The organism is Pseudomonas sp. Sample_16 (genome assembly GCF_004307665.1).
In the GTDB taxonomy this organism is placed as follows: Bacteria; Pseudomonadota; Gammaproteobacteria; order Pseudomonadales; family Pseudomonadaceae; genus Aquipseudomonas.
The window spans coordinates 1-56,989 of sequence record NZ_RCOB01000036.1 but is presented as its reverse complement, the minus strand read 5'-3'; the positions used below and the strand labels follow the sequence as shown (position 1 = coordinate 56,989).

The 56,989-nt window shown below is 60.0% G+C and carries 51 protein-coding genes and 1 pseudogene (1 of these 52 cut by a window edge); 29 read left to right on the top strand and 23 right to left on the bottom strand.

The genetic code is table 11. The annotated features are described in order from the left end of the window. From D8U69_RS05265 to D8U69_RS05255, 3 genes are all read right to left on the bottom strand, one after another. Nucleotides 1–1,443, bottom strand: the 5' portion of a protein-coding gene (locus D8U69_RS05265; protein ID WP_130906840.1) for an ATP-dependent DNA ligase. 246 nt of this gene lie to the left of the window's left edge; 1,443 of the gene's 1,689 nt are visible here — the first part of the coding sequence; it begins with the start codon at nt 1,441–1,443; the stop codon falls past the left edge of the window. After that, nucleotides 1,440–2,474 (bottom strand): ligase-associated DNA damage response exonuclease, encoded by a 1,035-nt coding sequence (locus D8U69_RS05260; protein ID WP_130906839.1) that lies wholly within the window; start codon nt 2,472–2,474, stop codon nt 1,440–1,442. Before D8U69_RS05260 ends, D8U69_RS05265 begins: the two co-directional genes overlap by 4 nt. 361 nt (nt 2,475–2,835) lie before the next feature. Beyond that, on the bottom strand, nt 2,836–5,286 hold the full coding sequence (locus tag D8U69_RS05255) for a penicillin acylase family protein (protein WP_130906838.1): 2,451 nt from the start codon (nt 5,284–5,286) through the stop codon (nt 2,836–2,838). A gap of 137 nt (nt 5,287–5,423) precedes the next feature. Here D8U69_RS05255 and D8U69_RS05250 point away from each other — a divergent pair, with 137 nt between their 5' ends. After that, nucleotides 5,424–5,990, top strand: coding sequence for a cysteine hydrolase family protein (locus D8U69_RS05250; RefSeq protein ID WP_130906837.1), 567 nt, complete (start codon nt 5,424–5,426; stop codon nt 5,988–5,990). 160 nt (nt 5,991–6,150) lie between these two features. Here the strand turns inward: D8U69_RS05250 and D8U69_RS05245 are convergent, their stop codons facing one another. The 4 genes from D8U69_RS05245 to D8U69_RS05230 form a co-directional block, all read right to left on the bottom strand. Beyond that, nucleotides 6,151–6,351, bottom strand: coding sequence for an SEC-C metal-binding domain-containing protein (locus D8U69_RS05245; RefSeq protein ID WP_034146774.1), 201 nt, complete (start codon nt 6,349–6,351; stop codon nt 6,151–6,153). Between the two features lie 5 nt (nt 6,352–6,356). Continuing rightward, nucleotides 6,357–6,842, bottom strand: coding sequence for an LEA type 2 family protein (locus tag D8U69_RS05240; protein WP_130906836.1), 486 nt, complete (start codon nt 6,840–6,842; stop codon nt 6,357–6,359). A 122-nt stretch (nt 6,843–6,964) separates the two neighbouring features. Continuing rightward, entirely contained in the window at nt 6,965–7,441 is a 477-nt protein-coding gene (locus tag D8U69_RS05235; protein ID WP_130906835.1) for a YchJ family protein, read from the bottom strand. A 4-nt stretch (nt 7,442–7,445) separates the two neighbouring features. Further along, nucleotides 7,446–7,943, bottom strand: a complete 498-nt coding sequence (locus D8U69_RS05230) for a DUF6231 family protein (protein WP_056856134.1) — start codon at nt 7,941–7,943, stop codon at nt 7,446–7,448. Between the two features lie 190 nt (nt 7,944–8,133). Between D8U69_RS05230 and D8U69_RS05225 the strand changes: the two genes are divergently transcribed. The 4 genes from D8U69_RS05225 to D8U69_RS05210 all read left to right on the top strand — a co-directional run bounded on the left by D8U69_RS05225 (nt 8,134) and on the right by D8U69_RS05210 (nt 10,809). Beyond that, entirely contained in the window at nt 8,134–8,829 is a 696-nt protein-coding gene (locus tag D8U69_RS05225; protein WP_130904374.1) for an OmpA family protein, read from the top strand. 89 nt (nt 8,830–8,918) lie between these two features. Further along, entirely contained in the window at nt 8,919–9,632 is a 714-nt protein-coding gene (locus D8U69_RS05220) for an OmpA family protein (protein ID WP_056856132.1), read from the top strand. 147 nt (nt 9,633–9,779) lie between these two features. Next, nucleotides 9,780–10,058, top strand: a complete 279-nt coding sequence (locus tag D8U69_RS05215; RefSeq protein WP_056856131.1) for a DUF1145 domain-containing protein — start codon at nt 9,780–9,782, stop codon at nt 10,056–10,058. Then, complete coding sequence (locus tag D8U69_RS05210; RefSeq protein ID WP_056856130.1) at nt 10,051–10,809, top strand: collagen-like protein; 759 nt, start codon at nt 10,051–10,053, stop codon at nt 10,807–10,809. The genes D8U69_RS05215 and D8U69_RS05210 overlap by 8 nt, the downstream gene beginning before the upstream one ends. Before the next feature lie 34 nt (nt 10,810–10,843). On the opposite strand, the gene D8U69_RS05205 is transcribed toward D8U69_RS05210, so the two are convergent. Further along, entirely contained in the window at nt 10,844–11,302 is a 459-nt protein-coding gene (locus D8U69_RS05205; protein ID WP_130906834.1) for a CopD family protein, read from the bottom strand. A gap of 99 nt (nt 11,303–11,401) precedes the next feature. Between D8U69_RS05205 and dinG the strand changes: the two genes are divergently transcribed. The 5 genes from dinG (at nt 11,402) to pdxH (ending at nt 19,399) form a co-directional block, all read left to right on the top strand. Beyond that, nucleotides 11,402–13,546 carry an ATP-dependent DNA helicase DinG gene (dinG, locus tag D8U69_RS05200; RefSeq protein WP_130904371.1) on the top strand — a complete coding sequence of 715 codons (2,145 nt, stop codon included), beginning with the start codon at nt 11,402–11,404 and terminating at the stop codon, nt 13,544–13,546. 95 nt (nt 13,547–13,641) lie between these two features. Next, a complete protein-coding gene (locus tag D8U69_RS05195; RefSeq protein WP_130906833.1) occupies nt 13,642–16,143 on the top strand; it encodes a beta-galactosidase in 2,502 nt (833 codons plus the stop codon). Between the two features lie 232 nt (nt 16,144–16,375). Further along, nucleotides 16,376–17,521 carry a serine hydrolase domain-containing protein gene (locus D8U69_RS05190; protein WP_056856126.1) on the top strand — a complete coding sequence of 382 codons (1,146 nt, stop codon included), beginning with the start codon at nt 16,376–16,378 and terminating at the stop codon, nt 17,519–17,521. 114 nt (nt 17,522–17,635) lie between these two features. Beyond that, on the top strand, nt 17,636–18,727 hold the full coding sequence (locus D8U69_RS05185) for an OmpA family protein (RefSeq protein ID WP_130904369.1): 1,092 nt from the start codon (nt 17,636–17,638) through the stop codon (nt 18,725–18,727). Nucleotides 18,728–18,751: 24 nt separating this feature from the next. Beyond that, nucleotides 18,752–19,399, top strand: a complete 648-nt coding sequence (gene pdxH / locus D8U69_RS05180) for a pyridoxamine 5'-phosphate oxidase (protein WP_130906832.1) — start codon at nt 18,752–18,754, stop codon at nt 19,397–19,399. Between the two features lie 5 nt (nt 19,400–19,404). On the opposite strand, the gene D8U69_RS05175 is transcribed toward pdxH, so the two are convergent. After that, on the bottom strand, nt 19,405–19,641 hold the full coding sequence (locus D8U69_RS05175) for a hypothetical protein (protein ID WP_056856123.1): 237 nt from the start codon (nt 19,639–19,641) through the stop codon (nt 19,405–19,407). A gap of 169 nt (nt 19,642–19,810) precedes the next feature. On the opposite strand from D8U69_RS05175, the gene D8U69_RS05170 reads away from it, so the two are divergent. Continuing rightward, a complete protein-coding gene (locus D8U69_RS05170; RefSeq protein ID WP_056856122.1) occupies nt 19,811–20,275 on the top strand; it encodes a glycine zipper 2TM domain-containing protein in 465 nt (154 codons plus the stop codon). Nucleotides 20,276–20,350: 75 nt separating this feature from the next. Here D8U69_RS05170 and nhaA read toward each other — a convergent pair whose 3' ends face one another. Further along, nucleotides 20,351–21,538 (bottom strand): Na+/H+ antiporter NhaA, encoded by a 1,188-nt coding sequence (nhaA, locus tag D8U69_RS05165; RefSeq protein WP_056856121.1) that lies wholly within the window; start codon nt 21,536–21,538, stop codon nt 20,351–20,353. A gap of 249 nt (nt 21,539–21,787) precedes the next feature. Between nhaA and D8U69_RS05160 the strand changes: the two are divergent. Then, nucleotides 21,788–22,604: pseudogene (locus D8U69_RS05160) on the top strand (pyridoxal-phosphate dependent enzyme). 198 nt (nt 22,605–22,802) lie between these two features. Here the strand turns inward: D8U69_RS05160 and D8U69_RS05155 are convergent. Continuing rightward, complete coding sequence (locus D8U69_RS05155; RefSeq protein ID WP_130904367.1) at nt 22,803–24,416, bottom strand: NAD(P)/FAD-dependent oxidoreductase; 1,614 nt, start codon at nt 24,414–24,416, stop codon at nt 22,803–22,805. Between the two features lie 95 nt (nt 24,417–24,511). Next, nucleotides 24,512–25,177 (bottom strand): hypothetical protein, encoded by a 666-nt coding sequence (locus D8U69_RS05150; protein ID WP_130906831.1) that lies wholly within the window; start codon nt 25,175–25,177, stop codon nt 24,512–24,514. 173 nt (nt 25,178–25,350) lie between these two features. Here D8U69_RS05150 and D8U69_RS05145 point away from each other — a divergent pair, with 173 nt between their 5' ends. Next, nucleotides 25,351–25,710, top strand: a complete 360-nt coding sequence (locus tag D8U69_RS05145) for a hypothetical protein (protein WP_130906830.1) — start codon at nt 25,351–25,353, stop codon at nt 25,708–25,710. A gap of 12 nt (nt 25,711–25,722) precedes the next feature. Here the strand turns inward: D8U69_RS05145 and D8U69_RS05140 are convergent, their stop codons facing one another. Then, entirely contained in the window at nt 25,723–26,322 is a 600-nt protein-coding gene (locus tag D8U69_RS05140) for a short chain dehydrogenase (RefSeq protein WP_130904364.1), read from the bottom strand. 106 nt (nt 26,323–26,428) lie between these two features. Between D8U69_RS05140 and D8U69_RS05135 the strand changes: the two genes are divergently transcribed. Next, the gene (locus D8U69_RS05135) at nt 26,429–27,337 is read left to right on the top strand and encodes a LysR family transcriptional regulator (protein ID WP_130906829.1); all 909 of its coding nucleotides are present in this window, start codon (nt 26,429–26,431) and stop codon (nt 27,335–27,337) included. Nucleotides 27,338–27,509: 172 nt separating this feature from the next. Here the strand turns inward: D8U69_RS05135 and D8U69_RS05130 are convergent, their stop codons facing one another. From D8U69_RS05130 to D8U69_RS05110, 5 genes are all read right to left on the bottom strand, one after another. Then, the gene (locus tag D8U69_RS05130) at nt 27,510–28,211 is read right to left on the bottom strand and encodes an ABC transporter ATP-binding protein (protein ID WP_034146751.1); all 702 of its coding nucleotides are present in this window, start codon (nt 28,209–28,211) and stop codon (nt 27,510–27,512) included. Next, entirely contained in the window at nt 28,212–28,979 is a 768-nt protein-coding gene (gene livG / locus D8U69_RS05125; protein ID WP_056856115.1) for a high-affinity branched-chain amino acid ABC transporter ATP-binding protein LivG, read from the bottom strand. Then, nucleotides 28,976–30,232, bottom strand: a complete 1,257-nt coding sequence (locus tag D8U69_RS05120) for a high-affinity branched-chain amino acid ABC transporter permease LivM (protein ID WP_056856114.1) — start codon at nt 30,230–30,232, stop codon at nt 28,976–28,978. The genes livG and D8U69_RS05120 overlap by 4 nt, the downstream gene beginning before the upstream one ends. Next, the gene (gene livH / locus D8U69_RS05115) at nt 30,229–31,152 is read right to left on the bottom strand and encodes a high-affinity branched-chain amino acid ABC transporter permease LivH (protein ID WP_130906828.1); all 924 of its coding nucleotides are present in this window, start codon (nt 31,150–31,152) and stop codon (nt 30,229–30,231) included. The genes D8U69_RS05120 and livH overlap by 4 nt, the downstream gene beginning before the upstream one ends. A gap of 233 nt (nt 31,153–31,385) precedes the next feature. Next, nucleotides 31,386–32,513 carry a branched-chain amino acid ABC transporter substrate-binding protein gene (locus D8U69_RS05110; RefSeq protein ID WP_056856112.1) on the bottom strand — a complete coding sequence of 376 codons (1,128 nt, stop codon included), beginning with the start codon at nt 32,511–32,513 and terminating at the stop codon, nt 31,386–31,388. Nucleotides 32,514–32,863: 350 nt separating this feature from the next. Here D8U69_RS05110 and D8U69_RS05105 point away from each other — a divergent pair, with 350 nt between their 5' ends. Further along, the gene (locus tag D8U69_RS05105) at nt 32,864–33,169 is read left to right on the top strand and encodes a DUF2288 domain-containing protein (protein ID WP_130906827.1); all 306 of its coding nucleotides are present in this window, start codon (nt 32,864–32,866) and stop codon (nt 33,167–33,169) included. A 295-nt stretch (nt 33,170–33,464) separates the two neighbouring features. Here D8U69_RS05105 and D8U69_RS05100 read toward each other — a convergent pair whose 3' ends face one another. Beyond that, nucleotides 33,465–35,663 carry a hypothetical protein gene (locus D8U69_RS05100; RefSeq protein ID WP_056856110.1) on the bottom strand — a complete coding sequence of 733 codons (2,199 nt, stop codon included), beginning with the start codon at nt 35,661–35,663 and terminating at the stop codon, nt 33,465–33,467. Nucleotides 35,664–35,861: 198 nt separating this feature from the next. On the opposite strand from D8U69_RS05100, the gene D8U69_RS05095 reads away from it, so the two are divergent. Beyond that, a complete protein-coding gene (locus D8U69_RS05095) occupies nt 35,862–36,758 on the top strand; it encodes an NAD(P)-dependent oxidoreductase (RefSeq protein WP_177434548.1) in 897 nt (298 codons plus the stop codon). On the opposite strand, the gene D8U69_RS05090 is transcribed toward D8U69_RS05095, so the two are convergent. Beyond that, the gene (locus tag D8U69_RS05090) at nt 36,715–38,931 is read right to left on the bottom strand and encodes a bifunctional diguanylate cyclase/phosphodiesterase (RefSeq protein ID WP_277751144.1); all 2,217 of its coding nucleotides are present in this window, start codon (nt 38,929–38,931) and stop codon (nt 36,715–36,717) included. The genes D8U69_RS05095 and D8U69_RS05090 overlap by 44 nt on opposite strands. Before the next feature lie 292 nt (nt 38,932–39,223). Here D8U69_RS05090 and D8U69_RS05085 point away from each other — a divergent pair, with 292 nt between their 5' ends. Continuing rightward, on the top strand, nt 39,224–40,573 hold the full coding sequence (locus D8U69_RS05085; protein WP_130904361.1) for an MFS transporter: 1,350 nt from the start codon (nt 39,224–39,226) through the stop codon (nt 40,571–40,573). Nucleotides 40,574–40,795: 222 nt separating this feature from the next. On the opposite strand, the gene rapA is transcribed toward D8U69_RS05085, so the two are convergent. Further along, on the bottom strand, nt 40,796–43,642 hold the full coding sequence (gene rapA, locus D8U69_RS05080) for an RNA polymerase-associated protein RapA (RefSeq protein WP_056856107.1): 2,847 nt from the start codon (nt 43,640–43,642) through the stop codon (nt 40,796–40,798). A gap of 231 nt (nt 43,643–43,873) precedes the next feature. Between rapA and D8U69_RS05075 the strand changes: the two genes are divergently transcribed. From D8U69_RS05075 to ccoM, 3 genes are all read left to right on the top strand, one after another. Continuing rightward, nucleotides 43,874–44,215, top strand: coding sequence for a hypothetical protein (locus tag D8U69_RS05075; protein ID WP_056856106.1), 342 nt, complete (start codon nt 43,874–43,876; stop codon nt 44,213–44,215). 93 nt (nt 44,216–44,308) lie between these two features. After that, nucleotides 44,309–44,470 carry a hypothetical protein gene (locus tag D8U69_RS29425; protein ID WP_008074569.1) on the top strand — a complete coding sequence of 54 codons (162 nt, stop codon included), beginning with the start codon at nt 44,309–44,311 and terminating at the stop codon, nt 44,468–44,470. A gap of 143 nt (nt 44,471–44,613) precedes the next feature. Beyond that, a complete protein-coding gene (ccoM, locus tag D8U69_RS29935) occupies nt 44,614–44,730 on the top strand; it encodes a cytochrome c oxidase subunit CcoM (RefSeq protein ID WP_056856105.1) in 117 nt (38 codons plus the stop codon). A gap of 270 nt (nt 44,731–45,000) precedes the next feature. Here the strand turns inward: ccoM and D8U69_RS05070 are convergent, their stop codons facing one another. Next, the gene (locus D8U69_RS05070; RefSeq protein ID WP_056856104.1) at nt 45,001–46,476 is read right to left on the bottom strand and encodes an inorganic phosphate transporter; all 1,476 of its coding nucleotides are present in this window, start codon (nt 46,474–46,476) and stop codon (nt 45,001–45,003) included. A gap of 378 nt (nt 46,477–46,854) precedes the next feature. Further along, on the bottom strand, nt 46,855–47,055 hold the full coding sequence (locus D8U69_RS05060; protein WP_008056863.1) for a hypothetical protein: 201 nt from the start codon (nt 47,053–47,055) through the stop codon (nt 46,855–46,857). 676 nt (nt 47,056–47,731) lie between these two features. Between D8U69_RS05060 and pcaR the strand changes: the two genes are divergently transcribed. The 9 genes from pcaR to pcaC all read left to right on the top strand — a co-directional run bounded on the left by pcaR (nt 47,732) and on the right by pcaC (nt 56,892). Beyond that, complete coding sequence (gene pcaR, locus D8U69_RS05055; RefSeq protein WP_130904359.1) at nt 47,732–48,574, top strand: pca regulon transcriptional regulator PcaR; 843 nt, start codon at nt 47,732–47,734, stop codon at nt 48,572–48,574. A gap of 125 nt (nt 48,575–48,699) precedes the next feature. After that, nucleotides 48,700–50,046 (top strand): MFS transporter, encoded by a 1,347-nt coding sequence (locus D8U69_RS05050; RefSeq protein ID WP_056856102.1) that lies wholly within the window; start codon nt 48,700–48,702, stop codon nt 50,044–50,046. A 274-nt stretch (nt 50,047–50,320) separates the two neighbouring features. Beyond that, the gene (pcaF, locus tag D8U69_RS05045; RefSeq protein ID WP_177336598.1) at nt 50,321–51,526 is read left to right on the top strand and encodes a 3-oxoadipyl-CoA thiolase; all 1,206 of its coding nucleotides are present in this window, start codon (nt 50,321–50,323) and stop codon (nt 51,524–51,526) included. Between the two features lie 37 nt (nt 51,527–51,563). Then, entirely contained in the window at nt 51,564–52,268 is a 705-nt protein-coding gene (gene pcaH, locus D8U69_RS05040) for a protocatechuate 3,4-dioxygenase subunit beta (RefSeq protein WP_056856100.1), read from the top strand. A 1-nt stretch (nt 52,269) separates the two neighbouring features. After that, complete coding sequence (gene pcaG / locus D8U69_RS05035) at nt 52,270–52,836, top strand: protocatechuate 3,4-dioxygenase subunit alpha (protein ID WP_130906824.1); 567 nt, start codon at nt 52,270–52,272, stop codon at nt 52,834–52,836. 135 nt (nt 52,837–52,971) lie between these two features. Then, entirely contained in the window at nt 52,972–54,276 is a 1,305-nt protein-coding gene (locus D8U69_RS05030) for an MFS family transporter (protein WP_056856098.1), read from the top strand. A gap of 45 nt (nt 54,277–54,321) precedes the next feature. Further along, nucleotides 54,322–55,686 carry a 3-carboxy-cis,cis-muconate cycloisomerase gene (locus tag D8U69_RS05025; protein ID WP_130906823.1) on the top strand — a complete coding sequence of 455 codons (1,365 nt, stop codon included), beginning with the start codon at nt 54,322–54,324 and terminating at the stop codon, nt 55,684–55,686. Nucleotides 55,687–55,697: 11 nt separating this feature from the next. After that, nucleotides 55,698–56,489, top strand: a complete 792-nt coding sequence (pcaD, locus tag D8U69_RS05020) for a 3-oxoadipate enol-lactonase (protein ID WP_130904355.1) — start codon at nt 55,698–55,700, stop codon at nt 56,487–56,489. A 10-nt stretch (nt 56,490–56,499) separates the two neighbouring features. Beyond that, entirely contained in the window at nt 56,500–56,892 is a 393-nt protein-coding gene (gene pcaC, locus D8U69_RS05015) for a 4-carboxymuconolactone decarboxylase (protein WP_007976697.1), read from the top strand. The last annotated feature ends 97 nt before the right edge of the window (nt 56,893–56,989 follow it).

Sequence of the window (56,989 nt, the reverse complement as noted above, 5' to 3'; positions counted from 1 at the left end):
TGAGTAGGCCTTGGCAAAGGGCACCAACGTGCGCTCGCTGGCGTCGGGTGGGCCGTCCCAGACCGCGAAGGTGTAGTCGCTGAAAAGACTCGCCCGGCGGCCATGACCGCGTTGCGCGTAAATCAGTACGGCGTCGACACTGAACGGGTCTACCTTCCATTTCCACCAGACGCCCACATCCTTGGTTCGGCCCACGCCGTAGAGCGCGTCTTGAGCCTTGAGCATCATCCCTTCGACGCCGAGCCGGCGAGAGTCTTCGCGCTGGCGGGCGAGGTCGAACCAGTCTTCGCCGGTCAACAGTGGCGACGCCAGCAGCGCCGGATGATTGCAACGGGCAATGACTTGCTCCAGTTGCGCCCGCCGCTGCACCTGCGGTTGATTGCGCCAGTCTTCGCCGGCCCATTCCAGCAAGTCGTACGCGAGGATGACCACCGGAATGTCGCCAAGCATTTTCTTGCTCAGGGTTTTGCGCCCGATGCGCTGTTGCAGCAGGGCGAAAGGTTGCACGGCGGGGGCGGTCGGCGATTGCGGGTCGAAGGCGTCGGCGGTGTCGGGTTGATCAGCTTTCCAGACCACGATTTCACCGTCGATCACCGTGCCGTCGGGCAAGACGTGGTTCAGGTTGGCCAGCTCGGGAAACCGCTCGGTCACCAACTCTTCACCCCGTGACCAGACCCACAACTTTGCGTCGCGCTTGACCACTTGGGCGCGGATGCCATCCCACTTCCATTCCACTTGCCATTGGCTGGCAGGGCCGAGCAATGCGTCGAATTGTTCGACTGGTTGGGACAGTGCGTGGGCGAGAAAAAACGGATAGGGCTGGCCGCCTCGCTGGGCATGTTCATCTGCCGATTCGGCGGCGATCAGTTTCAGGTAACTGGCGGCGCTCGGGCGATTGGACAGGTCGGTATAGCCCACCAGGCGTTGCGCCACGCGTTTGCTGTCGAGATGGGCCATGGCGGCGAGCGCCCGGGTGACCAACAGTTTGGAGACGCCAACACGAAAGCTGCCGGTGATGAGCTTGATACAGAGCATCAAGCTGGTGCGGTCCAGTTGCGACCAGAGTTCGGGCAGTTGCCGGGCGAGCACCTCGGGGGATTCGCCGCGCAAAGGCAGCAGCTTTTTTTCGACCCACACGGCCAGGCCATCGCTGGACACGTGAGGAGCCTCAGGCAGGATCAGCGAGATGGTTTCGGCCAGATCGCCCACGGCCTGATAACTCTCTTCGAACAACCACGTCGACAGGCCCGATTGCTCAATCGCCAGATCATGCAGAAGCCGCGCCGGCACCAATTGCCGGGGCCGTCCTCCGGACAGGAAATACACCGCCCATGCAGCATCTTCAGGGGCGGCCTGGGCAAAGTAGCGTTGCATCGCCAACAGTTTGGCATTGCTTGAAGTCGTCGCATCGAGCTCGGCATACAACTGGGCAAACGCTCTCATGACGTCGCCTCGGTGGGCTCGTGCTCGACGGCTACAGGTTCTTCTTCATCGTCACCGTATTCGGTATCGAAAGCCTGGGCGTCGAGGCCTTGCTCGCGCAGGTGACGCACCAACACGGCGACCGAACCGTGGGTGACCATCACCCGTTGCGCACCACTCTGTTCGATGGCCCAGAGCAGGCCAGGCCAGTCCGCGTGATCGGAGAGCACGAAGCCGCGATCCACACCGCGGCGCCGGCGAGTACCGCGCAGGCGCATCCAGCCGCTGGCGAAGCCATCGCTGAAGTCGCCGAAGCGGCGCATCCAGGTGCTGCCACCGGCGGAGGGAGGGGCAATGACCAGGGCTTTGCGCATCAGCGGGTCGTTTTTTTGCACATCGCCGGCATAGATCGTCGCAGGCAGGTGAACACCCGCTTCGCGGTAAACCCGGTTCAGCGGTTCGACCGCGCCATGGACCAGGATCGGGCCAAGTCCGGCATCGATGCCGTGGAGAATGCGCTGGGCTTTGCCGAACGAATAGCACAGCAGCACGCTGGTTTTGTCCTGTGCCGCGTTGGCCTGCCACCATTGATTGATTTCGGCGAAGACCTGCGCCTGGGGTTGCCAGCGATAAATTGGCAGGCCGAAGGTCGATTCGGTGATAAAGGTATGGCAGCGCACCGGTTCGAACGGGGCACAAGTGCCGTCGGGCTCGATTTTGTAATCGCCGGAAGCGACCCAGACTTCGCCGCGGTATTGCAGGCGAACCTGCGCCGATCCCAGAACATGCCCAGCCGGATGAAAACTCAGGGTGACGCCGTGATGCAACAAGCGCTCGCCGTAGGCCAGCGTCTGCAGGTTGATGTCTTGCCCCAGCCGCGCTCGCAGAATGCCTTCACCCGGCGCCGCTGCCAGGTAATGCTGGTTGCCGGTGCGCGCATGGTCGCCATGGGCGTGGGTAATGACTGATCGCTCGACCGGTCGCCAGGGATCGATATAGAAATCGCCAGCGGGGCAGTACAAGCCTTCGGGACGCGCGATAACAAGATCCACGATGCTACCCAAGTGGGGGGACTTGTTAGCTATGAGGCTGGCGCGCGGCGAGAAGTTCTATCGGGGTTTGATGGGTGCGCTTTACACGAGGTACAGCTCATTCCTTGAGGAGCACAGCTTGCTCGCGATAGCGGAATGTCAGTCACCGATAATGTTGAATGTGCCGGCGTCATCGCGGGCAAGCCATGCTCCTACAGGCTTTGAAGTGGCCGCGGTTCAAGTATTTGGCACAAATCCCCTGTAGGCGCCAGCCTGCTGGCGATGAATCCAAGAACGCCGCGGGGCATCAGGTGCCCCGCGTTATCATTGACGTCCATCGCGACGGTGCGACGATTCGACAGGCTCGCTCCTACAGGGGGCGTTACTTGCCCGGTGTCAGGGTCAAGCGCTTGCTGCCATAAACCCTGTCATAGTTCTGCGACTGCATCGGCAGGGTCTGATACTGCCCTTTGAGCCACGGATCGATGCTGTTGAGGTAGTTCGGGCTGGCCGGGTTGCCGGATTGGCCGCTGGCGATCTGGCCCATCAACGGTTCGGCCTGGCCGAAATCGACGATAAAGCGCATGGCCGGTGCCAGCGTGGTGTTGAAGTCCTGACCCCAGGCGAAAGCGGCGGTGTTGAGCGTGGTGTGATCGCCACCGGCCGGCACGGGGCCGCGCACGGTCTGGCCACTGACGTTCTTCCATTCGTAGCGGTGCAGTTTGCCCCACTGCCAGGCTTTGTGATCGCCGCCCAACTGACTGTCGCCGGCCGTGATTGCCGCGGCGAGACTGCGGGCGAGAATCGCGGGTTTATCTTCTTTCTGCGCGCTGCGCGCGTCATCCCAGAATGGACTGTCTTCGCGGCCCAGCAAATGATCGGCCTGTGCTGCGTAGGACAACTTGCCGTTGGCGACGAAGGCTTTCCAGGCCGGGCTGCTGTCCGGTCCCAACTCATCGAGGAAAATCTGTTTCATGCTTTCCTGCAAAAACAGTTCGTAGATCGCTGCATCGGCGGACGTCGGGGCCAGTTTGCCGTCGAATGCCATCAGGCGGGTCAATGCTTCGCGTGCCTTGCCGCGATCGGCCACCGGCAGGGCTTCGATGGCTTGTTTGAGTGGCTGGGCCATGCCCGGCGCTTCGAACATTTTCTTCAGTTTGGCGGCGAACGTGGTGGTCTGGTCATACTGCATGGCAATCAGGCTGCGAGTGTCATGTTTGCCCACACCGGCCAGTTCTGCCAAACGCTCGCCACGCTCCGGTGCCGACCAGGAATTGGACAGTTGCATGCCGTAGCCATGGGGAATGACCCGCTGGTTGGCCGTGCCGAGCCAGCCTTGCGCCGGGTCCTGGTCGTAAGGGTGCAGCATCGGGTCGGCGTAGCCGTCCCAATCGTAGCGATCTTCCCAGCCCGGCGAGGGCAACAGGCCTTCGCCTTCGCGGCGGTTAGGGTAACGGCCGGTGACTTGCCAGCCTATGTTGCTGGCATCGGCAAACACCAGGTTCAAGGCAATGGCGCGAATTTCGCGGCTGGCATCGGACGCCTTCTCGACGTTCTGCGCGCGGGACAGGTCAAAAAACGCGTCCAGGGATTTGTCGTCGGAGAAGTTCGGTGTCTGCAGGGCCAGGCCGAAGCCGTTGCCTTGCGCCAGGCCTTGGGCGCTGTTGAGTAGCGGGCCGTGGCGGGTTTCGTACACGGTTTCGCGAATCGGCCGCTGGCCTTTGACGAAGTAGGTTTCGTTGCGCGCGGTCGCCGGCTGCCACTTGCCATTGGTTTCGTAGGCAAGGCCGTTGCCCTGGCGGCGGATTTTTTCCAGGAACAGGTCCTGGTTGTCACCCATGACGGTGGTCGTGCTCCACGCCACTTTGCCGTTGAAACCGCCCAGCACCATCGGCAAACCGGCGATGGTCACACCGGAGGCCTGATATTTCGGCGCGCGAATCTGTACGTAGCTGTAGAGCGACGGCACGCCCATCGGGCCATGGCTGTCGCTGGCCAGCAGGCTTTTGCCGCTGCGGCTGCGTTGCGGCGCTATCGCCCAATTGTTCGAGGAAATGGCGCCCAGCAGATTCAACTCAGACAGTTGGCGGGTGGCCTTACTGATTTCAGTCAGCCCCGGTACCTGCCCGTTAAGCTTGATGCCATGCAGCTTCTCGCTTTCAGCCAAGGGCAGCTTTTCGTCGGGAGCGGACGGCGTCAACCACGGCAGTTTGTCGGTGGTGACGGTTTGCGCGAGTACCAGCGCAGAAATTTCTTCCGGCAGGTTGGCCGACTGGCTGAAGTTCAGCAGACAGAAAATCAGCGCTGAATCTTCCGGTTTCCAGTACTCAGGCTTGTAGCCGCTGGCGGCCAGATCCGCCGGCAGCTTGTCGCGATAGCGGAACAGGTAGGCGTTGACCCCGCGGGCATAGACTTCAAAGAAGCGTTTGAGCCTCGGCGAAGACGCTTTGTACAACTCCCCGGCGCTTTTCTTCAGGTTGACCGCGCGCATGTAGCGGTCGGCGTCCAGCAAATCCGCACCGTGCATTTCCGCCAGACGGCCCTGGGCCAGCAAGCGCAGGGTGACCATTTGGGTGATGCGGTCGCTGGCGTGCACATAGCCGAGGGCGAACAGCGCGTCGTGGAACGTGCTGCTTTCGATCAACGGCATGCCCATCGCGTTGCGGCGCACCGAGACATTCTGCGCCAGCCCCTTGAGTGGCTGCACGCCGGAGGTCGGCGGGAGGGTGTCCTGGGCATTGAAGCTCTGACACCCTGTCAGGCTCAAAACCCCCGTGACTGCTGCGGCAACGCCGAACCGGGGTAGAAAATGTGTGAGGGCTGGCGAGGCCATGGCAAAGCTCCTGCGGGGGTAGCGTCAGTAAAGCCGCTACGTTAGTGAGCGGGAGGAGGGCGCGCAAGCGGGGTACAAGGTTATTTCAGGATTTGTCTGATAAGTTCAGCGACCAATGGTCCGGGAGGTGTGTCGACATGGAATTAAAGGCAAATGCAGGATTGATCATCATCGATCAACAGAAGGGCATTCTGCACCCCAGGCTGGGTCGCCGGAACAATCCCCAGGCCGAGGACCGCATGCTGGAACTGTTGGCGCATTGGCGGCGCAGCGAACGGCCGGTGATTCACGTCCAGCACTTGTCCCGATCAGAGGACTCGGTGTTCTGGCCGCAGCAATCGGGCGTGGAGATTCAGCAACGATTTCAGCCACTGCCGGGTGAGCAACTGATTCAGAAGCAGGTGCCGGACGCATTTTGTTCAACAGGGCTGGAGAGACTGTTGCGCGAGGCGGGGATCGCACAGTTGATCATCGTCGGCGTGGCGACCCACAACTCGGTGGAGTCCACGGCGCGCACGGCGGGCAACCTGGGGTTCGAGGCGTGGGTGGTGGAGGATGCGTGCTTTACCTTCGACAAGGCCGATTTTTTCGGTAACCCCCGTTCAGCCGAAGAGGTGCACGGTATGTCGCTGGGGAATCTGCATGGTGAGTACGCGACCGTGGTCAGTACCGAACACATTCTGAAGGCGGGTGAACATCTGTAGGAGCAAGGCTTGCCCGCGATGAACGATGATGCAAAGAGTATGAAGTACCGAGGCGCGGCAATCGCGGGCAAGCCTTGCTCCTACAGGTCTCGAAACACTGTGAGAGTGGGCCTGCTCGCGAAACCGGCCTACCAGACGAGGCAGGTTTTCACCTGAAGCCTCAAGCGCCGTGGCACTTCTTGAATTTCTTGCCGTTGCCGCATGGGCAAGGGTCGTTGCGGCCAACGTCTTTCAAGGCATTGCGCACCGGTTCCTGGTGGGCGTGGCCGCAATTCGGGCCGTGTACATGACCATGGTCGTGATCATGATGGTCATGATCGTGGTTGCAGTCAGGGCCGTGGACATGGGGTTGCTGGGTCATCGGGGTTACTCCGGAATTAGATCGGCGGGGATTATCACGCCATTGCGCTCCAGGTGCACGTAGTGGGCGATGAATAAACCGGTTTCCATTTCACCTTCGAGGCGATAGGGAATGCCTTGCTCGGAGTTTTTCAACTGTTTGACCAGGTCTCTGACCTTGGGCCACAGGTTGGTGCGGATCGGCACTTTGTAAAAACGGCTGGCCTTGGGGCCGATGCTGATCCAGTGTTCATGCTCGCCATCGACCAGCAGGATGTCGCCCAAATGAATGCGGTATTCCATACCGCGTACGGTCAGCTCGTTTTCGCTACGGTTATCAATGCGAAAGTGCAACACGAAGCGTTGCTCCAGCAGTTTGGCGCGCACCACTTCCACCCGGGTCAGGTGCACTTCGGGGGCTGGCTCATCGCTGGCGAACCAGGACGCACAGCCGCCGAGCCCCAGACAAAGGGCAAGCATGAGCAGACATTGTGCGAATCGCCGGGTGATCATGGTCGTTCTTCTCCCTTGAACCCCAGTCTAGTCGTTAAAGGATCGCAGCCTTCGGCCACTCCTGCAGTGTGCAGGCAATCCCGTGCAGGAGCTGGCGAAGGCTGCGATTTTTTGCGGTCAACTCACGCGCCGAAATAGCCCGAGCAGCATTTCTTGAACTTCTGCCCGCTGGCGCAAGGGCATGGATCGTTGCGACCGATGTCCAGTGGTACGGTGGGATCGATGAAGTACCAATGTCCAGCGTTCTGGACGAATGACGAGCGTTCACGATGACTGTGCTCGCCACTGCCGTCGTGCCAGCGCGCGGTAAAGGTCACGAACGCGTGTTCCGGCTGGCCGCCGAGCACTTCGGAGCTTTCCACCTCAAGGCCCAGCCAGGTGCTTTGGGCACTCCAGTCGCTGATCGATTGCCGGTCGAGTCCTGATTGCTGGGCGGGCAGGGTGGTCGTCACCAGATAGTCGATCAGGCCCAGCACATAGGCGCTATAGCGCGAGCGCATCAGGGCTTCGGCGCAAGGGGCCGGGTGACCGGCATGGTAAGGACCGCAGCAGGCGTCGAGCAGGGTGCCGCTACCGCAAGGGCAAATGGATGTACTCATTGCGTTACCACCAATATTTCCCGAAGTTTTCCGGATTGGCCCAAAAGCGCGAATTGAGCCAGTCCGGGACTTGTTTGTAGTCAAGCAGATCATAGGTGAAGAGGGTCAGCACCTGTTCGTCGCGCTGAAAGCGTTCGCTGGCTTGCAGGGCCAGGGAGAAAAAGTCCGTCTCCTGCCAGCCGCTGGCCGGTAAGTCGGCGAGGACGGCGATGCGGCTGGCGTTGAGATTGCGGATGCCGCCGAGCAAATTCAGGCCATCGCGCTTGGGCAAGTGTTCGAGGCAATCGACCACCAGCGCCAGGTCAAACCGGCGCGCCGCCAGTTCGGCCGGCAATGCTCCCGGCGCAGCATGCGCCACGCAGCTGTCGGGGTGGGCGAGCTTGAAGGCTTCAAGCGCCGGGAATTCGCTGGCGCCGATCAGCAGCAGGCGTGCAGGGGCGTAACGATCCAGCAAAGCGGCCAACGCCTGTTGTGGCGTGCGCGAAGAAATAGCTGCAATCATCGAAGTTCCTCAGTCAGGTCTGCCAAGACTAGCCTGCCCGCAAGTTCGAGCCTAGAGCGGCTTTCCCTGAAAAGAGATGATCTGCCGTGAACAGGGGACAAAACTGCAATGGCCTATTGCTGGCGGAGATTAAAACTCCGGTCTTTACTCCCTGAATCGGTTCTAAGCCGATCCTTCAGGAGAAAACTAGATGAGCATAGTTCGGACAGCATTACCCCTGGTTCTGCTAACCAGTGTGTTGACTGGTTGCGCAGGTTTGCAGAAAACCGACTGGCCGACCTGTGCGGCGGTCGGTGGTGTCGTAGGTGCGGGTCTCGGCGCGACCGAGAGCTCGTCGTGGGCAGGTTGGGGCGCGCTGGTTGTCGGTGGTACGGCGGCCGCTTATTGCTGGGTTCACGGTGACGGCGACGAAGACGGCGATGGTGTTCCGGACAGTCGCGACAAGTGCCCGGGCACGCCTAGAGGCGTTCAGGTCGATGCCGATGGTTGCCCACCACCAGCACCTGCTCCAGTGGTTGAAGAAGTTGTAGTGGTCAAGGAAGAAACCATTGTCATTCGTGATGTCCACTTCCAGTTCGATAAAGCAACGCTCACGTCGTCCGACAAACTGGTACTCGACAAGATTGCCACTCGTTTGAAAGCGGAAGCCCCTACTGCCCGATTGACCGTAACCGGTCATACCGACAGCGTGGGCAGCGATTCCTACAACCAGAAACTGTCGGATAAACGCGCTCATTCGGTGGTTGAGTACCTCATCCAGCAAGGCGTGCCGCGCAGCAACTTTGTGTCTGTTACCGGTGCCGGTGAGAGCCAGCCGGTAGCCGAAAACAAAACTGCCGACGGTCGTGCACAAAACCGTCGTACGGAAATCAAAATCGAGCGCTAAGCCCCTCGGATTCCCGGCTTGTGCAGTCGCGGATGCGGGTCTTTACTCCTGTGTAACCGGCATCGGCCGGTGACACAGGAGCTTTGGAAATGAGCAATCTCACACGGACCGTCTTGCCGGTTCTGCTGCTGGGCAGCCTGTTGACCGGTTGCGCTACTCACAGTGATGGCACTGCCCCCCTCAATCAACGTACCTGGCCGATCTGCAGCGTCATTGGCGGACTGGTCGGTGGAGGCCTGGGCGCTATCGAAAGTGGCGGTTGGGCGGCGGGTGGAGCGGCGCTCGGTATATTGACCGGTGGTTTGATCTGTTACGCCCAGGACGGTGACGAAGACGACGACGGTGTGTTCGACCGCCGCGATCGCTGCCCCGACACACCGGCCAACACGCCTGTGGAACATCACGGTTGCCCGCTGCCGCAATACCCGGCCAGCGTGAAACCTGCAGAACCTGCTGCGCCTGAAGTCATCACGTTGAGCAACGACGTGTTCTTCGGTTTCAATCAATCCGACCTGACCCCGACCGCGCAAAGCGAGCTCGATGCGATCATGAGCAAATTGCTGGACGCCGATGTGGTGAACATCAAGGTGATCGGCCATACCGACAGCGTTGGCTCGGACAGCTACAACCAGGCCCTTTCGGAGCGCCGCGCCAGCAGCGTGGCGGAATATCTGCTGAGCCAGGGTGTGGCACCCAACAAACTCACCAGCGAGGGCAAGGGCGAAAGTCAGCCGGTGGCCGATAACGAAACCGAGGAAGGCCGCGCGAAAAATCGTCGCGTGGAACTGCACATCAATCGCTGAACCGCGGGTTAGAGCTGTCGAACGCAGATCTCCTGCGTTTCGACGGCCATTCGGCGATCTTCATCAAGAATTTTCGCTTGCCCTCTGGCTTATCCCGCGTGGAAGCCGTTACTGTGCGCTCAAAGAATAATTCCCATCGAGGGGCGTATGAAGGTGATTTGGGGGCTGGGGAAGCTGTTGACCCTGCTGTTCTGGCTGGTGGTGCTGGTCAACCTGTTCACGCCATTTGTCTATCCGCTGCATCTGCTGGTCAATCTGGCCGGCGGTATTCTGGCGATCCTTCATCTACTGGAAGCGCTTTTGTGCTACCGCAGCCTCAGAGGCCGCGCGCACCCTTGGCGTGATCGTCTGAAGATTGTCATTTTCGGCGTTTTCCACCTGCAAACCATTCCCGCTCCCTCCGCATCCAAGGCTTCCCATGCGTAAATTCTGTCTGCTCGCCGTACTCATCAGTCCACTGGCCTGCGCTCAGGTGGTGAGCGTCGAAACCAACTCGCTGATGCGTCTGCCCAACACCGCCAGCACCTTGCAACTGGAACGTCTGGAGGTCGCCGATTACGGCACGTTACTGATTCCGTCGAACGTGACTGAAGTCACCGTCGGCGAGCTGCATCTAGGACGTGATGCGCGGATCGCGATTGTACCCAGCGAGCAGGCGCTGGAATTGAAAGTCAGCCGTGCTCAATTGTCCGAGGGCAGCCAGATCACCGCTCGCGGCGCGCCGGGCACTTTTCAGAAGGCCGCGCGCTCCGGGCGCAACCTGAATCTGCAAATCAAGACGCTCAATGCCCCGCAACTGATCGTCGACGCGCGCGGTGGTGCGGGGGCTCCGGGGTTTGTCGGTCTCGACGGGGCCAACGGTCAAGCCCCGGGCTGTACCTGGGGCCAGGCCGGACGCGGTGCCGATGGCAGCAATGGCAGTGACGGCCAGCCAGGCGCACCGGGGGCATTGGTCAAACTGGTGGTGCCGCGTGATTACCCGGCAGAACAGATCAAGGTTCAAGTGGCCGGCGGTGCGGGTGGCCTGGCCGGACCCGGTGGAAAACCTGGCGCCGGAGGCAAGGCCAAGGGCTGCCTGATCTATAAAGCCGATGGCGGCAAGAGCGGCAAACCAGGTGCCGATGGGCAACCGGGACCTGCCGGGGCGGCAGGCTCGGTGGTCGTGCAGCGGTTGTAAGCATTGATCGTTCCCACGCTCTGCGTGGGAACGATCATGGTCGAGCGGCAGCAACAACTACCACGACCAACCCGACAATCAAGTTGATCCCCACCAGGCGGCGGATCCTTCCCAGTACCGCAGCCCCCGCCGGCCAGTCCTGCGCCAGCACAGCCGCGCGCAACTCCGGCAGCATCAACGCCTGAATCCTGATGAACAATGCCGTCATCACCACAAACAACCCCATCATCACCTGCACATAGCGCGGCGCGTGTTCAAAACCGCTGAAATTCAGATTCAGCATGACCACGCCACTGACTGGCAACAGCACGACCGCCCCCCAGACCCAGCGGAAAAAACCTTGAAACACTTCAATCCACAGCTTCAAGCGGGCAGGACCCTCAAGCGCTGTCATCGCCGCGGGACGCAAGACCATCCAGGCGAAAAACATGCCGCCCACCCACACCAGTGCGGCGAGGACATGCAGGCTATAAACAAGGCTAAAAGGTGTCATTCGGGTACTCCGTTCTGCGCGGGATTCATTAGCGGGGTATGATAGCGGCCGAATCAAACTACTGAAAATTTATCCAGCGTTTTTTGCGCCCGACAATTCATGATCAGCACTGAACTCAAAACCACGATCCAGGGCGCCTACTCGCGTTTTCTCGAAGCCAAGAGCCTCAAGCCGCGCTACGGCCAACGCCTGATGATCGCCGAAGTTGCCAAAGTCCTCGGTGATATCGACACCGACGACGAAGGCCGGCGCAGTGGCGACCCCGCGATTGTCGCGGTGGAAGCCGGCACCGGTACTGGCAAGACCGTGGCCTACAGCCTGGCGGCGATCCCCACCGCCAAGGCCGCTGGCAAGCGCCTGGTGATCGCCACGGCCACCGTCGCCCTGCAGGAGCAGATCGTCTACAAGGATCTGCCCGACCTGATGCGCAACAGCGGGCTGAATTTCAGCTTCGCCCTGGCCAAGGGGCGCGGGCGCTACATGTGCCTGTCCAAGCTCGACATGTTGCTCCAGGAAGGCCACGCGCAAACCGCCACGGCGCAGTTGTTCGAAGAAGAAGGTTTCAAGATCGAGGTCGATGAGGCCAGCCAGAAGCTGTTCACCAGCATGATCGAGAAACTCGCCGGCAATAAGTGGGACGGCGACCGCGACAGCTGGTCCACCGCGCTCGAAGACGCCGATTGGGCACGCTTGACCACCGATCACAGCCAATGCACCAACCGTCATTGCCCGAACTTCGGCCAGTGCGCCTTCTACAAGGCCCGCGAAGGCATGGGCAAGGTAGACGTGATCGTCACCAACCACGACATGGTGCTGGCTGACCTGGCGTTGGGCGGCGGCGCTGTGCTGCCGGACCCGCGCGACACCATCTACGTGTTCGACGAAGGCCACCACCTGCCAGACAAGGCCATCGGCCACTTCGCCCACTACACGCGCCTGCGCTCCACCGCCGACTGGCTGGAAACCACGGCAAAGAACCTGACCAAACTGCTGGCGCAACACCCGTTGCCCGGGGATCTGGGCAAGTTGATCGAGCAGGTGCCGGAGCTGGCTCGGGAGATCAAGACCCAGCAACAATTCATGTTCACCGCCTGCGAACAGGCCGCCGATTTCAAGCCCGGCGAAGATGTCGAAGGTCGCGAACGCCCGCGTCATCGCTTCGTCGGCGGAGTGATTCCCGAGCACATGCGTGAGATGGGCATCGAGTTGAAGAAAGGCTTTGCCCGCCTGACCGACCTGTTCACGCGCCTCACCGAACTGCTCAAGGAAGGTATGGACGGCGAGGTCAACATCGGCATCGCCAGCAACCAGGCCGAAGAGTGGTATCCGCTGTTCGGCAGCCTGTTGTCCCGTTCTTCCGGCAACTGGGAGTTGTGGGTGGCGTTTACCGCTGAAGACCCTGAAGACAACCCGCCCATGGCCCGTTGGTTGACCCTGGCCGAAAGCGGCTCGCTGTTCGACATCGAGGTCAACGCCAGCCCGATCCTCGCGGCGCAAATGCTCCGACGCAACCTGTGGAACGTAGCCCATGGCTGCTTGGTCACTTCGGCGACCCTGACGGCCCTCGGCACCTTCGACCGCTTCCGCATGCGCGCCGGCCTGCCGAAAAAAGCGGTCACCGCCGTGGTACCGAGCCCGTTTCATCATGCCGATGCCGGTGTGTTGCGAGTGCCGAACCTGAACGCCGACCCACGTGATGCGGCGGCGCACACCGCGGCGATCATCCGCGATCTGCCGGACCTGGTCGAAGGTTCGCGCGGTACATTGGTGCTGTTCTCCTCGCGCAAGCAGATGCAGGACGTGTTCGACGGCCTCGATCGCGACTGGCGCAAGCAGGTGTTCATTCAAGGCAACCTGTCGAAACAGGAAACCCTGAACAAGCACAAGGCGAGGGTCGATGGCGGTGATTCCAGCGTGTTGTTCGGCCTGGCAAGCTTTGCCGAAGGGGTCGACCTGCCGGGTGCCTATTGCGAGCACGTGGTCATCGCCAAAATTCCGTTCTCGGTGCCGGATGACCCTGTCGAAGCGGCACTGGCGGAATGGATCGAAGCCCGTGGCGGCAATCCGTTCATGGAAATCTCCGTGCCGGATGCCTCGCTGAAACTGGTCCAGGCCTGCGGGCGCTTGCTGCGCACCGAAGAAGACCGCGGCACCATCACTTTGCTCGACCGGCGTCTGGTGACCCAGCGCTATGGCAAAGCGATCCTCAATGCGTTGCCGCCTTTCCGGCGTGAAATTTCCTGAAACACCGGTGGGCAGTTTTGCCCGCCGCGTTGTCTATCTTTCAGCCATCGCTTTTCCATTGGCCCATTGAAGGTCTTAGGGAGAATTTCGTTCTCATGATTCGCCGTTCGTTGCCTGCCGTTTTTGCCCTGTTGTTCGCATCGCCCTTGCTGGCGGCTCCCGCCGGACAACAGACGCTGTTCAACTTTGTACGCCCCGCCGACGTGGTCCAGGTGGCGACTCAGGACGCCAGCCTGCCGCAATCCAACGCCGAGCAAACCCCCGAGGGCGAAGTGCTGCGCCGGGTGACATTCAACCCGGTGGCCAGGCCAACCCTGCGCCTGAGCCCGCAAACCGGCGCCTGGGACTGGTCGCAATCGGGCGTGATGAGCCTGCGAATCCAGAGTGCGATGAACTGGGCCGTGACCCTGTACGTGACTATTCAGAGCAACGATGGCAAGACACTGGTCAGCCGTGTCGATTTGCCGGCCGGTCCGGCGCAAACCCTGCTGGTGCCGCTGCAGCCGACGTCGCCGCTGAATCAGGGCATGAAAGCCGGCCCGCCAATGCCGATGTCCGTCGACGGTCAGCGCATCCTGTTGGCCAGCAGCGTCGGCGAGCTGGATCGCCGCCAGGTGGTGTCGGTCACTGTGTCGATGGATCAACCGCAAGTCGCCCAGAGCATCTTGCTCGAGCGCTTTGGCGTACAGGATGGCGAGTCCGTTACCCAAGCGGTGTATGGCGGCCTGGTGGACGCTTATGGTCAATCGACCCGGGCCAAATGGCCGGAGAAGGTCGCTGGCGATGAACAACTGAAAAGCGCCGCGGCCAAGGAACAACAACAGCTGAAAACCTGGTTGGCCGAGCGCGAGAAGGCTTCGCTGGACAAGTTCGGCGGCTGGAACAAAGGCCCTGCGTTCAAGGCCAGCGGTTTTTTTCGTACCGAGAAGCGTGATGGTCGCTGGTATCTGGTGACCCCTGAAGGGCACCCGTTTTATTCGTTGGGAGTCAACTCGGTCGCTGCGGACGTCAGCCAGACGTATGTCGCCGGTCGCGAGTGGATGTTCGAATCCCTGCCCAAGCCTGAGGAGCCTTTGGCCAGCCATTTCGGCGAAGGGGATAACCGCGGCGGCAATGGTGTCGACCAGGGACGAGGCTACAACTCCGGTCGCTGGTACGATTTTTACGGCGCCAACTTGCAGCGTTTGTACGGCGACCCTTGCGCGCTGGGCAGCGACACCAAGGCCGGTGTTGCGGCAGCCGCCAAGGCAGACGCGGTAGAAGCAACGGCAGAAAAAGCCGTCGAGCCAGCCGTAGCGCCTTCAAGTGCTGGATCCGGTATTGCCGAAGCGGCCAAAACTGATGCCGTCGACGCGACCGCCGCTAAAACAGCCGAGCTGGCACCCGCCGAACCCTGCAAAGTGGCATTCGACGAAAAACGCTGGACCGGCCATACCCTCGACCGTCTGCAAGCCTGGGGCTTCAACACCGTAGGCAACTGGAGCGCGCCATCACTGGCCAACGCGGACCGCGTGCCATACACCTTACCGCTGTCGATCGTCGGTGATTACGCCAGCATCAGTACCGGTAGCGACTGGTGGGGCGGCATGCCTGACCCGTTCGATCCACGCTTCGCCATGGCCACCGAACGCGCCGTAGCGATTGCCACCCGTGATCATCGCGACGATCCATGGCTGATCGGTTACTACGCCGACAACGAACTGGCCTGGGCCGGTCCCGGCGACGACCCGAAAGCCCGATATGCCTTGGCTTACGGCACCTTGAAAATGACCACTGACGTGCCGGCCAAGCGTGCGTTTCTCAAGCAACTGCGCGACAAGTACCGCAATCAGGCCGGATTGTCGAAAGCCTGGGGCATTGATCTGCCAGCCTGGGAGCTGATGGAAGACCCTGGGTTCGTGCCACCGCTGCCGAGCGCCGAGCACCCGGAAATCGAGGCCGATTTCAAATACTTCCAGAAAGTCTTCGCCGATACCTACTTCAAGACCATTTCCGACTCGCTCAAGTGGCACGCGCCGAACCAGCTGTTGCTCGGTGGTCGATTTGCCATCACCACCCCGGAAGCCGTTGAGTCCTGTGCCCAGTATTGCGACGTCCTGAGCTTCAACATGTACACCTTGCAACCGCAGGACGGTTACGACTTCACCAAACTGCGCAGCCTCGACAAACCGGTGTTAATCACTGAATTCAACTTCGGCTCGACTGATCGCGGCCCATTCTGGGGCGGCGTGACGCAATTGGCGAAGGAAGACGATCGCGGCCCGGCCTATGCGAACTTCCTCAAAAAGGCTCTGAACGAACCGTCTATCGTTGGGGTGCACTGGTTCCAATACCTCGATCAACCCGTGACCGGGCGTCTGCTGGATGGCGAAAATGGCCATTTTGGTCTGGTAGGGATCACTGATCTGCCATTCCAGGGTTTTGTCGATAGCGTGCGCAAAAGCAATCTGGCGGCGGTCGATCAGCTGGCCAAGGAGGCCGAGAAAGCCGCAGCCGAGGCGGACAAGGTCAGTCATGATGCCGAGGGCGGAAGAGAGGCCAACGCCGGCAAAGGCCCGGGGAAGGGCGCCGGTGGGCATTCCGGCAAGGGGCATTGAGTCCAGATGCACCGCGTTATCGTTTTTCGCGGGCAAGCCTCGCGCCTAAAGGTTTTGTGAAGGTCGCGATGACCGCAGGAGCGAGGCTTGCCCGCGAAGGCATCAGTGCCGACGCCAATTTGTCGATCACTTCCAGGGGTGATTGACCGCCCGGCCCGACCCTGTTCCCAAAACCGTCAAGGGCTGGAACAATGCGGGCCACTTTGTAGAGCGTTTATCCGGGGAGTTGCGGGTGCAGATTCAGGGTCATTACGAGCTTAAGTTCGAGGCAGTGCGTGAGGCATTCGCGGCACTGTTCGACGATCCCCAGGAGCGTGGCGCGGCGTTGTGCATCAAGATCGGTGGCGAAACCGTGCTCGACCTCTGGTCCGGCACCGCCGACAAGGATGGCGCCGAGGCATGGCACAGCGACACCATCGCCAACCTGTTTTCTTGCACCAAAACCTTCACCGCCGTCACTGCGTTGCAGCTGGTCGCCGAAGGCAAGCTGCAACTGGACGCACCCGTTGCCCGTTATTGGCCTGAATTTGCCGCGGCTGGCAAAGAAGCCGTGACCCTGCGCCAACTGCTCTGTCATCAGGCCGGTTTGCCGGCATTGCGCGAGTTGCTGGCGCCCGAAGCCCTTTACGATTGGCCAACCATGGTCGGCGCCCTGGCCGCCGAAGCACCGTGGTGGACGCCGGGTGAAGGTCACGGATATGCGGCAATCACCTATGGCTGGCTGATCGGCGAATTGCTGCGACGCGCCGATGGTCGTGGGCCAGGTGAATCGATCGTGGCGCGGGTCGCCAAGCCATTGGGCCTGGATTTCCACGTCGGTCTGGCGGACGAAGAGTTCCATCGCGTGGCGCATATCGCTCGCGGCAAAGGCAACGTCGGCGACGCCGCTGCCCAGCGCCTGTTGCAAGTGACCATGCGCGAACCCACGGCCATGACCACGCGCGCGTTCACCAACCCGCCGTCGGTCCTCACCAGCACCAACAAACCGGAATGGCGGCGCATGCAGCAACCCGCAGCCAATGGTCACGGCAATGCCCGAAGCCTGGCCGGTTTTTACGCCGGTTTGCTGGACGGCAGCTTGCTCGAAGGCGAGATGCTCGACGAGTTGACCCGCGAGCACAGCCTCGGCGAGGACAAGACACTACTGACCCGGACCCGATTCGGTCTGGGTTGCATGCTCGATCAACCGGATGTGCCCAACGCGACATTCGGTCTGGGTCCACGAGCGTTCGGGCATCCGGGCGCAGGTGGCTCCATTGGTTTTGCTGACCCGGAGCACGATGTGGCTTTCGGTTTTGTGACAAATACACTGGGGCCGTACGTCTTGATGGATCCGCGCGCACAAAAGCTTGTGCGGGTACTGGCCACTTGTCTGTAAAACCCGCTGAAGGTTCCCGGAGCTGGAACCCGAAAGCCTTTTCAGTTTCAAAGCGTCTGTTTATGCGGGCCGATCCGGCCTGATTTTTTATGACTTCATTTTTGTGGATATCCAATGTCAACCAAACCAACCCTCGCTTTGGCACTGTGCTTCGCTATTACCGGTTGCGCACAGAATCCTAAAAATGATGCGGATGGCGGCAGCTGGTGGCCGTTCGGATCTTCCGACAAAGTCGCCGCAAAAGAACCTGCCCCAACTCCCGTGAAGCCTGCCGCCAGCGCGGCGGTAGCCAAGACTGAAAGCACCAGCCCCTGGTACTGGCCGTTCGGTTCCGATGACGACGCGAGCAAGTCTGCCGCCAAGCCGGAATCAAAGCCTGAAGCCAAACCTGCCGCAGTAGCCAAGGCCGATGCCGATGCAGGCGGCAAATGGTGGTGGCCGTTCGGCGGCAAAGAGCAGAGCGCCGCCAAAGTCGTGCCAATGCCGGATCCGAAAGTCACCCAGGCCTGGCTCGACGAGTACGAGCCGCGTTTGCGTACCGCGATCAAGGACAGCAACCTGCAACTCGAGCGCCGTGAAAACGTGCTGGTAGTGACGGCGCCTGTCGAAGGCTCGTTCAACCCGGATCGCCCGGCCATGTTGCTGCCGGTGACCCTCGGCCCGTTCACCCGGGTCGCGAAAATTCTCGAAGTCGATCCCAAGACTGCCGTGTTGGTACTCGGTCACAGCGACACCTCGGGTGCAGCGCCCGCCAACGTCAAGTTGAGCCAGGAGCGTGCCCAGGCTGTTGCGGCGATTTTCCGTCTCAGTGGTCTGCAACGTGATCGCCTGATGCTGCGCGGCATGGGTGGCGAAGCCCCGCGTGCCGCCAACGACAGCGTTGAAGGACGCGCCTTGAACCGTCGCGTGGAATTGCTGGTGACCCCGCAAAACACCATGGTTGCCTTGCTGAGCAAGTACAATATGCCGGCTCCGGCGCCGGTCACCCTGGTGGCAGCGCAGGACATCAAACCGGTGGCCAAGCCTGTGACCCCGGCCCCAGCCGCCAAGAAGGCCGCCGTGCCTGCGACGAAAAAAGCACCGGCCAAGAAAGCGGCCGCCAAAAAGACCCCGGCTAAAACCGCAACGCCGGCGAAAAAGACTGCACCGGCCAAAGCGGCTACCGATACCAAGAAAGTCGCCGCGGCCGATAGCACAAAGAAGTGATTCGTTAATCAAAAGGAATGCGCCATGACCAAGGCCCTGGCTGATATGCGCCGCGATTACACCCGTGATGGCCTGACCGAGGCGCAAGCCCCGGTCGAGCCGTTTGCGCTGTTCCACCAGTGGTTCGCCGACGCGGTGAAAACCGAACAGGCACCGGTGGAAGCGAACGCCATGACCTTGGCCACGGTCGACCCGGACGGTCGGCCGCATTGCCGCATCCTGCTGCTCAAGGGTTTGGACGAAAAGGGCTTCACCTTCTTCACCAACTACGACAGTGCCAAGGGTCAACAGCTGGCGGCGAATCCGTTCGGGGCCATGACGTTTTTCTGGCCGACCCTGGAACGTCAGGTTCGGATCGAAGGGCGGGTGGTGAAAGTTACGCCACAAGAATCCGATGCCTACTACCAGGTTCGACCTTTGGGCAGCCGCCTTGGCGCGTGGGCATCACCGCAAAGCCGGGTGATCGCCGACCGTGCTGAACTGGAAAAACTGCTGAAGGATACCGAGCAGCGTTTCAGCGATAGCCAGCCACACTGCCCTGAACATTGGGGTGGTTATCGCCTGCTGCCGGAGCGCATCGAGTTCTGGCAGGGCCGTCCGAGCCGTCTCCATGACCGTCTCAACTATCGCTTGCAGGGCTCCGGCTGGATTCTTGAACGCCTGGCACCCTAAGCAGTCTACCGCTCGAGATAGCCTGCCGCAGCGGCCTCCAGCCATTGCGGCAAGTCTCGACGCTTGATCTTTTGCGCCTGAGCGTTCGCCAGTTGCTGGAGCATGAACGCTTTTTTGCGTTCGTCATTCCCGGCTAACGCCAGTGCCAGGTCGCGGTCCATCCAGCGTTTGATCCGTACGTACAGCCAATAGTGGAAGTACAGACCGGCAACGGTCGTCACGACGATGATAAAGTAATCCATGAAAATCCTCGGGCAGCGGCGCAGATTGCCGAAATGGTCGCTACTGTGTGATGAAAATCGCGCACAGGCCCTGTACCGGAACTGAATGAAATCATTTTTATCCGGGCGATGCCGTGACAGGCGTCAAGCTGCGGAGTTTAATGAATACCTGTCCTTTGGAGTTGATGCTATGCGTAAGTCTGTTCTGCTGGTTGCTTCCTTTTCCACGATGGCGATGTTGCTCACTGGTTGCCAATCGAGCCTGACCGGTGACTCCTACTCCCGTGACGAAGCGCGTCGCGTGCAGACGGTTCGCATGGGTACGATCGAAGCATTGCGCCCGGTAAAAATCGAAGGCACCAAGACCCCGATCGGCGGCCTCGCCGGCGCAGCCGTTGGCGGTGTTGGTGGCAGTGCCATCGGTGGCGGTCGCGGCAGTATCGTTGCAGCGGTCATCGGTGCAGTTGCCGGTGGCCTGGTGGGTTCGGCGGCCGAAGAAGGCCTGACCCGCACCCAAGGCGTGGAAATCACCGTCCGCGAAGACGACGGCAGCATGCGTGCCTACGTGCAACAGGTTCAGGAAAACGAAGTGTTCCGCGTGGGTGAACGTGTTCGAATCGCAACCGTTGACGGCACGAGCCGCGTTACGCACTAAGCGTAATCGGGTAAAAGAAAACCCCGATCAGGTAACTGGTCGGGGTTTTTTATGAACGTGCCTTAACACTCAGGGCTATGCGCTCTGAGGATCACGCTTGCGACTCGCCATGGCCGTGACCGCATAACCGATCAGAGCCGCCAGAATCGAACCGGTCAAAATTCCCATGCGGTCCATACCGGCGTAGTCGCTGACGCCCGGCTCGAAGGCCAGGGAACCGACGAAAAGGCTCATGGTGAAACCGATTCCGCAGAGAATCGCCACACCCAGCACCTGGCCCCAATTGGCGCCTTGGGGCAGGGCGGCGATGCCGATTTTTACCGCCAGCCAGGTCAGGCCGAACACGCCGACGGTCTTGCCCAGCAGCAGGCCGATGGCGATGCCCATTGGCACATCGTGAGTGAAGTTTTCGGCGGTAACGCCGCTCAGGGAAAGCCCCGCATTGGCGAAGGCGAACAACGGCAGGATGCCGTAGGCCACCCAAGGGTGCAGGGCGTGTTCGAGCGTCAGCAGTGGCGAAGGCTCGGCGTTTTTTGTGCGCAGCGGAATGCAGAAGGCCAGGGTGACACCGGCCAGCGTGGCGTGCACGCCGCTCTTGAGTACGCAGACCCAGAGGATCAGACCAATAATCATGTACGGCCCGAGCTTGACCACCCCGAGCCGGTTCATACCGATCAGCGCCGCGATGCAGGCCGCTGCCAGTGCCAGCGACAGGGTCGACAGTGCGCCGGAGTAGAAAATCGCAATGATGATGATTGCACCGAGGTCATCAATGATGGCCAGGGTCATGAGGAACAGTTTCAGCGACACCGGAACCCGTTTGCCCAACAGCGCCAGCACGCCAAGGGCGAAGGCGATGTCGGTGGCGGTCGGGATCGCCCAACCGCTGAGGGCTGGCGGGTTGTCGCGGTTGAGAAACCAGTAGATCAGCGCCGGTACGACCATGCCGCCAATTGCTGCCGCGCCGGGCAGGACGATCTGTGACGGCTTGGACAGTTGACCGTCGAGGACTTCGCGCTTCACTTCCAGGCCGATCAGCAGGAAGAACAGCGCCATCAGGCCATCGTTGATCCACAGCAGCAACGGTTTGGCGATTTTCAGCGCGCCGATCTGGGCCACCACGGGGGTTTCCAACAGGCCGTTGTAAAGCCATGACAGCGGCGAATTGTTGATGATCAAAGCCAGAACGGCAGCGGCGATCAATAACAGACCGCTGGCAGCTTCCAACTGAAAGAAACGCGTGAAAGTGCTACGCAGAGGCAAGGTTGCTCTCCATCTGTGAATTCAAAAGGTGTTACACCCTAACAATTCCCGTTAGTTGTTAAAACAAAAGTTATATTCTTTTTTGTTATATGTCGTTACAAGGCACTCCCGTGCTGAGGACTGAGCCTAGCAGTTGCCCGACGTATTGGAGCGCAGCTGTATCTGTGCTGAATGTAGGTTTTTTCCTAAGCTTGCTGATTGAGCCCTGTTGCAAGGCCAATTCCTGCCCGATACAACGAGAAAACCACCATGAGCGACAACCGACAGTGGGCCCGCGAAGCCATCCGGATCATTGAAGCCGACTTTCAGCGCAGCGCCGATACCCATCTGATCCCTTTGCCGCTGCCGGGTTTTCCGGGCATCGAGTTGTACTTCAAGGATGAATCCAGTCATCCCACCGGCAGCCTCAAGCACCGGCTGGCGCGATCGCTGTTCCTGTATGCGCTGTGCAACGGCTGGCTCAAGCCCGGGGCACCGGTCATCGAAGCCTCCAGCGGTTCGACGGCGATTTCCGAAGCGTACTTTGCGCGCATGCTGGGCTTGCCGTTCATTGCAGTAATGCCCGCGACCACTTCCAGGGAAAAGATCGCGCAGATCGCCTTTTATGGTGGCCAAAGCCGAGCGCTCGGTATTTTTCGATTACTACCAGACCGGCGATGCCAGCCTGCGCCTGGACCACGGTTCGCGGATCGAAGGTATTGGCCGGCCACGGGTAGAAGCATCGTTCCTGCCCAAGGTCATTGATGCAATGGTCAAGGTGCCGGATGCACTGTCGCTGGCGGCGATGCATTACCTGGCCGAGCGGTTGGGGCGGCATGTCGGCGGGTCGAGCGGCACTAACCTGATCGGCGCGTTGATGGCTGCGCAGCATATGAAGGCGGCAGGGGAGTCGGGGTCGATGGTGGCGATTCTGTGTGACAGTGGCGAGCGTTATGCCGACACCTATTACGATCAGAAATGGCTCAAGGACCAAGGGTATGAGTTGAGCGGATTGAAGGCGGCGGTTGCCGCCAGTGCGGAGCGAGGTGAACCGCTGCCGGCGAGCGTGTTACGCGCCAATATTTAGCCTCGCTCCTACAGATAATGCTGTTCACTTAAGGGAAGAACACTGTACCCGTGGCGAGGGAGCTTGTCGGATCGCCGCACCGTCCCGCTGGGGCGCGAAGCGGCCCTAAAAAGGACTGCTGCGCAGCCCGGCGGGACGGTGCGGCGATCCGACAAGCTTCCTCGCCACGGGTACAGTGTTTGTTTCAAAGATTTCGTATCAGGCCTCCAGGCCCAGGATATCCCGCGCCACTGCCTCGGCAATGCGAATCCCGTCCACACCGGCCGACAGAATCCCGCCCGCATAACCTGCGCCTTCGCCCGCCGGGAACAGGCCTTTTACGTTCAGGCTCTGCATCGACTCATTGCGGGTAATACGCAGCGGCGACGAGGTGCGGGTCTCGATGCCGGTCAACACGGCATCGTGCAGCGAGTAACCGCGAATTTGTTTCTCGAACGCTGGCAGTGCTTCGCGAATGGCCTCAATGGCGAAGTCCGGTAATGCCAGGGCCAGATCGCCCAACGCAACACCCGGTTTGTAGGACGGTTCAACGCTACCCAGCTCGGTGGACGGCTTGCCCGCAATAAAGTCGCCGACCAGTTGAGCTGGCGCTTCGTAATTGCTGCCGCCCAATACAAAAGCGTGGGATTCCAGACGCTCCTGCAACTCGATCCCGGCCAGCGGGCCGCCCGGGTAATCGACTTCCGGCGTAATGCCGACGACGATCCCGGAGTTGGCATTGCGTTCGTTGCGCGAGTACTGGCTCATGCCATTGGTGACCACGCGGTTCGGCTCGGAAGTCGCCGCCACCACCGTGCCGCCCGGGCACATGCAGAAGCTGTAGACCGAACGGCCGTTCTTGGCGTGGTGCACCAGTTTGTAGTCGGCGGCGCCAAGCTTTGGGTGGCCGGCGTACTTGCCCAGGCGCGCACGGTCGATCAGCGATTGCGGATGCTCAATACGGAAACCCACCGAGAACGGTTTGGCTTCCATGTACACGCCGCGACCGTGGAGCATGCGGAAGGTATCGCGGGCACTGTGGCCGAGGGCCAGGATCACGTGTTTGGAATGAATCTGTTCGCCGCCATCGAGTTCTACGCCGACCAGTTGGCCGTCTTCGATCAGCACGTCGGTAACCCGCTGCTGGAATCGAACTTCGCCGCCCAATGCACGAATCTGCTCACGCATGTTTTCCACGACACCGGTCAGACGGAACGTACCGATGTGCGGCTTGCTGACGTAAAGGATTTCTTCCGGCGCGCCGGCCTTGACGAATTCGTGCAGGACTTTGCGACCGAGGAATTTCGGGTCCTTGATCTGGCTGTAGAGCTTGCCGTCGGAGAACGTCCCCGCGCCGCCTTCGCCGAACTGCACGTTGGACTCAGGGTTGAGCACGCTTTTGCGCCACAGGCCCCAGGTGTCCTTGGTGCGCTGGCGCACTTCGGTGCCGCGTTCGAGAATGATCGGCTTGAAGCCCATTTGCGCAAGCAGCAGGCCGGCGAAAATCCCGCACGGGCCGAAACCGACGACGATCGGGCGCACGCTCAGGTCGGCCGGCGCCTGGCCAACCTCTTTGTAGCTGACATCCGGTGCCACGTTGACGTTACGGTCATCGGCGAACTTGTGCAGCACCGCCGCCTCATCGCGAACGTTGAGGTCGATGGTGTAGATGAAGCACAATTCGGAGGACTTTTTGCGCGCATCGTAGCTGCGCTTGAACAAGGTGAAATCGAGCAAATCATCGCTGGCAAGGCCTAAGCGCTGCACGATGGCAGGGCGCAGGTCTTCTTCGGGATGGTCGATCGGCAACTTGAGTTCGGTGATTCGTAACATGGCGGGATCCGGTTCGCGGGGCGCACAACTGCGCCAGGGCGTTTGAAGCCGGCGATTATAAGCTCCAAAAGCCCGGTCCCGTGAGGCTTAAACGATCAGTCGTCGCGCGAGCCGCCGAAATACCCGCAACCGCGCTGCACCTGACCATCGACGCGCAGTTCGGCGCTCATGTGTTGAATGCTGCCAGTGCTGCTGTCGACGCAGCGTTGCGGCGCGACCCACAATTCGATGTGCTGGTTATTGGCTTCGGTGCTGAGGTTGAAGCGGCCATCGCCCAATTGCTCTTCAACGTAAGGCACTGCCAATGGCGGCTGGCCGGCGCGGTCGATGACCATGCCCTTGCCGCTGACTTTCACGTTCCACTCCGGGGTGTGACCGGCGGCGCGCAGAATCAGCAATTTGAAATTGGCATCCTCGCATCCATTGCCCGAGCGCTCGACGCGGTACAACTGCTGCAGGTCGAGCTGGCCGTCGCCATCACCCGCAACGATCCGCCCGCGCACATCGGCGAACAGCTTGCCTTTGGCATCGGCCAGCGTAGCGGCCTGTTGCAATACGCTGGTGCCGCCCGTGTCGTTGACCACATAACGTCGCTGCTCACCGCACGGCTGGAACAACAGCTTCCCGTCGGCTGCACTCAACTGGCCTTGCATGCGGGTCTGGCCGACGTGGGTAGCACTCTCACGCTGGCCATCGAACAATTGGCAAGCGGCGAATAGAGGAAGCAGGGCAACGAGAACTAAGGAACGGGCAGCACGCATCTTGGGGTCTCCTGACAAGTGCCGCCACGTTACTCAGGCTGACCGTTCATCACAAGACTGGAGTTTGTCTGCGGCAAATCTGAGGTCGATTTATCGGCAACAACTTGAGGTAAATCCAAAGCCGAATACCAGGATGCCAACGGTAAGCTGTCACTTTTTTGCAGGGGGTGGATGTGAAGAAGGCAGTGGGCTGGAAGATCGGGTTGTTGTTGCCGGTGATGATGGGGGCGGCCACGGCCAGTCAGGCTGCCGAGATCAATTTGTCCTCGGCAACCGATTTCACCCGGATGGATGTGCTGTTGAAGGATGACGACAGACTTCAATCGACGTTTGAAATGAATGTCACGCTCAGTCCTGAAGCCACCGAGAGAATGCAGAACATTTCTCGTGCTTCCCTGGGCCAACAATTGACGCTGTCGATCAATGGCTGGAAGGTCTCTACCGCGACAGTGCAATCGGTCCTGGGCTCACAGTTCAGGGTTTCCATCCCGAAAGCCGTGGCCAAAGACCTTTTGCCCACATTGGTCGATTGAGCTTGAACCGGGTCAGCCCACGTGAAAGGTCTGGCCGGTTTGCAGGCCTTCCACGCTTTTGGCGTAGGCCAATGCCACATCCGCTGCCGGAACCGGTTTGAAGCCACGGAAGTACGGGGCGTATTTGCCCATGGCTTCGACCAGCACGTTCGGACTGATCGAGTTCACGCGCAGGCCACGTGGCAGTTCGATAGCGGCGGCGCGGACGAAGCTGTCCAGCGCACCGTTGACCAGCGCTGCCGAGGCACCACTGCGAATCGGATCGTGGCTGAGCACACCCGTGGTGAAGGTGAACGAGGCGCCGTCATTGGCGAACTCGCGGCCGATCAGCAGCAGGTTGACCTGGCCCATCAACTTGTCTTTCAGGCCCAGGGCGAAACTTTCCTCACTCATTTCTGCCAGTGGTGCGAAGGTCACGTTGCCGGCGGCGCAGATCAGCGCATCGAATTTTCCGGTCTGCTCGAACAGTTTGCGAATCGAAGCACCGTCACTGATATCCACCTGAAAATCGCCGCTGTTGCGGCCGATGCGCACGATCTCGTGGCGCTGGGACAGCTCCTTGTCGACTGCCGAACCAATGGTGCCGCCTGCGCCGATCAAAAGAATTTTCATGGGTACTGATCCTCAAGTGGATTGAATGAGTGCTCAGTCTAGAGTGGTTTTTTATCTGGATAAGCGCACTAATAGGCAACCTTTGGTTTTCAATTGGAAACAATCAATGAGTGAGATGGATGATCTGGCGGCGTTCGCGGTATTGGTAGAAGCGGGCAGTTTTACCTTGGCTGCGCAGCAACTGGGTTGCAGCAAGGGCCAATTGTCCAAACGCATCAGTCAATTGGAGGCACAGTTCTCTGTGGTTTTGTTGCAGCGCACCACGCGGCGCTTGAGCCTGACAGCTGCCGGCGCGGCGTTGTTGCCGCAGGCGCAGGCACTGGTGACCCAGGTCGAGCGCGCACGCCAGGCCCTGGCGCGGTTGAAGGACGACATGGCCGGCCCGGTGCGCATGACGGTGCCGGTGTCGTTGGGGGAAACCTTCTTTGATGGGTTGCTGTTGGAGTTTTCGGCCAAACACCCCGAAGTGCAGATCGAACTGGAGCTCAACAACAATTACCGTGACTTGTCTCGCGATGGCTTCGATCTGGCGATCCGCGCCGACGTGGCCATCGACCAGCGGCTGGTGGCACGTCCGCTGCTGGCCTGGCATGAAATGACCTGTGCCAGCCCGGCCTATCTGGAGCAATACGGCGAACCGCAGACCCCCCAGGCACTGGCCGAACATCGTTGCCTGCTCAACAGCCATTACAGTGGTCGTGAAGAATGGTTGTATCACCAACAGCACGAACTGTTGCGAGTGCGGGTTTCGGGGCCGTTTGCCAGCAATCATTACAGCCTGTTGAAGAAAGCCGTACTCACTGGCGCCGGCATTGCGCGCCTGCCGTCCTACTTGCTGTCGGCGGAATTGGCTGACGGCCGTTTGCATTGGCTTTTGCGTGATTATCAGACACGAATTATGCCGATGTATCTGGTGCATCCGTATCAGGGCGGATTGCCAAAGCGTACGCAGGTGTTGGCGGACTATTTGATTGGCTGGTTCAAGCGCAGCGGGGAGGTGTTGGACAGGCTCTAACAGATCGTTCCCACGCTCTGCGTGGGAATGCCTCGCCGGACGCTCTGCGTCCGCTTGGGACGCGGAGCGTCCAGGGCTGCATTCCCACGCAGAGCGTGGGAACGATCGGCCAAGGGAGTCTGGCAGGATAAGAAAAAACGGCCCGAAGGCCGTTTTCTGTTTACCGCTGAAGTTAGCCGCCGAGGTACGCTTCGCGCACTTTCGGGTCAGTCAGCAGCGCTTCACCAGTGCCTTGCATCACTACCCGGCCGTTCTCGAGAACGTAGGCGCGGTCAGCGATTTTCAGCGCCTGGTTGGCGTTTTGCTCGACCAGGAACACCGTCACGCCGTCCTTGCGCAGCTGTTCGATGATGTCGAAGATCTGCTGGATGATGATCGGTGCCAGACCCAGCGACGGCTCGTCGAGCAGCAGCAGCTTGGGCTTGCTCATCAGCGCACGGCCGATGGCGAGCATTTGCTGTTCGCCGCCGGACATGGTGCCGCCGCGCTGGCTGAAGCGTTCTTTCAGGCGTGGGAAAAGTCCGAGGACCTTGTCCATTTGCTCCTGGTAGTCGCCCTTGGCGGTGAAGAACCCGCCCATGGACAGGTTCTCTTCGACGGTCAGACGAGAAAACACCCGACGACCTTCCGGCACCACGGCAATGCTCTTGCGCATGATCTGCGAGGAGTCCTGGCCGACCAGTTCTTCACCCATGTAGCGGATGCTGCCGCTGTGGGCGCGCGGTGAACCGCACAGGGTCATCAGCAACGTGGACTTGCCGGCACCGTTGGCGCCGATCAGGGTCACGATTTCGCCCTGACGGACTTCGACGTTGACACTGTGCAGGGCCTGGATCTTGCCGTAGAAGGTGGAAACGTTTTCGAACTGCAGCATTTACGCTTCCCCCAGGTAGGCTTTGATCACTTCAGGATTGTCGCGGATCTGTTCCGGCGTACCGTCGGCCAGAGGGGTACCCTGGTTGATCACGACGATGTGGTCGGAAATGCTCATGACCAGTTTCATGTCGTGTTCGATCAGCAGCACGGTGACATTGTGCTCTTCACGCAACACGCTGATCAGCGCCTTCAGGTCTTCGGTTTCCTTCGGGTTCAGGCCGGCGGCCGGTTCGTCGAGCATGAGGATCCGCGGGCGGGTCATCATGCAGCGGGCGATTTCCAGGCGACGTTGCTGACCGTAGGCCAGGGTGCCGGCCGGACGGTTGGCGAACTCTTTCAGGTTGACCTTTTCCAGCCAGTACTCGGCGAAGTCCATGGCCTCGCGTTCGCTCTTGCGGAACGACGGGGTCTTGAACAGGCCGGACAGGAAGTTGGTGTTCAGGTGACGGTGCTGGGCGATCAAGAGGTTCTCGACCGCGGTCATGTCCTTGAACAACCGCACGTTCTGGAAAGTACGCACCACGCCTTTGAGGGCGATCTTGTGACCCGGCAGGCCTTCGATCGGCTCGCCGTCCAGCAGGATGCTGCCACCGCTCGGCTTGTAGAAGCCGGTCAGGCAGTTGAACACGGTGGTCTTGCCGGCGCCGTTGGGGCCGATCAGGGCAACCACTTGTTTCTCTTTCACGCTCAAGGCCACGCCATTGACCGCCAGCAAGCCGCCGAAGCGCATGCTCAGGTTTTCTACTTTAAGGATCTCGCGGCTCATTTGCGCAGCTCCATGTGAGGACGTTGCATGGGCAGCAGACCCTGAGGGCGCCAGATCATCATCAGTACCATCAAGGCACCGAACATCAACATGCGGTATTCACTGAACTCACGCATCATTTCCGGCAACAGGATCATCACCACGGCAGCGAGGATGACGCCCAGCTGCGAGCCCATGCCACCGAGCACCACGATGGCGAGGATGATCGCCGACTCGATGAAGGTGAAGGATTCCGGCGTTACCAGGCCCTGACGGGCAGCGAAGAAGCTGCCGGCAAAACCGGCGAATGCTGCGCCGAGAGTGAACGCGGAAAGCTTGATCACCGTCGGGTTCAGACCGAGCGCACGGCAGGCGATTTCGTCTTCGCGCAACGCTTCCCAGGCACGGCCCAGAGGCATGCGCAGCAAGCGGTTGATGACGAACAGTGCAGCCAGTGCCAGGAACAGCGCGACCAGGTAGAGGAAAATCACCTTGTTGATCGAGTTGTATTCCAGACCGAAGTACTCGTGGAAGGTTTGCAGACCCTCCGCGGCTTTACGTTCGAAGGTCAGGCCGAAGAACGTTGGCTTCTCGATGTTGCTGATGCCGTTCGGGCCGCCGGTGATATCGGTCAGGTTACGCAGGAACAGACGGATGATTTCACCGAAGCCCAGGGTCACGATCGCCAGGTAGTCGCCGCGCAAGCGCAGTACCGGGAAACCGAGCAGGAAGCCGAAGGTGGCCGCCATCAGGCCGGCAATCGGCAGGCAGATCCAGAAACTCAGACCATAGTAGTGCGACAGCAGCGCGTAGCTGTAGGCGCCGACGGCATAGAAACCGACGTATCCGAGGTCGAGCAGGCCAGCCAGGCCGACCACGATGTTCAGGCCGAGACCGAGCATCACGTAGATCAACACCAGCGTGGCGATATCCACCGCACCGCGGGAGCCGAAGAACGGCCAGACCAGTGCACCGGCGATCAACGCAATGATGATCCAGCGCTGGGTGGTCGGCAGGGTCAGGAAGTTGCTGGCCTTGGCCGGAATCAGCGGCATGCTTGGCGAAGAACGCCAGGCCGAACTGATCTGCTGGTCGAACAGCACACGCAGGAACATCAGCACCGAACACACGGCGATGGTGATCAGGGTAGCGGTGCTGGTGCCATGCACCTCGAGGTTGATGCCGACGATGGTCAGCTTCAGACCGAGTACCGGGTAGGCCACGGCCCACACCAGCAAGGCGCTGAACAGCGCCTGTTTAAGATTCCTAGTCATACCTTCTCAACCTCCGGACGGCCCAGCAGGCCGGTTGGCCGGAACAACAGCACCAGAACCAGCAGGCCGAACGCCACGACGTCCTTGTACTGGTCGCCGAAGATATCGGCACCAAAGGCTTCCGCCACACCCAACACGAGCCCGCCGAGCATGGCGCCCGGAATGCTGCCGATACCGCCCAGTACCGCTGCGGTAAAGGCCTTGAGGCCGACCAGGAAACCGGCGTTCGGGTTGATCACGCCGTATTGCATGCTCAGCAGCACGGCGGCGATGGCCGCCAGCGCGGCACCGATGACGAAGGTCAGGGCGATGATGTTGTTGGTGTTGATACCCAGCAGGTTGGCCATCTTGATGTCTTCGGCGCAGGCGCGGCAGGCGCGGCCCAGGCGAGAGCGGGAGATGAACAGGGTCAGGCCGAGCATGGCGATCAGGGTCACCACGAACACCACGATTTGCATGTAGGAAATCAGCACTTCATGTGCGCCACCTGGCCCGAAGGCAAAGTTGCCCGGAATCAGGTTGGGGATGGATTTGTCCTTGGAGTCTTGCGCCAGCAGAACCGTGTTCTGCAGGAAGATCGACATACCGATGGCGGAGATCAGCGGGATCAGACGGTTGCTGCCGCGCAAGGGGCGGTAGGCGATCCGTTCGATGCTGTAACCGTAGGCACTGGTCACCACGATGGTGGCGATGAAAGCGGCGGTCATCAACAGCGGAACACTGTCGAGTCCCATCATGGCCAGCCCGGCGATGGCGATGAACGCCACGTAGGAACCGATCATGTACACCTCGCCGTGGGCGAAGTTGATCATTCCAATGATGCCGTAAACCATCGTATAGCCGATGGCGATCAGGGCATACGTGCTGCCAATGGTCAGGCCATTAACCAGCTGTTGGAAGAAGTGATAGATGTCAGGCATTACAGCGCTCCTAAAAACCTGATACGCATTTCACTGGTGGAGTCATTTTCCCGCCCGAGCCCCGTGGATCTGCATCCACTTCGAATTCGGGGTTTGCCAGCGAACCGCTGATGACGGTTTTGAGATTTTCAGGTGGGGAGACTGGCGGATCACGCCAGCGCGGCCCAGATACATTCGTAAAACAAAGCCCACGGCACGCCGTGGGCTTTGTTGGCAGTCAGTCAGGCAGCGCCTTACTGAGGCTTGGCTTCAGTTTTTGGTTTGCCGAAGTGCCACTCGTAAACCACGAATTTGAAGTCTTTCAGGTCGCCTTTCTCGTCGAAGCTCAGGTCGCCGGTAGGGGTCTTGAAGGTGCCTTTGTGGATGGCTTCAGCCACTTTGGCGGAGTCTTCGGACTTGGCAGCCTTGATACCGTCGGCAATCACGGTCACAGCCGAGTAGGCCGGGAACACGAATGGACCGCTCGGGTCTTCTTTCTTGGCTTTGAACGCATCAGCCAGGGCAACGTTGGCCGGATCCTGGTCGAAGGATTTCGGCAGGGTCACCAGCAGGCCTTCGGAAGCGTCTTTGGCGATCTGCGAAATGGAGTCGTTACCCACGCCTTCCGGACCCATGAACTTGGCTTTCAGGCCTTTTTCCTGGGATTGACGCAGGATCAGGCCCAGCTCCGGGTGGTAGCCGCCGTAGTAGACGAAGTCGACGTTGGCTTGCTTGAGCTTGGCGATCATCGAAGAGAAGTCCTTGTCGCCGGCGTTGACGCCTTCGAACACGGCGACTTTCACGCCTTTCTTCTCAAGAGTGGTTTTGACGGCGGTGGCGATGCCTTCACCGTATTGCTGTTTGTCGTGCAAAACAGCAACGATCTTCGGTTTGACGTAGTCGGCGATGTAGTTACCGGCGGCAGGGCCCTGGGCGCTGTCCAGACCGATGGTACGGAAGACCATTTTGTAACCACGGGCGGTGATGTCCGGGCTGGTGGCAGCCGGGGTGATCATGATCACGCCTTCGTCTTCGTAGATGTCCGAAGCCGGTTGAGTGGAGCTGGAGCACAGGTGACCCACCACGAACTTGACGCCGTCGTTGACGACTTTGTTCGCTACGGCCACGGCTTGTTTTGGATCACAGGCGTCATCGTATTCAACGGCTTCGAGTTTCTTGCCGTCTACGCCGCCTTTGGCGTTGATCTGTTCGATGGCCATTTTGGCGCCACTGAACTGCATGTCGCCGTATTGGGCTACAGGGCCGGTCTTGGGGCCGGCGATGCCGATCTTGATGGTGTCAGCTGCGAACGAATGGCTGGCAACCCCGGCCAGAACCATAGCGGCAAACAGTTTGGAAATCTGCTTAGTAGCCTTAGTCATAGTGCTCCACTCTTACTGTTGTAGTTTTTATAGTCCTGGCGCCGTTGGCAGCAGAACCGGGTCAGATATCTACGACATCCCCCGGAAATGCCCCCCGGCAACTGTACCGGTACAGTGTAGAGCGCCGATTGTCAGCCTGGGAAGCTGGCGCCAGGGGGCAAAACTTGGGGGTGTCGCCATTTTGAAAGAAAAAGACAGAATTGCGGCGGGGCGTTGAAAGGCTTATAGCCAGATTCCGTGCATTCCTTGGCCTTCCTGCTCTTTTCGATCAGTGACACAAATTGCATCTGGGTTTTTCTGCCAGACCACCGACGTTATCATTGCGTCGATTTCTTTTCCGGACCGGACCCATGACTGAAGAACCTAGCACCCTCTATGCCAAACTGCTTGGTGAAACCGCATCTATTACCTGGAAGGAACTGGAGCCGTTCTTTGCCAAGGGTGCCCTATTATGGGTCGACGCGAGCCTGGATCTGATCGCCGCGGCAGAAGCCGTAGCGAGTGATGAACGCGAGAAAGTGGCTGCCTGGCTGGCCGAAGACCAGCTCGCCAAGCTGTCTGAAACGCGGGCGCTGGATCTATTTGAACGTGATCCGCATCTGTGGGCGGTGGTGGTTTCGCCGTGGATTATGATTCAGGAAAGGGCGCAGTCCTGATAGTGCGCACCTTTATGGTGCGCGGTGTGACCGCCCGAAAGTGTGTAGCCGAGTAGCGTGATGGCAGGTTGCCGTAGAGAAAGGCCACAGCCTCACGGTGACGTAAACGTAACGGGAACAGTTGAGAGAGCAGCCTGAGGGCTGCTTAATTGTTTCTGGATGTTGGAAAGTGGTGAATTGTGATCGTTCCCACGCTCTGCGTGGGAACGCAGCCAGGGACGCTCCGCGTCCCAAGCGGACGCAGAGCGTCCGATGAGGCATTCCCACGCGGAGCATGGGAACGATCTGGAGACACTTAGTAGGCGGTTTTACCCGTATGGTTATTCAACGAAATAACCTTGGTCTTGCCTATGCGATGACGGTAGATCTCGCGCAGGTACTTGATTGCCTTCTTCACGCAATCCCGGGACAGGCGGATATCGTTGATCGAAACGAACTTGTCCTTGTCGTTGATCAGCTCGCGGTATTTCTTCTCGTACATCGGTTTGATCGCATACCAGTTGGTATCGAGGATCTTCGCCGGGTTCTCGAATTCGTTGAGCAGGTCGTCGATCAGGTCCTCGTCAAAGTGTTCATTGATGATGAAGTCCAGGATCGAGTTGTCCAGCGTCTCGTCGAAGCGGTACGGGTTTTTCGCGAAGCAACGTTTGATGAACGCCACGATCAGGGTCAGGAAGTCGTCCGACAGGCACGGGCTCTTGGCGATCAGGGTGGTCAGCGACAGGTTGGCCGAGGCGCCGATCACCAGCGCGTAACGCTTGAGCGTGGTGTTGGGGAACAGGCTGTTGAGGTGTGTCTTCAACCGGTTCAGGTCCATGTACGACAGCTTGTAATCTTTCGGCAGGGAAACGATCGACACCACCGACGAGCAGTTCTTGAAGAAGTGCAGGTCGTGCAGCGCGGCGGCGTCATAACCCGAATTCTTGTACTGCTCCAGCGATGCGCGATAACGCTTGGACTCGATCGGCAACAGACTGATGCCTTCGATGGCCTGGGTGACTTTGTTGAAGTGCGGCAGGTCGATCGAGCGGAAGAACAGGTCGTCGATGTTCAGGCGCTGCGGCTCTTTTTCGAAGACCTTGAATTTGTCGCTGCTTGGCGGCGGGGTTTCCGGCACCACGGATTCGGCATAGGCAATCGCCACGGGGCCGGCCAGGCTCATGAACAGGTCGTTGGCGTCCAGGCGGATGGTTTCGCCGATGTCGATGCCGGCGCGACGGAAATAGTTCTGGTCGTAGTCGGTGGTGACCGCCTGCGCTGTCAGAATGTTGAAGATCTGCTGCGAAATGTATTGGTTGGCGTGCTTTTCCATCGCATTGACATCAATGTTCTGGATGTTGCCGTCATCGTTTTCTTCGGCATAACGCATGATGTCGTTGGAGATCAGCATCATTGCGTTCCATGGGCGGATACGGCCCATGACGCTCGCTTCGCTGCTGTCTTCATTGGCGAAGTTGTAGGAAAAGTCCCATTCTTCCGACAGGTATTTGCACAGCAAGCGACCGGCGTTGATGTGCAGCGCTTCGGACATTTCGCTGCGATGATCGGAAATGTTCGGCAGTACGCAGATGCCGCTGGTGAAGATCGGCTCGAAGACGAAGGAATGACCGCTCTTGCTGTCGTGCTCGTCCATCGGCTTGGTGTCGAACGTCTTGTTCATGTACGAGTGCTGCTGGGCCAGGCCGAATTCCGAGGCCATGCCCGAACCGGTACCGCCGCCAGCACTGAAGATCGAGAAATACAGGCGCGACTGGTTGGCCTTGATGCCGCAGCTGTCGATCAGGTACGAGTGAATCATTTTCCAGTCAGGGCTGGAGAAACGCTGGGTGTCCTTGTTCAGGATGATCTTGGCCAGGTACTGGCCGAGAATCGGCGCGTTACCGGCGCCACCGGCATGGACTTCCGACAAGTCCATGATTTTCATTTTGCTGTAATCGCGCAGGAAGCCGCTTTTTTCGCCTTTGCGCGAGAAGCGGATGCGACCGGCGATGTCTTTGTCCAGGTCGCCGAGCATCACCAGTGGCTCGACCAGAAATACCGGCTTGGTGTTTTTGTTCTGGCCCAGGCGCAGGTTGTTGCGGATCCACTGGGCCGGACTGTAGCCCTTTTCGGCAAAACGCTTGTCCGGCGACAGGCGATCTTCGCTGTTGAATTCGTTGAGGTAGAACTTGCGGGCGTTGTACACCAGCTCCGCGACATCCAGCGCAATGTTCGAACCGCAGCGGCCCAGGCCGATCAGGCACACCGACGGGAATTCCTGATCGCTGTACTGTTCGTTGTCGCCTTCCAGGTGGGGCGGACGCGGGAACACCATGTCGCGCAGGCCGTCGAGGTTGTCGAGGATACGGTCGGTATTGGTTTCGGTGAAGTACAGGTATTGCTGGCTCGCCAGCGGGCGCGATGGCGGCAATGGCTTCGACGGTGCGGGGCTGTTCGCCGCCGGGCTCAGCGTCAGGTCGGAAATCGCGGTGGCCGGGTTATTTTTAGAAGTCATTGTTCGCCATGTACCTGGGCTGGTTGGTCGGGCGACAGGCTGTCGTCAAACCGTCACGGAATAAGATCTCGCGTCTTTTATCAGCGCGTATTTGGCCCAAGCGTCAGTGCCGTGGCCTGAACGTCGCTCGGGGGAATCCTTTCCTAAGTCATGATAAATCGGCCAAGATTTGGCGATCTTTAATCAAAAGGAGGCAAAATGATGTCAATGCTACCTTCGCTGGGTTTTGCCGGAATTGGCTTGATGGGGTTGCCGATGTGCCGGCGATTGCTCGCGGCGGGTTACCCGCTGACGGTGTGGAATCGCAATCCGGCCAAGTGCGCGCCGCTGGTCGAGGCCGGGGCACGTCAGGTCGCGACCCCGGCCGAACTGTGTCAGCACGCCGACGTGGTGATGCTGTGCCTGGCGGACACCGCGGTGGTGCGCGAGGTGGTATTCGGCACCGCGGGAGTGATCGAGGGTGCGAAAAATGGCCAGTTGCTGGTGGACTTTTCCAGCCTGGAACCGACGGCAACGCGTGAAATGGCAGCTGAGCTCGTCAGCAAAACCGGCATGGGCTGGCTCGATGCGCCTGTGTCTGGCGGTGTCGTCGGGGCGCAGGCTGGCAGCCTGGCGATCATGGTCGGTGGCGACGGGGCGGCGCTTGAGCGGGTTAAACCGGTTTTGCTGAGCCTCGGCCAGCGCGTGACGCACATGGGGGCGGTCGGAGCCGGGCAAGTGACCAAGGCCTGTAATCAGATGATCGTTGCCTGCAACGCGCTGGTAATTGCCGAAGTGGTGGCCCTGGCAGAGCGTTCGGGTGTCGATGCCAATTTGATCGCCGAAGCGCTGGCCGGTGGCTTTGCCGATTCAAAGCCGCTGCAGATCCTGGCTCCTCAAATGGCCGACAGTCGTTTCGAACCGGTGAAGTGGCACGTGCGGACCTTGCTCAAGGACCTGGACACGGCGGTGAAGTTTTCCCGCGAACAGGGCTCGGCAACTCCGGTCAGCGGTCTGGCGGCGCAATTGATGCGCCTGCACGGCGCCCAGGGGAATCTGGAAAAAGACCCGTCTACATTAGTGCAGATGTACCGTGCACCAGACTCAGTGTCGTGACTGAGTAGGAGTGTTTGCGCTGATTGATTTCATTCAGCACCGGGAGCAATTCGGCGAGCGGTACCGGACGGCTGAGCAGGTAACCCTGAACGTAATCGCAACTGGCACCTTCAAGAAACTGGTACTGCTCGAAGGTTTCCACGCCCTCGGTCACCACTTCCAGGTGCAGGGTGTGGGCCATGGCGATGATCGCCTGGACAATTTCCATGTCCTGAGTCGAGTTGGGAATGTCCTGGATGAACGAACGGTCGATTTTCAGAGTGTTCAACGGCAAGCGCTTGAGATACGCCAGGGACGAATAACCGGTGCCGAAATCATCGATCGACAGTGACACGCCGAGGGCGCGAATCTGCCGCAACAGCACCAGCGTATCGGCGATGTTGCCCATCAGTGCGTTCTCGGTCACTTCCAGTTCCAGCCGTTGCGGCGCGACCCCGGCGTCACGCAGCGCCCGTTCGATTTCGGAGGACAACTCTTCGCGGGCCAGGCTCAAGGGCGAACAATTGACGGCGATCCTCAGCACCTCGCAGCCTTGCCGCGATAGCTCGCCCAAGTCTTCACACGCCTTGCGCAATACCCAATGGTCCAGTTCGGTGATCAGGCCGTTGGCTTCGGCAATGGTGATGAAACGGTCCGGGGCGAGGAAGCCGTGGGTCGGGTGTTGCCAGCGAATCAACGCTTCGAGTTTGCTGACCTGGCCGGTTTTCAGGTCGTAGATCGGCTGGTAATAGAGCATCAGGCCGGTGTCTTCACGCAGGGCGTAACGCAGTTCTTCTTCCAGTTGCAGTTCCAGCGTGGCGCGGGCCTTGAGGTTGGCGCTGAAAAAATTCAGACCGTTGCGACCGCTGCCCTTGGACTGATACAGCGCCAGGTCGGCGTTTTTCAACAGTTCTTCGCAGGATTTGCCGTCTTCCGGAAACACGCTGATGCCGATGCTGGTGGTCATCACCATGCGCCGTCCGGCAAGTTCAATGGGCTCTTTCATTTTTTGCATGATGCGCTGGGCCATGTGCCGCGCTTCTTCTCGATCATGCAGGTCGATGAGGATGCAGAACTCATCGCCACCGAAGCGCGCAACCACATCGGCGTGACTGCGTATGGAGCTTCTGATGTGCCCGGCAATGACCTTGAGCAACTCATCGCCGGCATCGTGGCCAAGGCTGTCGTTGATCCGCTTGAAGTGGTCGATATCGAGGAACAGGACCGCGAGCCTGCCGCCCTCGTGGGTTTTCTCGCTGAGTTTCTCGGCGAACAGCTGGTTGAAACCGCGACGGTTGATCAGGTTGGTCAATGGATCGTAGTGCGCCACCTGTTGCAGGGACATGCGCGCCTGGTCCAGTTGGCTGAGCAACGAGTTGACCCGTTGCAAATCGTGTTCCTTGTGTTGCAACTTTTTGTCCGCCAGCGCCGCGCTGATACTGCTACCGATGATCAGCAGCGTCATGATCGCTACGGTCAGGCCGAGTTGAAAGTGATTGTTTTCTCCGGGCTGGGCCAGGAGGCTGTCGCTGGGCAGCACCAGATTGAAGGCAGCCATGCCGGTGAAATGCATGCTGATGATCCCCGCCCCGAGTACCAGGCTGGCACCGTACTTGAGCAGTTGATGAAACGTCCCTGTTTCGTTGCGCAAGTAACTCGACAGCAACAGGGCCGCCATGCTGGCGCCGATAGCGATCACGATCGACAGGCCGAACAACAGCGGTTGATAGTAGGCCTGCGCCGGCGAACTCAGTGCAGACATGCCCACGTAATGCATGGCGGCGATGCCCAGGCCGACTCCGATGGCTGACCTGAAACATTGCCAGAAGCTCAACTGCGCAAGGCTGAGGGTGTGCATCGCCAGCCACGAAGCGAGCAGGGCGATCAGCAGAGAGGCGAGGGTAATGGGCAACTGGTAGTGGATATCTATCGGTGCCTGGAACGCCAGCATGCCGATGAAGTGCATGGCCCAGATTCCGCCCGCGAGACATCCGGCGCCGACCCAGCGCCAGAGTCGCTGTGACGCCTTCTTTTCTGCATGAGCCACCCGCTCGGCCATGTCCAGCGTGGCAAAACTGCCAGCACAGGCAACCAGATAAGCCAAAAGCACCAGAAAAGGGTCATGTATGCAATTGAGTATGACCTGCCCACTCTCTGGCAGCTCGGTAATGAAATGCAGACCAAGCCACTCCATAGCATGCCCCATCGATTACTTCCTGGCTGGCGCAATCAACGCCAGCGAATGTCATGGAGTATAGAGGTCACATACGGAACGCAAGCGATAGTGGCACATTGTCCTGCAATCCTTTTGGAATGAACGCTAGATCGTTTGGAAATAAAATGTTGCACAGGCCGCGCCGGAGACGATGGCTGGGTATCAGCTTTACGAATAATTACAGACAGCGGTGGGGCGCCTGACTAGATTGCAGGTTCCGGGCTCGGATGCACTGGCAGTGAAGCCCCATAACAATAAAAGAGACGGACCCATGCAGAACTCGACCCAAGCGGCGAATGCCTGGCGCATTCTGTTCCTGCTGTTCCTGGCCAACCTGTTCAACTTTTTCGACCGCACCATTCCGGCCATCATCATCGAACCGATCCGCATGGAATGGCACCTCAGCGACTTTCAACTGGGGATCATCGGCACCGCGTTCACAATCGTCTACGCCATTGCCGGCCTGCCTCTGGGGCGAATGGCCGACACCGGCTCGCGCGCAAAACTGATGGGTTGGGGGCTGGCAGCCTGGAGCGGGCTGACGGCGGTCAACGGCATGGTGGGAAGTTTCTGGAGTTTCCTGATCGTGCGCATGGGCATCGGCATCGGCGAGGCCAGCTATGCGCCCGCGGCGAATTCGCTGATTGGCGATCTGTTCCCGGCTCACCGTCGGGCACGGGCCATGGGCATTTTCATGCTTGGCCTGCCCTTGGGTCTGCTCTTGGCGTTCTTCACCATCGGTGCGATGGTCAAGGCCTTCGACAGTTGGCGCGCACCGTTCTTCATTGCCGCCGTACCGGGACTGATCCTCGCCGTCTTCATGTTTTTCATCAAGGAGCCCAAGCGCGGCGCCGCGGAAACCGTGCAGGTTTCCCAGGAAAAGGTTGATCGGCCAATCCGTCGGGTGCTGGCGGTACCCACCTTCCTCTGGCTGGTCATGGCCGGGCTGTGCTTCAACTTCGCCACCTATGCCTGCAACTCGTTCCTGGTGCCGATGCTGCAGCGTTACTTCCTGATGCCATTGCAGGAAGCCGCAGTCGCGACCGGTGTCATCGTCGGCGTGACCGGTTTGTTCGGCCTGACGCTGGGGGGCTGGGTCGCCGACAAGATTCATCAGCGAATCGCCAATGGTCGCCTGCTGTTTGCGGCGTTCAGCCTGATCATCTCCACGGTCTGCACGGCGTGGGCGCTGCATTCGGGGCGGATCGAGATCGGTGTATTCGTGGCGGTTTTCAGCCTGGGCTGGTTGTTTGCCTACAACTTCTACACCTGCGTATACACGGCGATTCAGGACGTGGTCGAACCGCGTCTGCGGGCAACGGCAATGGCGCTGTTCTTTGCCGGGTTGTATCTGCTGGGCGGCGGGTTGGGGCCGGTGGTTGTCGGCGCACTGTCCGACCACTTCGCCCACACGGCGATGCTCGCCGCGGGCGCCGGGCAAATGACCGAAGCATTTAAAGCCGTCGGCCTGCACGACGCGATGTACCTGATTCCGGTAGCGCTGTTTTTCACCATGGTGTTTCTGGTGTTGGCGTCGCGGTGTTTTGTGCGCGATGCCAAGCGGATGAAGGATGGATTGGGAGGGGTGGTTGTGCCTGAGGGTTCTGTGGCGACGGCATAAGATCCAAAAAAGAAGGTCCGCAGTATTGCTGTTCACTTAAGGACGACCACTGTACTTGTGGCGAGGGAGCTTGCTCCCGCTGGGGCGCGAAGCGGCCCTGAAGGGGGCTGCTGCGCAGCCCAGCGGGAGCAAGCTCCCTCGCCACAGGATGCTAACGTTCTCTTAAGTGAACAGCTTACGCAGTATTGCGGGCCTTTTTTTTTCAGCGTTGGAGCAGGGGACTTAACCCGCCACCAACACCCGGATCGCTTCCAGTCGCAGAGCCGCCTTGTCGAGCATCGCCAGGCCTTGCTCGCGTTGTTTGCGCAACGCAACCAGTTCACTGTCACGAACGGTCGGGTTGACCGCTTGCAACGCGGTCAGGCGTGCCAGTTCTTCGTCGGTGTCGGCGGCCAGGCGGCGTTGTGCCTCTGCCACGCGCTCGGCATGACGCGGGAAGATTTTGTCTTCGCCGGCATTGATCCGCGGGGTCAGTTGATCGCGCTGGGCCTGGATGAACTTGTTGGCGCTGGCGCGCGGGACGCTTTCGAGTTGGTCGTTCAGGGTCTCGAACGACACCCGGGGCGACAGGTCGTTGCCATTGGCATCGAGCAGGCAGCGCAGTGCAGCGGGCGGCAGGTAGCGGCCCAGTTGCAACGAGCGCGGGGCGACCACTTCGCTGACGTAGAGCAGTTCCAGCAGTACCGTGCCAGGTTTGAGCGCCTTGTTCTTGATCAGCGCCACCGCGGTGTTGCCCATGGAGCCGGACAGCACCAGATCCATGCCACCCTGGACCATCGGGTGTTCCCAGGTGATGAACTGCATGTCTTCGCGGGACAGCGCCTGGTTGCGGTCGTATGTGATGGTCACGCCTTCGTCGTCGCCCAGCGGGAAGCTGGCGTCGAGCATTTTTTCACTCGGCTTGAGGATCAGTGCGTTTTCCGAATGGTCTTCGCTGTCGATGCCAAAGGCGTCGAACAGGGTTTCCATATAGATCGGCAGGGCGAACTGGTCGTCCTGTTCAAGAATGGCTTCGACCAGCGCGTCGCCTTCGCCAGCGCCACCGGAGTTGAGCTCCAGCAAGCGGTCACGGCCGGTGTGCAATTCAGCTTCCAGACGCTCACGCTCAGTACGGGCCTCGTCGATCAGCGCTTGCCACTCGCCGTCGTCGGCTTCTTCCAGCAGCGGCAGCAGGCGAGGGCCGAACTGGTGCTGCAAGGCATTGCCGGTCGGGCAGGTGTTGAGGAACGCGTTCAGCGCTTCGTGGTACCACTGGAACAGGCGCTCCTGTGGGCTGGTTTCCAGGTACGGCACGTGCAGTTCGATGGTGTGTTTCTGGCCGATCCGGTCCAGACGACCGATACGTTGCTCCAGCAGGTCCGGGTGGGACGGCAGATCGAACAGCACCAGGTGGTGGGAGAACTGGAAGTTGCGACCTTCACTGCCGATTTCCGAGCAGATCAGCACTTGCGCGCCAAACTCTTCGTCGGCGAAGTAGGCGGCGGCGCGGTCACGCTCGAGGATGTTCATACCTTCGTGGAACACCGTGGCCGGAATGCCGGAGCGCACGCGCAAGGCGTCTTCCAGGTCCATGGCGGTTTCGGCGTGGGCGCAGATCACCAGCACTTTGGTGCGCTTGAGCATCTTCAGTTGATCGATCAGCCACTCGACGCGTGGGTCGAATTTCCACCAGCGTTCTTCTTCATTGGCGTCCGGCTGGGCCTGGAAGCTGACTTCCGGGTACAGCTCGGCGTGATCACCCAACGGCAGTTCGAGGTATTCGTCCGGGCATGGCAGCGGGTACGGGTGCAGTTTGCGCTCCGGGAAACCTTGCACGGCGGCGCGGGTATTACGGAACAGCACGCGACCGGTACCGTGACGGTCCAGCAGCTCACGCACGAGACGGGCGCTGGCTTCGGTGTCGCCATCGTTGACGGCGGTCAGCAGGGCTTCGCCTTCGTTGCCGAGGAAACCTTGAATGGTCTTGTGCGCTTGCGGCGACAGGCGGCCCTGGTCGAGCAATTCCTGAACGGCTTCGGCCACCGGGCGATAGTTCTCGCTCTCGGCGCGGAAGGCGTGCAGGTCATGGAAGCGGTTCGGATCGAGCAGGCGCAGACGGGCGAAGTGGCTGTCCTGGCCGAGTTGTTCCGGCGTTGCGGTCAACAACAGTACGCCGGGAATGGTTTCGGCGAGTTGCTCGACCAGCGAGTATTCAGGGCTGACCTGATCTTCGTGCCATACCAGGTGGTGCGCTTCGTCGACCACCAGCAAGTCCCAGCCGGCGGCGAACAGTGCGTCCTGGGCCTTCTCGTCTTCCACCAGCCATTCCAGGGCCACCAGCGCGAGCTGGGTGTCTTCGAACGGGTTGGAGGCATCGCTTTCAATGAAGCGCTCTTCGTCGAACAGTGCGACTTGCAGGTTGAAGCGCCGGCGCATTTCCACCAGCCACTGGTGCTGGAGATTTTCCGGCACCAGGATCAGCACGCGATTGGCGCGGCCCGAGAGCAGTTGGCGATGGATCACCAGACCGGCTTCGATGGTCTTGCCCAGGCCTACTTCGTCAGCCAGCAATACCCGCGGTGCAATGCGGTCGGCCACTTCACGGGCGATGTGCAATTGGTGCGCGATCGGCTGCGCACGTACGCCACCCAAGCCCCAGAGGGAGGACTGCAACTGGCGGCTGGTGTGTTCGAGGGTGTGGTAACGCAGGGAGAACCAGGCTAGCGGATCGATTTGCCCGGCGAACAAACGGTCGCTGGCCAGGCGGAACTGAATGAAGTTCGACAGCTGGGTTTCCGGCAGGGTAACCACTTCGTTCTGCGCGTTGAGGCCGTGGTAGACCAGCAGGCCATCGACGTCGTCGACTTCGCGAACGGTCAGTTTCCAGCCTTCGAAGTGAGTAATCGAGTCACCCGGCGAAAACCGTACGCGGGTGAGGGGCGCATTCCTTAGCGCGTACTGGCGGGTGTCGCCAGTGGCCGGATAGAGCACGGTCAACAAGCGGCCGTCCTGTGCCAGAACGGTGCCCAAACCCAGCTCGGCTTCGCTGTCACTGATCCAGCGTTGCCCCGGTTGATACTGCTGCGCCATGCTGCCTGACTCCCACCTTGAAAAAGCGGGCTATCTTAACGGAATCAGGTCTCCAGACCAAAGGAATACCTGTGTGGGAGGTGCCGTAGGCTGCGTTTTTTTGATCCGCGTGGCCTGAACAAATCCTAGCTTGCGACCGTTAAGGCAGTGTCGATTGAGTCACAGTTTGCGACCGATGGCTCAAGTCGCCATTTGCGCAGCCGACAGCCTGCTGACAGGAGACCAAAAAATATGCTGCCACCGATGCTTCCCTTGAGTGCCGTGCCGATCACCTCTCAGCACGACCCGGTCCGCCCGCGCCCGGACATAGCACCCGTGGTGCCCGTGCAGGAAAGCTCCACGGACAGCACCATCGACCTGAAAAAGCGTGACCCTGAAGAAACCGCCTTGCTACTGCGCGAAGAACAGCGGCGCAAGCAGGAACAGGAAAGACGTCGCCGTGAAGCCGACGAAGACCCTGAAGCGCATCTGGCCATCCCAGGGGACGAACTCAATGCCGACAACACCGTACCGGTGGCGCCATTGATGGAAGATCAGCCCCGCCAGGGATTGTGGGTCGACATCGAGATTTGAGCGAGTGGCTGGTCAGCGCTGTCGCCAGACCGCATTATTGGCGCAAACCTGCCTCGGCAGCTGAATTCATTTGCCAGTGATGCACTGAACGCCATGAGCCAAGACGACAAACTGATCGACCTCAACGCCGAACGCGCCAAGCGTGTCCATGACCTCAACGAAAAACGCCTTAATGAAGTGCGTCAGGCGTTCGAGCAAGCCATGCCGCTGGGCAAGGCGAAGAAAAAACCGAAGAACAAACCGAAAAAACGTTGAATCCCCCGTCATCGGTTGATGCAGGTCAGTTTTTCCCCTCCTTTGAGCCCGGTCTCGGGCAACATTGATCCCGGTCAATTCTTTCTCCTGCCCGTTTGGGTAACTTAGCCCTATCGCAACAGGGCAACAGCAGGAGACGCGTCATGTTTTTCGACAACGTGGTGATCGCCGGAGTGCTGACCGTCAGCCTCATGTTCGTTTTTTTTGCAGGATTCGGATTTTTTATCTGGAAGGATTCGCACAAGCGGAAAAAACCGTAGGTCTTTCTGGATGCAATGAGCACGCAAGGCATTTTGGGCAACTTCGGTTGCCCTTTTTTTTGCCTGCGATTCCTTGAAGTTGATCGTTCCCACGCTCTGCGTTCTTGATCGTTCCCACGCTCTGCGTGGGAATGCCGCCATGGACGCTCTGCGTCCAATTCTGACGCGGAGCGTCACGGGATTCATTCCCACGCAGAGCGTGGGAACGATCATCCGGTAATAAAAAAGGCGCGGTCCTTGCGGAGCGCGCCTTTTTCGTTCGGCAGCTGATCAGCTGCCGAGTGCCTTCGAGGCCAGCCAGAACAAACCGGCCGACAGGGCAACCGTGGCTGGCAGGGTCAGCACCCAGGCCAGCAGGATGGTTTTGACGGTGCCGCCTTGCAGACCGCTTTTGTTGGCGACCATGGTACCGGCCACGCCTGAAGACAGCACGTGGGTAGTGGACACCGGCAAGCTGAAGATGTTGGCCATGCCGATCAGGCTGGCAGTGGTGATCTGCGCCGACATGCCCTGGGAATAAGTCATGCCCTGCTTGCCGATTTTCTCACCGATGGTCAGAACCACGCGTTTCCAGCCCACCATGGTGCCCAGGCCGAGGGCCAGGGCCACCGCCAGAATCACCCAGAACGGCGCGTATTCGGTGGTGGTGGTCAAGTCCTTGCGCAGCTTGTCCAGGTCAGCCTTTTCACGGGCGGGCAGGCCTGGCAGCTTGCTGACTTTCTTCGCGGTGTCATCCAGGCAGAGCAGGTAGCGGCGCACTTCGATGCGGCTTTCCGCCGACAGCGAGCGGTAGTCGGCTACGCCCTTGAGGGTGCCCAGCAACGCGTTGATGGTCGGTTCGGTCTGCTGCGGGTTGCAGCGGAATTTCTCCGGCAGATCACCTTCCACGCTTTTGCCCAGTGCCAGGAACTCGCCGAGGGTTTCGGCGTTGCGCTGGTAGAACTGATTCAGATGCAAGGTGGCATCGCGGGTGCGTTCGATCTGGTAGGTGGTGCTGTTCAGATCAAGGACGAACTGCGCCGGCACGATACCGATCAGCACCAGCATGATCAGGCCGATACCTTTCTGGCCATCGTTGGAACCGTGCACGAAACTCACGGCCATGGCGGAGATCACCAAGACCAGGCGATTCCAGAACGGTGGGTGCTTTTTGTCATCGATCTTGCGGCGCTGTTCCGGCGTCTTGTGCATCTTCGACAGCGGACGCCACCATTTCAGGCCGATCAGAATCAGCGCTGCAATCAGGAAACCTGCCATCGGCGAGAACACCAGCGACATGGCGATATCGATTGCCTTCTGCCAGTTCACGCCATCGGCCAACGGAATCTCGTTGATCAGGGCGTTGGCCAGGCCTACACCGAGAATCGAGCCGATCAGCGTATGGGAGCTGGAAGCGGGGATACCGAAGTACCAGGTGCCCAGGTTCCAGGCGATGGCGGCGGCGAGCAACGAAAACACCATGGCCAGTCCATGACCGGTGTTCACATTGATCAGCAGCTCCACCGGCAGCAAGTGGACGATGGCATACGCCACGCCAACGCCGCCCAGCAGCACGCCGAGGAAATTGAACACACCGGAAAAGAACACCGCCAGGTGTGGCGGCATGGCTTTGGTGTAGATAACAGTGGCTACCGCGTTAGCGGTGTCATGAAATCCGTTGATGAACTCGAAGGCGAGGACAAAAGTCAGGGCGAGCAGGAGGCTCACTAGCACCCAAGCATCCAGTCCGCTGAATAAATCGATCATGAAGGTTTTCTGACCCGGTCATAAGGGGGGCGGGATTATGCCAGAAAAGCGTGCCAATCAATGCACTAGCTGCTCGTTGGTAACATTCTTCAACGAATTAATTTGAGCCGCAGTCCTGCGTGTCGGTGATTTTACGGGCCTTGCAAGTCATTGAATTTATTTGAAAACACCCATGGCAAAAGGGTTTCGCGCGCTCGGAGGAGGGGCCTGAACGCTTGTGTGAAATTTCTGAGAAGAGGGTCGGATATGCGCCCTTTACCTTGTCGGATGAGCAAGGTGGCCGCTGCCCGCTTGTAGCGGGCGCAAAAGGCAACATCCATGCATCCCGCTTTTAACGGGTGCAATCGCAGACCCTTGTAAGGATTAAAGCCGGGACCATCAAGGCTCTTCGGCTTTGAGTTCCTTTTCCATTTTTTCAAGTTCTTGCTTGAAAACCTGATCCTGAACGGTGGCGCGTTTACGCCAGGGTTTGCGCTCCGGTTCGGGTTGGGCGGCGTAGGTGGTGACTTCCCCGCCGTAAACTTCCTTGTAACGTTGTTCCTGGCGCTCAAGTTCCGCGCGCAGTTCGTCTTTCGTCACAGTGCTACCTGATTGAGTTGAGATAAATTCTGGTGAAACGCGCTGCATCCAATGTATCGATCATTCTCGACGCATCGACAAGGCCGGTGAGGGCATTGTTTTACGGCAGGGCGATCAATACGTCCATGTTGCAGGCGACCACGGCACCAGAGATAAATAGCTGACGCAGCATCAGCTTCCTGTTTTCAGCGAGCGCGTTGACGATGCAATGCAGTCAGCGTCGGGCGCTTGCCGGGGGCGGCAGCGATGGAACATCGCGCCACCTTGTAGCGGAGTCGGCAAGTAGAAAACCGTCTGGCTACTGATTTGCATTATAGCGAGCGATTCACAGAACTCTATCTCTACAGAGTTAAAAGTAGGTCGCGATGTGTGATCGTTTTGTTACTCGTTACTTTCACGGCCAACTAGAGCGCTGAATGCTATCACTGTTCAGTGATAGCTTTCTGGCGCCATTAAGTCGAACAACTTTTTGGCAATTACATCGACCTTGGCAAGTCTGCATTGTCACCGTGGTGAATGCTTGAAACACGCTCTTTGATTGGCTCGGATGATGTACGGCGATTGCGATTATCGGTCAACGGTTCGATAATCGCCCAATCTGGGGCCGGCACGGCTTGTGCGCCGGACCGATAGCCACTTGTAATACTCGCTGATCCGTGTGGGAAGAGAATCTGTAATGAACGATCAACTGCGCAATTCCTTTGCCTCTGTGGCACCGCCCATCGTCGCGTCGCCCGCCAAGCGAATCCAGGCACTCACAGGTGATCCGGACTTCATGACCTCGCTGGCGAGGGGGCTGGCTGTCGTGCAAGCGTTTCAGGAGCGCAAACGGCACCTGACCATTGCGCAGATCAGTCACCGCACGGAAATTCCCCGCGCTGCAGTAAGACGTTGCCTGCACACCCTGATCAAACTTGGCTACGCCACTACCGACGGCCGCACGTATTCCCTGCTGCCCAAAGTGCTGACCCTCGGCCATGCCTACGTATCCTCGACACCGCTGGCGGTGTCGGCCCAGCCGTATCTGGACCGCATGAGCGAGCAACTGCACGAAGCCTGCAACATGGCGACCCTGGAAGGCGACGACATTCTGTACATCGCCCGCTCGGCAACGACCCAGCGGCTGATTTCGGTCGATCTGTCGGTGGGGGGGCGCTTGCCGGCCTATTGCACGTCGATGGGCAGGATCCTGCTGGCGGCGCTGGATGACTCGTCCCTGGGTGAATACCTCGAGCACGCCGATTTGCAGGCCAAGACCAGTCGCACGATCCACACCCCAGAGGCATTGCTCGAATGCTTGAAGGAAGTCCGGCAGCAGGGCTGGTGCATCGTCGATCAGGAACTGGAGCAGGGGCTGCGCTCGATTGCAGTACCGGTGTACGACGCGTCCGGTCAAGTGGTGGCGGCCCTCAACGTCAGTACCCATGCGGGTCGGGTCAGCCGCAATGAGCTGGAACAACGCTTCCTCCCTGGTTTGTTAAGCGCCAGCCGCGATCTCAGCGCTCAACTGTTTGCCTAAGGTGTTCGATAATCGCACAGAGTTGCTTCGGGTGAATTGACGCTGTTTCCTCCGGATCATTAATGTCGCGGCTGCGCCAGCATTGGCTGGCTCCCCGTTCGACTGTGATCCACGGAATAAAAATAATGAACCAGCCTCAGTCTGCTGTAGGGAACTGCCTCGACGTGCAGTCCTTCATCAATGCTCAACCCATTTCGCGTTATCAGTGGCGAGTGGTGATTCTGTGTTTCCTGATTGTCTTCCTCGATGGCCTCGACACGGCGGCCATGGGTTTCATTGCGCCTGCGCTTTCTCAGGACTGGGGGATCGATCGCGCGAGTCTCGGCCCGGTGATGAGTGCCGCGCTCATCGGCATGGTCTTTGGCGCACTGGGTTCCGGCCCGCTGGCTGACCGCTTTGGACGAAAAGTCGTACTGGTCGGTGCAGTGCTGCTGTTCGGTGCGTTCAGCCTGGCCTCGGCTTACAGCACCAACGTCGAGCAACTGTTGGTGTTGCGCTTTCTGACCGGCTTGGGCCTGGGCGCCGGTATGCCCAACGCCACGACGCTGCTGTCGGAATACACCCCGGAGCGCAAGAAATCCCTGTTGGTGACCAGCATGTTCTGCGGTTTCAACCTGGGCATGGCCGGTGGCGGATTCATTTCCGCCAAGTTGATTCCGGCGTTCGGGTGGCACAGCCTGCTGCTGATCGGCGGGATTCTGCCACTGATCCTTGCTGTCGTTTTGCTGTTCTGGTTGCCGGAATCGGCACGCTACCTGGTCGTGCGCAATCGCGGTACCGACAAGGTGCGCCAGGCGCTGGCGCCGATTGATCCGACTGTGGTGGCCCAAGCCTCCAGCTTCAGTGTGCCGGAACAGAAAACCGTGAAGGCGCGCAACGTGTTCGCGGTGATCTTCTCGGGCACCTACAGCGTTGGCACATTGTTGCTGTGGCTGACCTACTTTATGGGGCTGGTGATTGTTTACCTATTGACCAGTTGGCTGCCGACCCTCATGCGCGATAGCGGCGCGAGCATGGAACAGGCGGCGTTCATCGGCGCATTGTTCCAGTTCGGTGGCGTATTGAGCGCGGTGGGTGTGGGTTGGGCAATGGATCGGTTCAATCCGCACAAGGTGATCGGTACTTTCTACCTGCTGGCCGGGGTATTTGCCTACGCGGTAGGGCAGAGCCTGGGCAACATCACGTTGTTGGCGACCCTGGTGCTGGTGGCGGGGATGTGTGTCAACGGCGCGCAATCGGCGATGCCATCGCTGGCCGCGCGCTTCTATCCGACTCAGGGGCGTGCCACCGGTGTTTCGTGGATGCTGGGTATCGGCCGTTTCGGTGCGATCCTCGGAGCCTGGATGGGCGCCACGCTGTTGGGCCTGGGCTGGAACTTCGAGCAGGTGCTGACGGCGTTGGTGATTCCGGCAGCATTGGCGACCGCCGCGGTGGTGATCAAGGGTTTGGTCAGCCATGCGGATGCAACCTGATTTCAGGCGTCTGAATCTTCATCGTGGTTGATGGCATCTTCGCGGGCAAGCCTCGCTCCTACAGAGGCACCTGGATTTGTAGGGGCGAGTCTTGCCCGCGAAGCTTTCGGGTACCAATAGCCGGATAACAATGTGTTCGATAAGCGAACACTCAGTCGATTATCGGATTGTTTGACGTTTTTCACGGGCTTACTCTTCAGCCACTCCGGCGCTGCGCATCGGCGCCTTTTTTCAAAGTCGGAAGGCTTTACCCATCTGAAGCACCTGGAGAAGCATGATGCGTGACGTTTACATCTGCGACGCGATTCGCACCCCCATCGGCCGTTTTGGTGGTGGTTTGTCTGCGGTTCGCGCCGACGACCTGGCCGCCGTGCCGCTCAAGGCCTTGATGGAGCGCAATCCATCGGTGGACTGGAATGCCGTCGACGAGGTGTTCCTCGGTTGCGCCAACCAGGCGGGTGAAGACAACCGCAACGTGGCGCGCATGGCGCTGCTGCTGGCCGGTTTGCCGCAGACCATTCCCGGCGTGACTCTCAATCGCCTGTGCGCCTCGGGCATGGACGCCATCGGCACGGCGTTCCGCGCCATCGCCAGCGGTGAAATGGAGCTGGCGATTGCCGGTGGCGTGGAGTCGATGTCCCGTGCGCCGTTCGTGATGGGCAAGGCGGACGCCGGGTTTTCGCGCAACATGAAACTGGAAGACACCACCATCGGCTGGCGTTTCATCAACCCGCTGATGAAAGCCCAGTACGGTGTGGACGCGATGCCGCAGACCGCCGACAACGTTGCTGATGATTACAAGGTGTCCCGCGCCGATCAGGACGCATTCGCCTTGCGCAGTCAGCAACGCACCGCTGCCGCCCAGGCCGCAGGTTTTTTCGCCGAAGAAATCGTCGAAGTGCGCATTGCCCACAAGAAGGGTGAAACCATCGTCAGCCAGGACGAACATCCTCGCGCCGACACCACCCTGGAAGCCCTGGCCAAACTCAAACCGGTCAACGGTCCCGACAAAACCGTCACAGCCGGCAACGCCTCGGGCGTGAACGACGGCGCCGCGGCGCTGATCCTCGCCTCGGCCGAAGCGGTGAAAAAACACGGTCTGACTGCCCGCGCCAAAGTGCTGGGCATGGCCAGCGCCGGTGTGGCACCGCGTGTGATGGGCATTGGCCCGGTGCCGGCGGTACGTAAACTGATCGAGCGCCTTGGTGTGGCGGTCAGCGATTTCGACGTGATCGAACTCAACGAAGCCTTCGCCAGCCAGGGTCTGGCGGTGTTGCGTGAGCTGGGAATTGCCGACGACGCGCCGCAGGTCAATCCAAACGGTGGCGCCATTGCCCTGGGGCATCCGTTGGGCATGAGCGGTGCGCGTCTGGTCCTGACGGCGTTGCATCAGCTGGAAAAGACCGGTGGCAAGAAAGGCCTGGCGACCATGTGCGTCGGTGTCGGCCAGGGGCTGGCTTTGGCAATCGAACGGGTCTGACACGCCCTGTCGACTTATAAGAACTGAGGAAAGTGTAATGACTGACAAGCCTGGTTATCGTCGCCCGCAGGAGGGTACTCAGCCGGAGTACCTGCACCCGAGCTATCAATCCACCAACCTGCGCTCTCCATCGAAGCCGTTGGTGTTTCTGCCCCATTCGCTGTCGGAAATCACCGGGCCGACCGTCGGCGCCGAGCGCGTCAACGAAAAAGACAATGACCTGACCGCTCAGCACGAAGGTCAGCCGCAGGGTGAGCGCATCATCATTCATGGCCGCGTGCTGGATGAAAACGGTCTGCCGGTGCCGGGGATTCTGGTGGAGATCTGGCAGGCCAACGCCGCCGGTCGTTACGCCCACGCCCGTGACCTGCACGACGCGCCGCTGGATCCGAACTTCACTGGCACCGGCCGCACCGTGACCGACGCCGATGGCTGGTACCAGTTCCAGACCATCAAGCCCGGCGCGTACCCATGGGGCAACCATCACAACGCCTGGCGCCCGGCGCACATTCATTTCTCGCTGTTCGGGCCGAGCATCCTGACGCGCCTGGTCACGCAAATGTATTTCCCGGGCGACCCGCTGCTGGCTTACGACCCGATCTACAACTGCGTGCCCGATACCAGTGCCAAAGAGCGCTTGATCGCCACGTTCGATCTGGAAAAAACCATCCCTTCCTATGCCCTCGGTTATCGCTGGGACATCGTTTTGCGCGGCCGCGACGCCACGCCGATGGAGAAATAAGATGACGCTGACTGCGACCACGTCCCACACCGTAGGGCCGTACTATCACATCGGCCTGACCTGGCTGAACCGCGAAAACCTGACCGTCGAAAACACCCTGGGCGAGCGCGTGGCGATCACCGGGCAAGTGGTCGACGGCAACGGCGATGTCGTCAACGACGCCATGCTGGAAGTCTGGCAGGCCAACGCCGCCGGCAAGTACGACCACCCGGAAGACGACCAGGACAAACCCCTGGACCCGAATTTCGAAGGTTTCGGCCGGGTGCCGGTGGATGCCGAAGGGCGTTTTCGTTTCACCACCATCAAGCCGGGCACGGTCGAAGGCCTCAAGGGCACGACCCAGGCGCCGCACCTTGTGGTTCTGGTGTTCGCCCGTGGCTTGGTCAAGCACCTGCTGACGCGGATCTACTTCGAGGGTGAACCGGCCAACGTCGACGATCCGTTGCTGGAGTGCGTGCCGGCCGAGCGCCGCACCACGTTGCTGGCGAAGAAGGATGCATCGGGCGTGTATCAGTGGAATGTGATTCTGCAGGGCACCGATGCCGAGACGGTGTTCTTCGATTATTGAATGGACTCAAAACTTGTGGTGAGGGAGCAAGCTCCCTCGCCACAAGTGCGTGTTTTGGCCTCAGGTAATGCTTCTGCGGAACGGGACTGTTGCAAAGTGTGTCTAGACTCTACTGTCCCTATTGAGTGAAAAACGATGACGACTCCCACGGCTCCTACAGCTCTTTATACGGGTGAAGAACGCAGCAAGCGGATCTTCGCCATTGTCGGCGCTTCGTCCGGCAACCTCGTCGAATGGTTCGACTTCTACGTCTACGCGTTCTGTGCGATTTATTTCGCCCCCGCGTTCTTTCCGTCCGACAACCCCACGGTGCAGTTGGTAAACACCGCGGGCGTGTTCGCTGCCGGGTTCCTGATGCGGCCGATTGGCGGCTGGATCTTCGGCCGTGTCGCGGACAAGCACGGGCGCAAGAACTCGATGCTGATCTCGATTCTGATGATGTGCTTCGGCTCGCTGCTCATCGCTTGCCTGCCGACCTATAAAGACATAGGTGTCTGGGCGCCGATCCTGTTGCTGTTCGCGCGCTTGCTGCAAGGTTTGTCAGTAGGCGGGGAGTACGGCACCACCGCGACCTACATGAGCGAAGTGGCGCTCAAGGGCCAGCGCGGTTTCTTTGCGTCGTTCCAGTACGTGACCCTGATCGGTGGGCAGTTGCTGGCAGTGTCGCTGGTGGTGATCCTGCAACAGTTCCTCACTGAAGAAGACCTGCGCGCCTACGGCTGGCGGATTCCGTTCGTGGTCGGTGCGGTGGCGGCGTTGATTTCGCTGTTCCTGCGTCGCTCGCTGAAAGAAACCACCAGCAAGGAAATGCGCGAGAACAAAGACGCCGGCAGCATCAGGGCGCTGTTCCGCGACCATAAGGCGGCGTTTATTACCGTGCTGGGCTACACCGCCGGTGGCTCGCTGATTTTCTACACCTTTACCACGTACATGCAGAAATACCTGGTGAACACCGCCGGCATGCACGCCAAGACCGCCAGTTACATCATGACCGGCGCACTGTTCCTGTATATGTGCATGCAGCCTGTGTTCGGCATGCTCGCCGACAAGATCGGTCGACGTAACTCGATGCTCTGGTTCGGTGCCCTGGGCACGTTGTGCACTGTGCCGATCCTGCTGAGCCTGAAAAGCGTCAGCAGCCCGTTCCTGGCTTTTGTGCTGATTACCCTGGCACTGTCGATCGTCAGTTTTTACACCTCGATCAGCGGTCTGGTGAAAGCCGAGATGTTCCCGCCGGAAGTGCGCGCACTGGGTGTCGGCCTGGCATATGCGGTGGCCAATGCGATCTTCGGCGGTTCGGCGGAATTTGTGGCCTTGAGCCTCAAGAACGTCGGCATGGAAAACGCCTTCTACTGGTACGTAACGGTGATGATGGCGATTGCCTTCCTGTTCAGCCTGCGTCTGCCGAAACAGGCGAAGTATCTGCATCACGACCTTTGATCTTCACGCGCGGGCCACAAAGGCCCGCGCCTTCAGGGACTGTTTATGAACCAGCGACCGGGCAATCAGTTGTTCGATGCCTACTTCACTGCCCGCGATATGCGTGAGGTGTTCTGCGATCAGGGGCGGGTGCAGGCGATGCTCGATTTCGAAGCGGCATTGGCCCGGGCCGAAGCACGGGTCGGGTTGATTCCGATGAGTGCTGTCGGGCCAATCGAGAATGCGTGCGAGGCCGGGCTTTACGATTTCGCTGCCCTCGGCGAGGCGATTGCCGTCGCCGGCAACTCGGCGATTCCGTTGGTCAAGGCGTTAGGCAAGCAGATCGCTGCGCAGAATGCCGAGGCTGAACGTTACGTGCACCTGGGTGCGACCAGTCAAGACGTGATGGACAGCGGCCTGGTGTTGCAACTGCGCCGGGCGTTGGAACTGATCGAAAACGATCTGGCGCAATTGGGGCAAATCCTCGCGAGCCAGGCCCAGCGTCATGCAGCCACGCCATTGGCCGGACGCACCTGGTTGCAGCACGCCACACCCGTCACCCTCGGCATGAAAATCGCCGGTTGGCTGGGGGCGGTGACCCGCAGTCGTCAACGTTTGGCCGAGCTCAAGCCGCGTTTGCTGGTGCTGCAGTTCGGCGGCGCTTCCGGCACCCTCGCGGCCCTCGGCGAGCAAGCGCTGCCGATTGCTCAAGCGTTGGCCGAAGAGCTGCAACTGAGCTTGCCTGACCAGCCGTGGCACACCCAGCGAGATCGCGTGGTGGAGTTCGGCGCGGTGCTGGGTCTGATCGCTGGCAGCCTGGGTAAACTCGGTCGCGACATCAGCCTGTTGATGCAAACCGAAGCCGCTGAAGTGTTCGAGCCATCGGCGCCGGGCAAGGGCGGTTCCTCGACCATGCCGCACAAGCGCAATCCGGTAGGCGCGGCGGTACTGATCGGCGCGGCGACGCGTGTGCCGGGCTTGCTGTCGACGCTGTTCAGCGCCATGCCACAAGAACATGAACGCAGCCTCGGCTTGTGGCATGCCGAGTGGGAAACCCTGCCGGAAATCTGCTGCCTGGTGTCCGGCAGCCTGCAACAAGCGTTGTTGATCGCTCAGGGGCTGGAGGTGGACGCCGAGCGCATGGCTCGCAACCTCGACCTCACCCAAGGCCTGGTGCTTGCCGAAGCGGTGAGCATCGTCCTGGCGCAACGGGTCGGCCGCGATGCTGCGCACCATCTGCTGGAACAATGCTGTAAACGCGCCGTGGCCGAACAGCGCCACCTGCGTGCGGTGCTTGGCGACGAACCGCAGGTGACCGCCGAACTGACGGCCGCCGAACTCGATCATCTGCTGGACCCCGCTCACTACCTCGGCCAGGCGAAAACCTGGGTCGAGCGCGCGGTGGCTGACCATTGTGCATTGACTGCCTGAAGGAGACTGCTGTGGCTTTCGTTCAACTCGCCGATGGCGAACTACATTACCAACTCGATGGACCGGTCGATGCACCGGTGCTGGTGCTATCCAACTCTCTGGGCACCGACCTGCACATGTGGGACGTGCAAATCCCGGCGTTCACCGAGCATTTTCGCGTGCTGCGTTTCGATACCCGAGGCCACGGCAAATCGCTGGTAACGCCGGGACCGTACAGCATCGAGCAACTGGGTCGTGACGTGTTGTCGCTGCTCGATGCCTTGCACATTGAGCGTGCGCATTTCTGTGGTCTGTCCATGGGCGGGTTGATTGGCCAGTGGCTGGGCATCAATGCCGGCGAGCGCTTGAACAAACTGATCGTGTGCAATACGGCGGCGAAAATCGGCGATCCTTCGATCTGGAATCCACGCATCGACATGGTCCTGCGCGATGGTCAGGCCGCCATGGTTGCGCTGCGTGACGCCTCGATTGCACGCTGGTTCACCCCGGACTTCTCCGAAGCCAACCCGGCGGCGGCCAAGCAGATTACCGACATGCTCGCGGCGACTTCGCCAGAAGGTTACGCGGCCAATTGCGCAGCGGTGCGTGATGCCGATTTCCGTGATCAGTTGTCGTCGATCAAGGCGCCGCTGCTGGTGATTGCTGGCGCTCAGGATGCAGTGACGCCACCGTCTGGCGGGCATTTCATTCAGGAGCATGTGCCGGGCGCCGAATACGCCGAGTTCTACGCCGCGCACTTGTCCAACGTCCAGGCCGGCGCTGCGTTCAGCGAGCGGGTCCTGGCGTTTTTGTCGGCTCATTGAGGGGATTGTTGTGGACGAGAAACAGCGTTACGACGAAGGAATGAAGGTGCGTCGCGCGGTACTGGGCGACGCCCATGTCGACCGCAGCCTGACAACCCTGACCGAGTTCAACTCGGAATTCCAGGAAATGATCACCCGCCACGCCTGGGGCGACATCTGGACCCGCCCGGGTCTGCCGCGCCACACCCGCAGCCTGATCACCATTGCCATGTTGATCGGCATGAACCGCGAAGGTGAACTCAAACTGCACCTGCGTGCCGCCGCCAACAATGGTGTGAGCCGTGGCGAGATCAAGGAAGTGATCATGCAGAGCGCGATTTACTGCGGCATCCCCGCCGCCAACGCAACGTTCCACCTGGCCGAGTCGGTGTGGGATGAGTTGGGGGTTGAATCGCGGGAGTGATCCGGGCGAATGATCGTTTCCACGCTCTGCGTGGGAACGCCTCAACGGACGCTCCGCGTTCGGCTTTGGACGGGACGCGGAGCGTCCCTGGCTGCAT

What these genes read in the sequence shown, in the direction of transcription:
- D8U69_RS05255 (WP_130906838.1), bottom strand. Translation starts at nt 5,286, where the DNA reads ATGGCCTCGCCAGCCCTCACACATTTTCTACCCCGGTTCGGCGTTGCC.
- D8U69_RS05250 (WP_130906837.1), top strand. Translation starts at nt 5,424, where the DNA reads ATGGAATTAAAGGCAAATGCAGGATTGATCATCATCGATCAACAGAAG.
- D8U69_RS05245 (WP_034146774.1), bottom strand. Translation starts at nt 6,351, where the DNA reads ATGACCCAGCAACCCCATGTCCACGGCCCTGACTGCAACCACGATCAT.
- D8U69_RS05240 (WP_130906836.1), bottom strand. Translation starts at nt 6,842, where the DNA reads ATGATCACCCGGCGATTCGCACAATGTCTGCTCATGCTTGCCCTTTGT.
- D8U69_RS05235 (WP_130906835.1), bottom strand. Translation starts at nt 7,441, where the DNA reads ATGAGTACATCCATTTGCCCTTGCGGTAGCGGCACCCTGCTCGACGCC.
- D8U69_RS05230 (WP_056856134.1), bottom strand. Translation starts at nt 7,943, where the DNA reads ATGATTGCAGCTATTTCTTCGCGCACGCCACAACAGGCGTTGGCCGCT.
- D8U69_RS05225 (WP_130904374.1), top strand. Translation starts at nt 8,134, where the DNA reads ATGAGCATAGTTCGGACAGCATTACCCCTGGTTCTGCTAACCAGTGTG.
- D8U69_RS05220 (WP_056856132.1), top strand. Translation starts at nt 8,919, where the DNA reads ATGAGCAATCTCACACGGACCGTCTTGCCGGTTCTGCTGCTGGGCAGC.
- D8U69_RS05215 (WP_056856131.1), top strand. Translation starts at nt 9,780, where the DNA reads ATGAAGGTGATTTGGGGGCTGGGGAAGCTGTTGACCCTGCTGTTCTGG.
- D8U69_RS05210 (WP_056856130.1), top strand. Translation starts at nt 10,051, where the DNA reads ATGCGTAAATTCTGTCTGCTCGCCGTACTCATCAGTCCACTGGCCTGC.
- D8U69_RS05205 (WP_130906834.1), bottom strand. Translation starts at nt 11,302, where the DNA reads ATGACACCTTTTAGCCTTGTTTATAGCCTGCATGTCCTCGCCGCACTG.
- dinG (WP_130904371.1), top strand. Translation starts at nt 11,402, where the DNA reads ATGATCAGCACTGAACTCAAAACCACGATCCAGGGCGCCTACTCGCGT.
- D8U69_RS05195 (WP_130906833.1), top strand. Translation starts at nt 13,642, where the DNA reads ATGATTCGCCGTTCGTTGCCTGCCGTTTTTGCCCTGTTGTTCGCATCG.
- D8U69_RS05185 (WP_130904369.1), top strand. Translation starts at nt 17,636, where the DNA reads ATGTCAACCAAACCAACCCTCGCTTTGGCACTGTGCTTCGCTATTACC.
- pdxH (WP_130906832.1), top strand. Translation starts at nt 18,752, where the DNA reads ATGACCAAGGCCCTGGCTGATATGCGCCGCGATTACACCCGTGATGGC.
- D8U69_RS05175 (WP_056856123.1), bottom strand. Translation starts at nt 19,641, where the DNA reads ATGGATTACTTTATCATCGTCGTGACGACCGTTGCCGGTCTGTACTTC.
- D8U69_RS05170 (WP_056856122.1), top strand. Translation starts at nt 19,811, where the DNA reads ATGCGTAAGTCTGTTCTGCTGGTTGCTTCCTTTTCCACGATGGCGATG.
- D8U69_RS05155 (WP_130904367.1), bottom strand. Translation starts at nt 24,416, where the DNA reads ATGTTACGAATCACCGAACTCAAGTTGCCGATCGACCATCCCGAAGAA.
- D8U69_RS05150 (WP_130906831.1), bottom strand. Translation starts at nt 25,177, where the DNA reads ATGCGTGCTGCCCGTTCCTTAGTTCTCGTTGCCCTGCTTCCTCTATTC.
- D8U69_RS05140 (WP_130904364.1), bottom strand. Translation starts at nt 26,322, where the DNA reads ATGAAAATTCTTTTGATCGGCGCAGGCGGCACCATTGGTTCGGCAGTC.
- D8U69_RS05135 (WP_130906829.1), top strand. Translation starts at nt 26,429, where the DNA reads ATGAGTGAGATGGATGATCTGGCGGCGTTCGCGGTATTGGTAGAAGCG.
- D8U69_RS05130 (WP_034146751.1), bottom strand. Translation starts at nt 28,211, where the DNA reads ATGCTGCAGTTCGAAAACGTTTCCACCTTCTACGGCAAGATCCAGGCC.
- livG (WP_056856115.1), bottom strand. Translation starts at nt 28,979, where the DNA reads ATGAGCCGCGAGATCCTTAAAGTAGAAAACCTGAGCATGCGCTTCGGC.
- D8U69_RS05120 (WP_056856114.1), bottom strand. Translation starts at nt 30,232, where the DNA reads ATGACTAGGAATCTTAAACAGGCGCTGTTCAGCGCCTTGCTGGTGTGG.
- livH (WP_130906828.1), bottom strand. Translation starts at nt 31,152, where the DNA reads ATGCCTGACATCTATCACTTCTTCCAACAGCTGGTTAATGGCCTGACC.
- D8U69_RS05110 (WP_056856112.1), bottom strand. Translation starts at nt 32,513, where the DNA reads ATGACTAAGGCTACTAAGCAGATTTCCAAACTGTTTGCCGCTATGGTT.
- D8U69_RS05105 (WP_130906827.1), top strand. Translation starts at nt 32,864, where the DNA reads ATGACTGAAGAACCTAGCACCCTCTATGCCAAACTGCTTGGTGAAACC.
- D8U69_RS05100 (WP_056856110.1), bottom strand. Translation starts at nt 35,663, where the DNA reads ATGACTTCTAAAAATAACCCGGCCACCGCGATTTCCGACCTGACGCTG.
- D8U69_RS05095 (WP_177434548.1), top strand. Translation starts at nt 35,862, where the DNA reads ATGATGTCAATGCTACCTTCGCTGGGTTTTGCCGGAATTGGCTTGATG.
- D8U69_RS05090 (WP_277751144.1), bottom strand. Translation starts at nt 38,931, where the DNA reads ATGGAGTGGCTTGGTCTGCATTTCATTACCGAGCTGCCAGAGAGTGGG.
- D8U69_RS05085 (WP_130904361.1), top strand. Translation starts at nt 39,224, where the DNA reads ATGCAGAACTCGACCCAAGCGGCGAATGCCTGGCGCATTCTGTTCCTG.
- rapA (WP_056856107.1), bottom strand. Translation starts at nt 43,642, where the DNA reads ATGGCGCAGCAGTATCAACCGGGGCAACGCTGGATCAGTGACAGCGAA.
- D8U69_RS05075 (WP_056856106.1), top strand. Translation starts at nt 43,874, where the DNA reads ATGCTGCCACCGATGCTTCCCTTGAGTGCCGTGCCGATCACCTCTCAG.
- D8U69_RS29425 (WP_008074569.1), top strand. Translation starts at nt 44,309, where the DNA reads ATGAGCCAAGACGACAAACTGATCGACCTCAACGCCGAACGCGCCAAG.
- ccoM (WP_056856105.1), top strand. Translation starts at nt 44,614, where the DNA reads ATGTTTTTCGACAACGTGGTGATCGCCGGAGTGCTGACCGTCAGCCTC.
- D8U69_RS05070 (WP_056856104.1), bottom strand. Translation starts at nt 46,476, where the DNA reads ATGATCGATTTATTCAGCGGACTGGATGCTTGGGTGCTAGTGAGCCTC.
- pcaR (WP_130904359.1), top strand. Translation starts at nt 47,732, where the DNA reads ATGAACGATCAACTGCGCAATTCCTTTGCCTCTGTGGCACCGCCCATC.
- D8U69_RS05050 (WP_056856102.1), top strand. Translation starts at nt 48,700, where the DNA reads ATGAACCAGCCTCAGTCTGCTGTAGGGAACTGCCTCGACGTGCAGTCC.
- pcaF (WP_177336598.1), top strand. Translation starts at nt 50,321, where the DNA reads ATGATGCGTGACGTTTACATCTGCGACGCGATTCGCACCCCCATCGGC.
- pcaH (WP_056856100.1), top strand. Translation starts at nt 51,564, where the DNA reads ATGACTGACAAGCCTGGTTATCGTCGCCCGCAGGAGGGTACTCAGCCG.
- pcaG (WP_130906824.1), top strand. Translation starts at nt 52,270, where the DNA reads ATGACGCTGACTGCGACCACGTCCCACACCGTAGGGCCGTACTATCAC.
- D8U69_RS05030 (WP_056856098.1), top strand. Translation starts at nt 52,972, where the DNA reads ATGACGACTCCCACGGCTCCTACAGCTCTTTATACGGGTGAAGAACGC.
- D8U69_RS05025 (WP_130906823.1), top strand. Translation starts at nt 54,322, where the DNA reads ATGAACCAGCGACCGGGCAATCAGTTGTTCGATGCCTACTTCACTGCC.